Consider the following 57189-nt stretch of genomic DNA (forward strand, 5'->3'; position numbering starts at 1 on the left):
AGCCCCCTCACCCAGCCTCCGCTTCGCTCGGCTGACCTCTCCCCGAGGGGAGAGGAGATTGTCAGCGCCGACGCCAGTCTCTTCTCCCCAGCGGGGAGAAGGTGGCCGCGAAGCGGCCGGATGAGGGGGCAGCGCTGACCCCGAAATGTACTGCCTAAACGTCCGCCTTGAACGTCTGCTTCTGCTGCCCCAGGCCTTCAATGCCCAGTTCAACCACATCGCCGGCCTTCAAGAACACCGGCGGCTTCATGCCCAGCCCGACGCCGGGCGGCGTGCCGGTGGAGATGATGTCGCCGGGGTGCAGCGACATGAACTGGCTGAGATAGGACACCAGATATTTGACGCCATAGACCATGGTCTTGGTCGAGCCGTTCTGCATCGTCTTGCCGTTGACGGTCAGCCACATTTTGAGGTTCTGCGGGTCGGCCACTTCGTCTTTGGTCACCAGCCATGGGCCGGTCGGGCCGAATGTGTCGCAGCTCTTGCCCTTGGTCCACTGGCCCTGCCGCTCGGCCTGGAAGGCGCGTTCGGAGACGTCGTGGGCAACGCTATAACCGGCGACATAGTCGAGCGCATCGGCCTCGCTGACATATTTGGCGGTTTTGCCGATGATCACGGCCAGCTCGACTTCCCAGTCGGTCTTCTCCGAGCCGCGAGGGATCAGCACGTCGTCATCCGGCCCGACAATGGCCGAGCTCGCCTTCATGAAGATGATCGGCTCCGGCGGCACGGTGGCGCCGGTCTCGGCGGCGTGGTCGGAATAGTTCAGGCCGATACAGATGAACTTGCCCGTGCCGGCAACGCAGGCGCCGAGGCGCGGGCTGCCGGAAACCGCCGGCAGCGACTTCGGATCTAGCTTGGCGAGTGCTGCCAGCGATGCCGGATCGAGTGCCTTGCCGCCGATATCGGTGACGTGAGCGGAGAGATCACGGATCGTTCCATCCGCATCGAGCAGGCCGGGACGTTCGCTTCCCACCTCGCCATAGCGCAGCAGTTTCATCTAAATCCTTCTCCTGATTGCGGCCTCGTGGCCTTTTGCAAACTTTCCGCCAAGGCGATTGCTCCTTCAAGGAACCGGCGGACCGTACCCATCGACCTGACTACGGACAAGCGCGATCGCCATACAAGATAGCCGGCGCGCGGGATTTTCAGACTGTTCGATCCCCTGTTGAACGCCGGCAACGGGCCAGATCGTCCGGCCCACGCAAGATTTCCGCAGTCAGATCGACCAGCCGCCGTCGATATTGTAGGCCTGCCCGGACGTGTACGTGGCGCCGGCCAGGTAGACGGCCAGATCGGCGATTTCCTCCGGCGTGCCGAGCCGGCCCATCGGCTGGCGGGCGATGAAGGCGGCGCGGGCGGCATCATAGTCGCCTTGCGCGTGCATGCGGTCCTGCAGCGACGGGCTCTCGACCGTGCCGGGGCAGATGGCGTTGCAGCGTATGCCATTGCCGACATAGTCGGCGGCTATCGCCTTGGTCAGGCCGATGACCGCGGCCTTGGTCAGGCCATAGACGAAGCGGTTTGGCACGCCCTTGGTGGAACTGGCCAGCGAGGCCATGTTGATGATCGATCCGTCGCCACGTTCCAGCATGCCGGGCAGCACGGCCCGGCTGGTGCGGATCATGGCGCGCACATTGAGGTTCAGCGCGAAATCGAGGTCGCCGTCCTTCATCTCCAGGATCGAGCCCGAATGGACGAAACCGGCGCAATTGAACAGCACGTCGACGACACCGATCTCGGCAAAGGCGGCGTTGACGGCTTCGTCGTTGAGCACGTCCAGCTTGCGGGTCTTGATCCCTGGCGTCTTGGCGAGTTCCGCCAGCAGCGTCTCGTTGATGTCGGTGGCGTAGACGATGGCGCCGGCTTTTGCGAAGGCCAGTGCGCTCGCCTTGCCGATCCCTTGCGCCGCTGCCGTGACGACAACGACCTTGCCTGCCAGATCCGCCATGCTGTTCTCCTCGTCCGCTGGGATAGTCCGGGTCTACCTGCGGCTGGCCAAGGCGTCATGTGCCAGTCACGCGTGATCGTGCAGCCTGCGCCGTTGACCGTTCACTGATAAAGATGTTTTTTCTCGTTAAAGAACATCTGTCCGGGCGTCAAGCCCGAACACGATCTGAACAGTACCGGCAGGCCATCAATCGCCGTAAGGCACCCAGACATTCTTGACCTCGACGGCGCGGCGTAGGAAGGCGTCGCCGGCGGCTTGGTCGGATGCCCAGTCGATGCCGCGGCCATTGCCGCTCCAGACGCGCTTGAGGTTGCCGATGGACTCGGCTTCCGCGTTGGCGCAGGTCTCGGCATCGGCGAATACCCAAAGCCCGTCGACATCGTCATGCTTGGCCAGCACGCCGGCGAGTTCGGCGCTGCGACCGGTGACGATGTTGATGGCGCCTGAGGGAATGTCGGAATATTCGATGACCTGGTAGAGATCGGTCGCCAGCAGCGGGTAGCGCTCCGACGGCACTGCGACCACGGTGTTGCCCATCGCGAGTGCGGGTGCAATCAGCGAGATCAGGCCGAGCAGCGGCGAGGCATCCGGCGCGACGATGCCGACGACGCCGACCGGCTCGTGCAGCGCCAATGTCACGGCACGCGCGGGCGGTTGGTGCACGCGGCCCTCGAATTTGTCAGCCAGACCGGCATAGAGGAACAGCCGCTCGATGGATTGTTCTACCTCTTCCCGCGCGGCCTTGGGCGTAGCGCCGGTCAATTCGGTGAGACGGGCGGCGAACTCGCCGGCGCGGCTGGAAAGGTTCTCGGCCAGATAATAGAGCACCTGGGACCTGTTATAGGCGGTCGCCTCCGGCCAGGCCTTGGCACCGCGGGCGGCGGAGACGGCATCGCGGATATCCTTGCGGCTACCGAGCCCAACTTCGCCGGCAAGCTTGCCCTTGGCGGTGGCGACAGCCAGCGAATAATTGCCGTCCGGCCGTACCTGCTTGCCGCCGATGAACAGCTTTGCCGTGCGGTCGATTGCCGCGCCGTCGGCCTGCTCGACCGGTTGCGCCGACATCGTCGCCGGCTTGATGACCGGGCCGAGCGGCAATTTTGCCGTGAGATATTCGAACATGCCCTCGCGCCCGCCCTCACGACCGAAACCACTCTCGCGGTAGCCGCCGAAGCCACAGGCGGCGTCGAACATGTTGGTGCCGTTGACCCAGACCACCCCGGCCTTCAATTGCGGCGCGACGTGCAGGGCAAGGTTGACATTCTCGCTCCACACCGAGGCGGCGAGGCCATAGCGCGTGTTGTTGGCGAGCTCGATCGCTTCCTCGGTGTTGCGGAAGGTCATGGTCGCCAGAACAGGGCCGAACACCTCTTCTTGCGCCAATATGTTAGCCGGCGAAACACCTGTGGCGAGCGTCGGCAGATGGTAGTAGCCGGAGGACGGCAGTGCGGCATCCGGCTGCCAGCAGACAGCGCCCTGTCTGGCGCCTTCGGCAACCAGGCCCTTGACGCGCTCGAGCTGGGTCAGATCGACGAGCGGACCGATATCGATGTTCTTGTCGAGCGGGCTGCCGACGCGCAGCCGGCTCATCCGCGTCTTGACCTTGGCGATCAGGGCGTCGGCTATGCCTTCCTGCACCAGGAGCCGCGAACCGGCGCAGCAGACCTGGCCCTGGTTGAACCAGATGCCGTCGACCAGGCCTTCGACGGCGCTGTCGAGATCGGCATCCTCGAAGACGATGAAAGCCGATTTGCCGCCGAGCTCCAGCGACAGTTTCTTGCCCGAGCCGGCGGTGGCCTTGCGGATGATCTTGCCGACCTCGGAAGAACCGGTAAAGGCGATCTTCTGGACGCCGGGATGGTTGACGATGGCGACGCCGGCCTCAGGGCCGCCCTGGACGATGTTGACGACGCCCTTCGGCACGCCGGCACGCTCGCAAATCTCGGCGAACAGGATAGCGGTCAGCGGCGTGAACTCGGCCGGCTTCAGCACCACGGTGCAGCCGGCGGCGAGCGCCGGCGCGATCTTCCAGGCCAGCATCAGCAGCGGAAAGTTCCACGGGATAATCTGGCCGACGACGCCGACACCCCTATGGCCGGGGAAATCCCTGTCCAGCGCCTGCGCCCAGCCGGCATGGTGGATGAAATGGCGGATCGCCAGCGGCACGTCGATATCGCGGCTTTCGCGGATCGGCTTGCCGTTGTCGATGGTCTCAAGCACCGCGAACAGGCGCTGATGCCGCTGCATGGCGCGGCCGATGGCATAGAGTACTTTGGCACGCTGATAGCCTGAGGCTGCCGACCACTTCGGCAGCGCCTTGGCGGCGGCCGCAACCGCCGCGTCGATATCGGCGGCATTGGCGTCCGAGACCTCGGCCAGCAGCTTGCCGGAAGACGGCTCGCTGGTCTCGAAGGTCTTGCCGCCGGCAGCGGCTTTCCAGTCGCCGCCGATGAACAGCGCCTTGCCGAAATCGCGCGCGGCAAGCCAGGCGTCGGCCTCGTTGCGGGCCTCCGGTGCCGGGCCGTATTCCATGGCGTGATAGCGATCGAGAATGTTCATCAGGTGCCTCCTTCACCCTCCCGCCTGGGAGGGTCGATCGGCAAAAGCCGATCGGGGTGGGGGTAAAGGCTTACGCCATCGCGTGGCGATGATTGGCCGAATAATGTCCGGTCAGATGATGCTCGAGCTGGCGCTCGATGTCGGTCAAGAGGCTCGACGCGCCGAAGCGGAACAGGTCCGGCTCCAGCCATGGCCGGCCGAGCTCTTCCTTCATCAGCACCAGCCAGTCGAGCGAGGCCTTGGCCGTGGAAATGCCGCCGGCCGGCTTGAAGCCGATGAGATAGCCGGTTTCCTCGAAATAGGCCCTGATGGCACGCACCATGGCGAGGCCGACGGGCAGCGTCGCGTTGACGCTTTCCTTGCCGGTCGAGGTCTTGATGAAATCGGCGCCCGCCATCATCGCCACCATCGAGGCCAGCATGACATTGCGCAGCGTGGCGAGGTCGCCGGTGCCGAGGATGACCTTCAGATGCGCATCACCGCAGGCGGCGCGCATCGAGACGATCTCATTGTAAAGCTCCCGCCACTTGGCGCCGAACACCAGGCCGCGCGGGATGACGACGTCGATCTCGTCGGCGCCGTCACGGACCGAGGCCTCGATCTCCTGCAAACGGGTCGACAGCGGCGCCAGGCCATGCGGAAAGGCGGTGGAGACGGCGGCGACATGGATGCCAGTGCCGCGCACCGCATCGACGGCGGTGGCAACGAAGGGGTGGTAGACGCAGACGGCGGCCGGGCGGATGGTTTCACCTGATATGCCGAGGCCCTCGACAATGTCGCGGCGGAACGGATTGATCGCCTTGGCGCAAAGCCGGCGCACGCGCTCCTCGGTGTCGTTGGAATTCAGCGTCGTCAAATCCATGCAGGCGACGGCGCGCAGCAGCCAGGCGGCCTGATTGTCGGCCTTGATAGAGCGCCGCTTGGTCAGGCTGGCGACGCGCCGTTCCAGCGCCGAGCGATTGACGCTGCGCACCGATTCCATGAAGCCAAGGTCGAGCTTCATGCCGGGGTTGCGCGCAATGCGATGGTCCGGTGGAACGGCTGTATTGGCGGCGGCACGCGCCGGCAGCGGCGTCACCTTGGACGGGCCGACATCGGCTTCGCGGATTGTGCTGCTCATCTCCTGCCCTTTCATTCAGCGACGTATGCCGAAGATAGCCCGTGAAGCCGTACTTCACGAGTCCTGCGGGCGGTCATAACCGAAAAAGGCGGCGAAAGCAGCAATTTTTGACCGTGCGGTCAAAAACGTAGACTTCGAGATGTTGGTGCGGCTCAGCCGACGAAGGCGCGCTCGACGACAAAAGTCGCCGGATGGCTCAGCGAGCCTTCCTCGAAGCCGAGGCTTTCGGCCAGTTCCTTGACGTCCTTCAGCATATGCATCGAGCCGCAGATCATGATCCGATCGGTTTCCGGGTTGAGCTTGTCGATGCCGAGATCGCTGTAGAACTTGCCGGAGCCGATCAGCGCGGTGATGCGGCCCATGCGTGCCGATTCCTCGCGGGTCGTCGAATTGTAGAGCGTGACGCGCCCAGTGGTCAGTTCACCGATCAGCGGGTCGCTTTCAAGTGCTGCGACCAGCTCCTGGCCATAGGTCAGCTCGGCATTGTCGCGGCAGGTATGGGTCAGGATCAGTTGATCGAATTTTTCGTAGGTGTCGGGGTCGCGCAGCAGGCTGGCGAAGGGCGCGATGCCGGTGCCGGTCGAGATCATGAACAGCCGCTTGGCCGGCGTCAATGCGTCGACCACCAGCGTGCCCGTCGACTTCTGGCGCATGATGACGGTGTCGCCGACCTGGATCTTCTGCAGCTCCGAAGTCAGCGGGCCGTCCGGCACCTTGATCGAGAAGAATTCCAGCTCTTCGTCCCAGGCCGGGCTCGCCACCGAATAGGCGCGGTACACCGGCTTCTCTGCATTGGGCAGGCCGATCATGACGAACTCGCCGGAGCGGAAGCGCAGCGACTGCGGACGGGTGATGCGGAACGAGAACAGCCGGTCGGTGTAGTGCTTCACCGAGACCACGGTTTCGGCATAGACATTGGCCGGAATCGGGAACTGCAGCGGTCGGGCGCCGACGGTGTTGAGAGCGGATGTGGTGTTCATCAAATCCAACCTTCTGGCCCAGCTCACGGACGCGGGCGCCAAACCTTCACCTGCACGCCCGGACCATTCAGGTCCCGGCATGCTGTTCGCACACTCCAAAGCGGCAAGCTCTTGTGTCCGGAATTTATTAGTATACAAACGATATTTGCGTCAAGATGCTCCCTTAAAACAGCTTTCCAAACTGACGCGTATCCGTAGTCCGCGCATTTCGGGTTTCGACGATGGAAGAGAATATTTCGGCGCAAGCGCGCGATCCCCAGGGAAATGTCGTTGCCGGTATCGATGTCGGCGGCACCTTCACCGACCTGCTCCTGATCGACGGAAGCGATGGCGGCAGGGTGTATCTGGCCAAGACGCCGACCACGGTCGACAACCAGGCCTTCGGTGTCGTTTCGGCACTCGGCGCCACCGGATTTCCGATCGACGGCATCGACCTCATCGTGCATGGCACGACCACCACCACCAATGCGGTGCTCGAACGCCGGCTGGCGAAAACCGGCATGATCACCACGCGCGGTTTTCGCGACGTGATCGAGCTTGGCCGGCGCACGCGGCCGCAGGCCTATGGCATGACCGGCAGCTTCGTGCCGATCATCCCGCGCAATCTCAGGCTCGAAGTGTCGGAGCGCGTCGAGGCGTCGGGTGCGATACGCACACCGCTCGACGAGGCCGAAATGCGCGAGGCGGTGCAGACGCTGATCGCGGCCGGTTGCGAATCCCTCGTCATCCATTTCCTGCATTCCTACGCCAATCCGGCGCACGAGCGGCGCGCCACCGAAATTGCCGCCGAGCTCTGGCCGAACGGCTACATCACGGCAGGCCATGCGCTGCTGTCGGAGGCGCGCGAGTTCGAGCGCGGCGTCACCGCTTCGGTCAACGCCTCGGTGCAGCCGATCCTCGAGCGTTATGTCGAGCGGCTGCGCAAGGAACTGGCTGCAAAAGGCTATGCCCGCGACTTCCTGATCATGAACGGCAATGGCGGCATGATCTCGGCCCGCTTCGTCACACGAGAATCGGCCAAGACTGTCATGTCCGGCCCGGCCTCCGGCGTTATCGCCGCCGCCTATACCGGAAAACGTGCCGGCTTCGAAAACCTCGTCACCTACGACATGGGCGGCACTTCGACCGACGTGGCGCTGATCCGCAATGCCGAGCCGGCTGTCTCGAACGAGATCGAGATCGAATATGCCATGCCGATCCATGTGCCGATGGTGGCGGTGCACACGGTCGGCGCCGGCGGCGGCTCGATCGCCCGCGTCGATGCGGCCGGCCTGATCCAGATCGGCCCGGAAAGCGCCGGCGCCAATCCCGGCCCGATCTGCTACGGGCGCGGCGGCCTCGAGCCGACCATCACCGACGCCAATCTGGTGCTCGGCCGGCTGGCGCCGAAGAAGCTGCTGGCAGTCGAAAACCCGGTCACATCAGAGCGCGTCACCGGCATCTTCGAGGAGAAAATCGGCAAGCCGACCGGCCTGTCCGGCGTCGAGGCGGCGGGCGCGGTGCTGCGGCTCGGCAACATGAAGATGGCCGGCGCCATCCGCATGGTCTCGGTGTCACGCGGTCATGACCCCCGCGATTTCGCGCTGTTCGCCTTCGGCGGCGCCGGGCCGCTGCATGCGACTGCCCTGGCGCGCGAACTCGGCCTGCCCAAGGTGCTGGTGCCGGCGCGTCCAGGCATCACCAACGCGCTCGGCTGCGTCGTTGCCGACCTGCGCCACGACTTCGTCAACACCATCAACCAGCCGGTATCGGTGCTCGACGAAACGCATCTTCACGCGGTATTGGAACGGCACCGAAACGAAGGCGAGGAACTGATCGGCAAGGAAGCGGTAAAGCCGGAGACGATCCGCGTCACCCACTCCGCCGACATGCAGTTCGTCGGCCAGACCCACATCCTCAACGTGGCGCTGCCGTCCTCCTCGGTGACCCGGGCAACGCTGCAGCAGCTTTTCGAAAAGGCCTATTTCGCCCGCTTCAAGGTCGAGCTGCCGGAAATCCGAGCCAATCTCGTCAATCTCAATACATCGGTCACCGGCGTGCGTCTGGCGATCGATCTGTCGCGCCTGATCGATCCGGCGGGGCGCGCAGCAACGCTGGACGAGGCGCGGCGCGAAATCCGGCCGGTCTGGTATGCCGGCCGTTGGTACGACACGCCCGTATATGCGCGTGAAAAGCTGCCGCTCGATGCTATCATCGAAGGCCCGGCGATCCTCGAACAGATGGATGCCACCACCGTGCTCGAACCCGGCGACCGCGCACGCAGCGACGCTGACGGCAACATCATCATCGACATTGGTGAGGCCTGATATGGCAAAGCTCGACGCCATCACCCTTTCGGTCCTCCAGGCGGCCCTGCAGCAGGTCTGCGACGAGATGGACCTGACCTTCTCACGCGCCGCCTTCTCGCCTGTCATCGCCGAGGCCAATGACCGCTCCGACGGAATCTATTCGGCTGTCGACGGTTCGCTGATCGCGCAAGGCAGCCAGGGCCTGCCGGTGTTCGTCGGTGTCATGCAGTATTCGACCAGGACGGTGATCGAGATGATCGCCGACGGCCGTTGCCTGGCGCCGGAACCAGGCGACATCTACGTCGTCAACGACCCCTATCTCGGCGGCACCCATCTGATGGATGTGCGCTTCGTCATGCCGGTCTACCGGGACGGCAAGATTTTCTGCTGGCTATCCAACACCGGCCATTGGCCCGACATTGGCGGCTCGGTGCCGGGCGGATTTTCAGCCTCGGCGACTGCCGTGGAGCAGGAAGGCCTGCGACTGCCGCCCGTAAAACTGTTCAAGAAGGGCGTGCTCGATCCGGAAATCTACGCCATCATTTGCTCCAACATCCGTGTCGCCGACCAGCGCATCGGCGACATCCGCGCCCAAGCTGCCGCACTGCTGATCGGTCGGGACAGGCTCAATGGAATCCTGGATCGTTACGGGGATGAAACGGTTGTAGAGGCGATCGCCGAACTGCGCCGCCGCGCGGCCGAGCAGATGCGCGCCAACATCTCAGCCATTCCCGACGGCACCTACCATTCGAAGGCCTTTGTCGATTCCGATGGGGTGGTCAACGAGCCGCTGATCATCGCGCTCGGCGTCGAAAAACAGGGCGACACGCTGACCTTCGATTTCACCGGCTCGTCAAAGCCCTGCGCCGGGCCGATGAACAGCGTGCTGGCGACGACCCTATCCTCGGTCTATCTCGCCATGCGCCACATTTTCCCGGATGTACCGATCAGCGCCGGCGCGTTTGAACCCCTGATCGTCAAACGGCCGGAAGGCACGTTCCTCGACGCCAAATATCCGCGGCCCGTCTCGGGCTGCGCCGCCGAGGTGTCGCAGCGCATCGCCGAGGCGGTATTCGCGGCGATGGTGCAGGCATTGCCGGACAAGGTGACCGCCGCACCCGCCGGTTCCAGCGGCAATTTCGCACTCGGCGGCAACGACCCGGCACGCGGCCGCGACTACGTCATGTATCAGATCTCCGGCGGCGGTTATGGCGGCAATTCAGGCCATGACGGCCTGACCAATGGCTGCTCGACCATCGGCATCTCCAAGTCGCCGCCGGTCGAGATCATGGAACAGGCATTCCCGGTGCTCTACCGCCACTACGCCTTGCGTGAAGGCTCCGGCGGCGCCGGCAAGCATCGCGGCGGTTTCGGCCTCGCCTATGAGGTGGAAATCCTGCGCGGCGACGCCCGCGCTTCCTTCGTCATGGACCATGGCCGGTTCGGCCCGCAGGGCGCGCTTGGCGGCAAGGACGGCGCCGTCAACACGGTGACCGTCTTCCGCAACGGCGAGGAACACGTGCCGCCGCATTTGTCCAAGGAACAGGACATTGCGCTCAAGGCCGGCGACCGCGTGCGCGTCGGCACGCCGGGCGGCGGCGGCTATGGAGATCCGCTGCAGCGCGATGCCGATCTTGTGCTGCGCGACGTGGCGCTGGGGTACTACACATCAGAGGAAGCCACCGAGAAGTTTGGCGTTGTCCTCTCGGCCGGGGAGTTGGCCATCGACCGGACGGCCACCGACAAGCAGCGCGTCGGCTAACACATCATCGATCGATCGCCTGGTCTGCTCGCCGCGCCGTGATCGCCGCAGCGCATGTCGTTTCCGTCTCCGCCGCGCGCCTGGAAGACCGTAGACTTCCCGCTTTCAACGGGGATCTCGAACATGCGTCTTTTCGGTCGTTTCGTGCTTGCCGCTTCCGTCGCCCTCACCCTTGCCACGGGTGCCGCCTCCGCCCAGGACAAAAAACTCAGGATCGGCACCGAAGGCGCTTATCCGCCCTTCAACTACGCCAGTGCCGACGGCACGCTGGGCGGCTTCGACATCGACTTGGGGAAGGCGCTGTGTGCCGAGATGAAGGCTGAGTGTGAGTTCAGCGTGCAGGATTTCGATGGTTCCATACCGGCGCTGCAGGCCGGCAAGTTCGACGCGATCATCAACATCACCATCACACCCGAGCGGGCCGAGAAGGTCGAGTTCACCCACAAATACTACCAGACGCCGCCGGCTATCGCCGTGCCGAAGGATTCGACCATCGCAGGCACGTCGCCCGATGATCTGAAAGGCAAGGCGCTCGGCGTGCAGACCGCGACCATCCACCAGAAATTCGCCGACCAGAAATATGCAGGCTCGACGGTCAAGGCCTATCCGACGGGCGACGATGCCCGCACCGACATGGCCAATGGCCGCCTCGACGCGATGATGGACGGGTCGATCATCTTGACCGAGTGGTTGAAGAAGCCAGACGGCGCCTGCTGCAAGCTGCTCGGCACGCTGACCGCCGATCCGGCCATACACGGCCCCGGCGTCGGCATCGCCCTGCAAAAGGGCAACAAGGAACTGGCCGACAAGCTCAATGCGGCCATCGACGCGCTGCGCGCCAATGGCAAGTACAAGGAAATCAACGACAAGTACTTCTCGTTCGACGTCTACGGCAGCTGAGACCGTTTGGAAACTCTACTCTGGCGGCCATCTGAAGGCGTTTTCTGCGCTTCCGGTGCTCACGGACCTGAATGTCCGCTGCGCTCCGGTTCTCGAAACCACCATCATATGACTCGCCAGAGCGAATTTCGAAACGGTCTCTGGATCGCAATTCATGATGGAGACTTCCTTGGCTGAGCGGCGTTCCCCTTTCTACAGCAGCATCGTCGGGCTGGGCGCGACCATGGGTCGTGTCGGGGGCGATTTCATCTCGGCCAAAACCTATTCCGGCATTGCCGACGAGCACCTGAACACCCGCAAAAATGTCGGCGTGCAGGATCTCAGCACCATGGGCAAGATGGACATCAAGGGGCCGGACGCCGAGGCGCTGGTCAACCATGTCATCGTCAATAATGCCGCTGCCATGAAACCGGGCCAGGTCCGCTATTCCACGGTCTGCCGCGAGGATGGCGGCATCATGGACGACCTCACCGTGTTTCGGTTGGGTCCGGAGCACTTCATGCTGGTAACCGGCTCGGTCAACCGCCTGAAGATGCTGCCCTGGCTGTTGCATCACGCGCAGGGTCGCAAGGCCTATGTCACCGACATCACGGCTTCCATCGCCTTCCCGACCATCCAGGGCCCGCGCTCGCGCGAACTGCTGAAAGCATTGATTGCGGATGCCGATCTGGATGGACTGAAGCGCTGGTCGTTCACGTCAGGCCACATCAACGGCACGCGGGTGCTGATCTCGCGCACCGGGGTCACCGGCGAGCTCGGCTTCGAATTGTTCGTGCCGGCCGACGAGGCCGCTTCGGTCTGGGATGCGCTGATGCGGACCGGCCGGGACTTTGGCCTGAAACCCTATGGCGTGCTGGCAATGTTCACGCTGGGCCTGGAAAAGGCCTATCCGGCGCACGGCATCGACATGGACGAGAGCCGCACCCCGTTCCATGTCGGGCTCGACCGCTGGATCAAGTTCGACAAGGGCGATTTCGTCGGCCGGCAAGCGTTGCTCAAGGTTCGCGACAAGGGCCTCGAAGAGCAATGGGTCGGCCTGATCCTCGACGGCGACACGCCGGCCGCCACCGATGCCAGGGTCCTGGCCGATGTCGAGGACGCTGGCATCGTCACCTACAGCGATCACGGCTATTCCCTGGGCAAGGTGCTGGCCACGGCGCACCTGCGGCTGCCTTTCACCGCGATTGGCACCGAACTCAGCATCGACATCGACGGCAGGCCGACCCGCGCGGTCGTGGCGCCGATACCGTTCTTCGATCCGGAAGGGATCAGGCTGCGAGGTTAGTTGGCTTCAAGCCATGGGGCTTAGCGCTACTTGGATCATCCTTCGACGATGATCTTGATGGCCGACGGATCCACCCCGAAAGTCATCGCCAGCCGTCTCTTCGCCTCGGCGATTGTCAACGGGCCTTCGTCCTCGGCAGGGGCATCTTCCCCTAGATCGACATCGGCTCGGCCATCCAAGGGCACTGAAGCAATGGGGGGGTATTTCAGGCCTGCACCGGCGCCGACAAGCGTAACGGGGTCGGAGGTTTCTTCCTCGTATAGCGACAGCCAGACACCGCGGCCAACTGGAATATTGTACCCAGCCTTCTTCCGGGCGGCATATGCCCGGTCGTAGCGCTCCCGCATCTGTGTCGCGTCGATCATATGTATGTACGCGAGCCGGGGCATGTACTTATTATCGACCGAAACCGCGACGACATAGTCCACGTCGTCAAGTGTCAGCCAGCCGCCATCGTCTGAAGTGCGCGGGAAAGCAATCCATGTGTCTTGGCTTGTCCTGATAGACACAAGTTTGGTGTCTTTGCCTTTTGTGATCTTTCGGACAGACGATTTGCCAAGCCCGGCCTTTTCGACGGACCACCCATTCTGCTGAAGTACGTCTATCCCCGCTTGGAAAAGCAGCCCCTTTGTCGCTCCTTTCTCTGGCGTTTGAAAAATATTCGTCATCTCACCAAGCCTTTTCTGATCTCTGGCCTGTAACATTAATCCTTTTAAAAAGGGCTGTCAATAGCCATCGAAAAGACAGAAAGGAATGAAAAAGAAATGAAAAGGATGCGGAAGAATTTGCGTGGCTCACCCCCTCCGATCCAGCCTCGCCACCAGACGATCCCCCACCCATTGGATGCCGCAGACCAGGATGATCAGGACTATGACCACGGCGATCATCACCGACGTCTCGAAACGCTGGTAGCCGTAGCGGATGGCTAGGTCGCCGAGGCCGCCGGCGCCGATCGCGCCGGCCATGGCTGACGCACCGATCAGCGTCACCAGCGTCACCGTGAAGCCGGCGACGATGCCGGGCAGGGCTTCTGGCACCAGCACCTCGCGGATGATCGTCCAGCGGTTGCCGCCCATGGCGCGCGCCGCCTCGATCAGCCCGCGATCGACTTCGCGCAGCGACACTTCGGCGATGCGCGCATAGTAGGGCGTGGCGGCGATCGACAGCGGCACGATGGCTGCCCATGTGCCGATCGAGGTGCCGACGATCAGCCGCGTCACCGGGATCAGCGCCACCAGAAGGATGATGAAGGGCACCGAGCGGAAGCCGTTGATGATGGCGCCGAGCGCCCGGTTCACCCAAAGGCTTTCGGCAATGCCGCCGCGTTCGGTAGCAATCAGCGCCAGGCCGAGCGGCAGGCCGAAGACCAGCGAGATGAGGCCGGAGGCGGCCGTCATCAGCACCGTCTCCCAGATCGAACGCAGCAGAAGTTCAAACAGGATTGGCGACATGGCCAAGCACCTCCACCCGCGCCTGGCGGGCCTTCAGGAATGTGATGATGTCAGCAAGATGATTTGCATCGCTGCCGGGAACCGAAAGGAACAGCGTGCCGACCGGCTGCTGCTGGATATGGTCGATGCCGCCATGGACGAGGCGGAAGGCGCCTGGAACAGCCGTGGCAAGGTCGGACAGCAATGGCCTGCTTGCCGCTTCGCCGGCCACATCCACGCGCAGGATCGTCTCCGGGCCGGCCGCCGGCAGCAGCCGGGCCGCCAGTTCGGCTGGCAGCTGCGGCCGGATGGCGCCGAGCAGGCTTTTGGTGATGTCTGATTGTGGGTCGGCAAACACCGACCAGACCGGCCCTTGCTCGACGATGCGTCCGGCGTCGATCACCGCCACGCGGTCGGCGATGGAACGGATCACCTCCATCTCATGGGTGATCAAAAGGATGGTCAGGCCAAGCTGCCGGTTGATGTCCTTGAGCAGTGCGAGGATGGAGCGCGTCGTCTCCGGATCGAGCGCCGAGGTGGCTTCGTCCGACAGGAGCAGCGCCGGGCGCGCGGCAAGCGCCCTGGCGATGCCGACCCGTTGCTTCTGGCCGCCCGACAGCGACGCCGGATAGGCCTTGGCTTTCTCCGACAGGCCGACAAGATCGAGCAGTTCGGCGGCGCGCTTCAGCCTCTCGGCTTTCGGCCGGCCCTCGATCTTCAGCGGCAGCGCCACATTGTCCTCGACGGTCTTGGCCGACAGCAGGTTGAAATGCTGGAAGATCATGCCGATGCGCCGCCGCAGCGGCTGCAGGTCGCGCTCGCCGAGCCGGCTGATCTCGCGGCCCTCGATCAACACCTCGCCGGAGTCAGGCCGTTCCAGCCCGTTCAGGCAGCGGATCAGCGTCGATTTGCCGGCGCCGCTGCGGCCGATGATACCGAGGATCTCGCCCTTCCGCACGGTCAGCGAAATGCCGTCGAGCGCCGCCGTCACACCGAAATGGCGCTTCAGGTCGACAAGGCGCACGACATCCTGAGATGCGTCGGGCCGGGTCTGGGTCGGATCGGCGGTCTTCCCGGATGCCGTGATATGCTGGTTCATGAATATTCCTGTTCCCGAAAACGCAATCGCGGCCCGCGCCTGAGCGCGGACCGCTGTTGCTCTCGAACCGGGCTTCCGGCCGAGGACCGGATCAATAGGCGCTGAGGCCGGTGCCCTTGTAGACCTTGTCGAACTCGGCCTTCACCGCCTCGTTCTGATAGGAAGCCACCAGCGTCTTCACCCAGGCCTCGTTCTCGTTACCGGTCTTCACCGCGATGAAGTTGCGGTAGGGATTGTCGGCGATAGGCTCCTGCGCGATGCGGTTTTCCGGCGACAGGCCGCTTTTCAGCGCCCAGTCGGTATTGACTACGGCCGCATCGAGATCCTCGACCGAGCGGCCGACGATACCGGCGTCAAGTTCCTTGATCACCACCTTCTTCGCGTTCTCGGCGATGTCGGCGGTGGTGGCCAGAATGCCGGTGCCATCCCTGAGCTTGATCACGCCCTCGTTCTGCAGCACGCGCAGCGCCCGGCCTTCATTGGATGGGTCGTTGGGCACGCCAATGACCGCGCCCTCGGGCAGGTCGGCAACCTTGCTGAACTTCTTAGAGTAGAGGCCGATCGGCCAGACGCCGGTATAGCCGACACGGACGATGTGATACCCTTGCGTCTTGATCTGGTTGTCGAGATAGGGCTGGTGCTGGAAGGCGTTGGCGTCGATCTCGCCGCGCTCCAGCGCCTCGTTGGGCTGGGTGTAGTCGTTGAATACCACCGTCTCGATGGCAAGGCCCTTTTCGGCGGCTTGCGCGACGACGACGCGCCAGACGTCCTCGTCCTCGCCGCTGATGATGCCGACCTTGATCGCCTTCTTGTCCTCGGCAAACGACGCATGCGGTGCAATCAGGCTGCCGATCGCGACGACCGAGGCGAACAGCAGAGCAAGGCCACTGCGCCGGTTGACGGTTGACCCGGGGGAAGATGGCAAAGTGTTCTTGAAGTCAGTCATGATTGATCTCTGCGGTTGTGAAGTCATGGCAGCGAGGCGGATTGCCTAGCCTTGGTCGCATCCTCAGAAATTCTATCAAGTTTATCAAAGAACGCGTTTCGCCATTCTCGCCAAAGCCGGGAATATTCTCTCAAAATTTTCAAGAGCGTGAGCAAAAGCCGCTGCTTGACCGGCCGCAGCGGATCGCGGCGCGATCTTGCGCGCGTCTGGAGGTCGTCAGATTCTCAGAGAGCTCAGCGTGCCGTCAAAGCGCGATCCAGGCCGCCTTCAGTTCCAAATATTTCTCCAGCGCGTGCAGCGACTTGTCGCGGCCGAAGCCGGACTGCTTGACGCCGCCGAGCGGCACGGTGATGTCGGCGCCGCCATAGGTGTTGACGTGGACGACGCCGGCATTGATGGCGCGCACCATGCGATGCGCGGTGGAGAGATTGGCGGTCCACACCGCGGAGGCAAGCCCGTAGACGGTCGAATTGGCAAGCCGAACCGCCTCCTCCTCGGTCTCGAAGCGCATGACGCCGAGCACCGGCCCGAACACCTCCTCACGCGCCAACTGCATATCCTGTGTCACATTCTCGAAGATCGTTGGCGCCATGTAGCTGCCACCGGTCTCGGTCAGCATCCGCTGGCCGCCGGTGACGAGACGGGCACCTTCTTCCGTGGCCCTGGCGACGAAACCGAGGTTCTTGTCCAGCTGTTCGGCGCTCGACACCGCACCGACATCGTTGGCGAGATCGAGCGGATCGCCGACTTTCAGCCGCATCGTTGCCTGGAGAAGCTCATCCATGAAGCGGTCATAGACCGCTGACTGGACGAGAAGCCGCGAGCCGGCGACGCAGACCTGGCCGGAATTGCGAAAAATGCCGTTGGCCGAGACGACCGCCGCCTGTTTCAGGTCGGGGGCATCGGCAAAGACGATGTTCGGCGACTTGCCGCCGAGTTCGAGGAAGACGCGCTTCAGATTGGAGCGAGCGGAATATTCGAGCAGCCGCCTGCCGACCGGGCCGGAACCGGTGAAGGCGATGGCGTCGACATCCATATGCAGGCCGAGCGCCTCGCCGGTGACCGCGCCACGCCCGGTGACGACATTGAGCACACCGGCGGGCAAGCCGGCCTCGCTTGCCAGTTCGGCCAGCCGCAGCAGCGCCAGCGAGGCGATCTCAGGCGGCTTGACCACCACGCAATTGCCGGCGGCAAGTGCAGGCGCGATCTTCCAGGCACCGATCATCAGCGGGAAATTCCACGGCACGATGACGCCGACGACGCCGAGCGGCTCCTTGTGGATCAGTCCGAGCACATTCTCGGCCGTCGGCGCTATCTCGCCATAGACCTTGTCGATGGCCTCGGCATAGTAGCGGATGGTGCCTGCCGCCGACAGCGGTTCTGCCTTGTAGGCCATGCCGATCTCGGTGCCGTTGTCGCGCACACCGAGCACGGCGAGCTCATCGGCGTGTTTCTCGACCAGCTCGGCGAATTTCGTCAGCACCTTCTTGCGAAAGGCGGGTGTGGCGCGCGACCACGAGCCCTTCTCGAACGCCTTGCGCGCCGACTTCACGGCGCGGTCGATATCGGCGGCGTTGCCGTCGGCGATGCTGGCGAAAGGTCGGCCGTCGATCGGCGACGTCACCGGCAGGCTTGCGCCGCTTGTTGCCTCGACCTGCACGCCATCGATGAACAGGCCCTGCGCGCCGATCTCCGTCTTGCGCAGCGTTTCGATGGCATTCTGACTGATCATTGGTGACGGACTCCAAGGGAAACATGCAATGTGGTTGGCGCGCGGAATTCCCAGCCGCGAAACACCGGTTCCCTGCTCGGCACAAGGCTGAGATCGGGGAAGCGTTGGAGCAACAGCCGCACCGCAAGGCACATCTGCTCGCGTGCGAAGAACCGGCCCGAACAGAAATGATGGCCGAAGCCGAAGGCGGCATGGTTGCCTTCGTTGCGGTTGATGTCGAAGCGGTCGGGATCGGCAAAGCGGCTCTCGTCGCGGCTTGCCGAAGAGACGAGGGCGGCGACGGCAGCGCCGGCCGGGATCGTCACGCCGCCAAGCTCGACTGCCCGCGTCGTCTGCCGCGTCTGCGTGCCGATCGGCGCCACCCAGCGCAGGCCCTCGTCGACCGCCTTCGGCACGAAAGTCTCGGGATCGGCGAGCACCTGCCGCAATTGCTCGGGATGGGCCAGCAGGCCGGCGAGGATCGAGCCGGCGCCATGTCCGGGCTCCTGCATGCCGCCAAGCAGGATGACCTTGATGCTGGGCATCAGAAAGTCGATCGGCCGCGTCGTGCCCTCCGGCATGCCGTCATGCAGCATATGCGACAGCGCCGAGTCATCTGGCTGGCGCGCAAGTCTTTCCAGCGTCGGCAGGATGGCGTCGCCGACCTCGGCACTGATTGCGTCGGCGATCTCCTGCCGTTTCGGATCGTTCTCGAAATTGACGGCGCCCTGGGCAAGGCCGTAGAACCAGCGGCGCAGCGTCGGCATATCGATGCCGGCAAGGCCGAGCGAGCGCGCCAGGCTGAGCGTCGACACCGGCTCGAAATAATCGGCCATCAGCTCGGCGGAGCCCTGGTTGGCGATCCGGTCCAGAAAAGGTTCGGCAATCGACCGCACGAGGTCGCCGGCATAGGCGGCGACGGTGCGCGGCCGGTATTTCGGGTCGACGCCTTGGCGCAGTTGCTTGTGCGTCTCGCCATCGGTGGTCAGGATGGTCGGCTTGCCGAAGGAGCGCTCAACTGGTGACGAGCCGACGACGGCGGAGAAGATCTCGGGCGACTTGGCGACGCTCTCGACATCCTTCCAGCGGGTGACGAACCAAAGATTGACCGCCGGCACGAAAGCGACCGGCGCACTGCGCCTGAGCTCTGCATAGATCGGGTAGGGATCGGCTTCCAATGCCTCGACGGTGATATTTTCGGCAAAGCTCAAATCCGCCACTCCCCTTGTGGTGTAAGGGGCGGCGTGGCATGCCGCCCCTTTGCTTTTCTCAATCTTTCAGCGGCTGGCCGAGGTTTTTGAACGCGACCGGATCGCGGCTCTTCAGCGCGCTGGCCAGCAGCAGGCCGACGATCGCGGCGATCAGCACCAGCCCCGGCAGGAACACGCCAAGGAAACCGCCGGCTCCCGACAGGCTGCCGAAATTGATGACGATCAAATAGATGATGATGACGAAGGCGATGAAGGTCAGCCCGGGCAGGATGGTGGTCTTCAGCGCATTCTCGTGGGCTGCCGGGTTGGCGCGGAAGAACATCACCACGGCAAGCGATGCCACCGCCATCATCACGATGACACCGAGCGTCGCGACATTGGTCAGCCACGAAAACAGCGCCAGCACCGGATCGAGGCCGAGCACGGCGAACAGGCCGACAACGACCGCGGCGAGCACGCTCTGGATGACGGAAGCGACATGTGGGCTCTGGTGCACCGGATGCGTCACGCCAATCGTCTGCGGCAACAGCTTCTCGCGGCCCGAGACGTAGATGTAGCGCGCAACCGCATTGTGGAACGCCAGCACGCCGGCAAACAGGCTCGACACGAACAGGATGCTCATCGCCTGCGAAAGCATCGTGCCGGCGTAGCGGTCGGACAGGCCGAACAGGAAGGTCGTCGGATCCTGCAATCCCTGCAGCGTCGGCAGCAATTTGTCGACACCGGCGCCGACCGCCATCAGCCATGCCGTGAGCATGTAGAAGACGCCGATCAGCACGACCGAGAAATAGGTGGCGCGCGGAATGGTGACCTTTGGGTCGCGGGCTTCCTCGGCATAGATCGTCGTCGCCTCGAAACCGATGAAGGCGGCGAAGCAGAACAGGATGGCGATGGCCGGCGAGCCGCTGACGATCTGGCTCCAGCTGAATGGCGCCGCCGACAGGCCGCTATCGCCGCCGGTCTTGAGGATGGCGATATCGAGGATCAGCACCACAAGATATTCGCACAGCACCAGCACCGTCAGGATCTTGGCGGAGAGGTCGACCTGCCGATAGCCGAGCACGGCGACCAGCGCGATGGCGATGAAGCTCCACACCCACCAGGGCAGGTTGATGCCCCAGCCGGCGAATAGGCCGGCGGTTGCGGCGCCCAGCAGGCCCATGACGCCGATCTGCATGGCGTTGTAGGACAGGATGGCGATCAGCGCCGTGGCGCCGCCGGCCATGCTGCCGAGGCCGCGTGCGGCATAGGCATAGAAGGCGCCGGCATTGCCGACATGGCGTGACATGGCGACATAGCCGACCGCGAACAAAAGCAGCAGCACGGTCACGATGAGATAGGTGCCGGCAAAGCCGGCGCCATTGCCCATCAGCATGCCAAGCGGCGTGCCGCCGGCGACTGCCGTGAGTGGGGCGGCCGCAGAAATCACCATGAAGGTGATGGCGCCGACGCCAAGACTGTTCTTGCGCAGCCTGTTGGCCGGCGCCTGTTCCGAGACTGCTGTCATTGATCCCTCCTGTTTGCAAACCCTTGAGTTCGCCGGCCGAATGGCCTGTCCCATGCACTCTGGTGGTTGGTTCATTATTTGAACCGTTATTTTGAATATAGACTTGCAAACAATGCTGATGCCTGTCAAGTTAATTCACACGTTAAATGATTGTCCCAAACCGGGAGGCAAATTTGAGTACGGTCGGAAAAGCGATCTCGCTTCTGGAGCTGTTCAACGTCGACGAGCCCGAGCTCGGCCTGTCCGATCTGGCGCGCCGCTCGGGCTTCGACAAGGCGACGACAAGGCGGCTGCTGGTAGCGCTGGCCGGCCGTGGTTTCGTCGAGCAGGATGCGGGTACGCGGCACTATCGCCTCGGCGCCGGGCTGTCGCGGCTGGCGCGCATCCGCGAGGCGCGCTTTCCCTTCCTGCAGACGGCCGTTCCGCTGGTGCGGGACCTGGCCGCATCGACGGCCGAGACCGTGCATTTGTCGGAATTCGGCGTCGACAGGCTGGTCACCGTCCACGTCGAGCATCCAGCATGGGCAAACCGGGTCAACATCGACATCGGTCAGTTGCTGCCTTTGCATTCGACCGCGTCGGGCATCGCCTATCTGGCCTTCGCCCGCGACGAGATCGTCAGGGCGTGCCTGACGGGTTCGCTCGATGCCTTCACGGCTCATACGCTGATCGAGCCGGCCGCCATCTCAAGATCCATGGGCGAGGCGCGCGAGCGCGGCTATTCGATCTGCGACCAGGGTTATGAGGAAGGTGTGATCAGCGTCGCGGCGGCAATCCGCGGGGCGGATGGCTTTGCGCTCGGCACCATCGCGGTGGCCGCGCCGAAGGCCAGAACCACGGCAGCCGCGATCGCGGAACGGGGACTTGCGGTGATGGAAGCGGCACGGGAAATTTCGATGCGCCTCAACGGCGAGAACCTGCAAACCCTGAGGAGGCAGGCCTGATGCCCTCGGAGACTGCGCCCCGCATCCTGGTCATCGGCACGGGCGACACAAAGGCCGAAGAGCTGTTGTTCATGAAACAGTGCATCGAGCAGTCGGGCGGCAGCGCCGTGATGATGGATGTCAGCGTGCTGGGCGACCCGCCCTACAGCCCGGACCACGATAAGCACGCCGTGGCGCGGGCGGTGGATGTGACGATCGCCGAGATCGTTTCGAGTGGTGACGAGAACACCGCCATGACGCTGATGGCCGGCGGCGCCGTGCAACTGGTGCGCAAGCTCCATCAAAACGGCGAGATCGACGCCTTCATCGCCATCGGCGGTTCGATGGGAACCGATCTGGCGCTCGACGTGGCGCTTTGCCTGCCGCTCGGCGTGCCGAAATTCGTCGTCTCGACCATCGCCTATTCGCACCTCATCCCACCCGAGCGCGTCGCGCCCGACCTGATGATGATCCTCTGGGCGGGCGGGCTGTACGGCCTCAACTCGATCTGCAGGCTGGTCCTGTCACAGGCCTGTGGTGCGGTCGTCGGCGCGGCCAGGATCGTGCTGGAGACTCGCATGTCGGCTCCGGCAATCGGACCGACCATCGGCATGACCTCGCTCGGCAGCAGCTGCCTGCGCTACATGAAGACGCTGAAGCCGGCGCTGGAACAGCGCGGCTATGACGTTGCCGTCTTCCACACCACCGGAATGGGCGGCCGCGCCTTCGAATCGATTGCCGGCCAAGACCATTTTTGCGCGGTGTTCGACTTCAGCCTGCAGGAAATCACCAACCATCTCGCGGGCTCCGTCGTCAGTTCCGGCACCGACCGGCTGGAGAATGCCGGTGCCCGCGGCGTTCCGCAGATCGCAGCACCCGGCGCGGTCGACATGGTCGACCTGCCGACCTGGCAGGATTTGCCGGCTAAATTCTCGACGCGACCGTTTCATGCCCACAACAGGCTGATCGCTTCGATCACCGTCGATGCCGACGATCGCCGCCAGGTCGCCAGGACCATCGCCGCCAAGCTCGGTGCCGCCAGAGGCCGCTCCGCCTTCATCCTGCCGTCCCAGGGCATCCAGGAATGGGACGTGGAGGGCGAGCCGCTCTATGAGCCGGAAGCCCTGGCCGCCTTCACTGACGAAATTCGCAAGGTCATTCCCGCCGGCGTCGAGTTCCACGAGATCGACGCTCACATCAACAGCGACGACTTCGTCGGCAAGGCGCTCGAGATCTTCGACCGCTGGGTCGAGGAAGGCATCGTCCCGCGCGGCAAGCCGGCCGAGGGAGTGGCGGCGTGAGTGCTGTTCCCGCCCAGGCGCTTGTCCTCGATTTCGGCGGCGTCGTCACCCGCACGCTGTTCGAGACCCACGCCTTGACCGAACAGGCGCTCGGCCTCGCGCCGGGGACGCTGCAATGGCGCGGGCCGTTCGATCCGGGCAGCGATCCGCTGTGGCGCGCCATGCAGGCCGACGAGATCAGCGAGCGTGACTATTGGCGCACACGCACAAGCGAGGTCGGCCGTCTGGTGGGCGAGGACTGGCAGGCGATGGAGACCTTCGTCCGGCGCGCGCGAGGGGCCGAGCCGGAAAAGGTGGTGCGGCCGGAGGCTGACAGCACCATTCGCACGGTGCATGCCGCCGGTTTTCGACTGGCCATCCTGTCCAATGAACTCGACCTGTTCTACGGCGCCGACTTCCGCCAGCGGCTGCCGTTGCTTGGCCTCTTCGATGTGATCATCGACGCCACTTACACCGGCATCCTCAAGCCCGACCCGCGTGCCTATGCCTTCGTCACCGAGGCGCTCGGCGTGCCGGCCGGCGCTTGCGTCTTCGTCGACGACCAGCGGCGCAATGTCGATGGCGGCTGTGCTGCCGGCATGCGCACGGTGCATTTCGACGTCGCTCGCCCGGCTCATTCCTATGCCGAGGCCCTCGGCCATTTCGACCTCGTCCCAGTTGCCTGAGATTTTTGCGGAGTCCATTATGCGCGACATCAATTTTCTCACCGAAACCAACGCCAAGCCGATCTGGCATCCGATGGCGCATCCGGCCGAGATGCGGGCCAACCCGCCAAAGGTGATCATGAAAGGCGAGGGTGTGATGGTCACCGACATCGCCGGCAACACCGTGCTCGACGCCGTCGGCGGCCTGTGGAACGTCAATCTCGGCTACAGCTGCGACCCGATCAAGAAAGCGATCGCCGACCAGCTTGGCGCGCTGCCCTATTATTCCGGCTTTCGCGGCACCTCGACCGGCCCGTCGATCGAGCTCGCCTACGAACTCTGCGAATGGTTCGAGCCAGAAGGCATGGTGCGGACGTTTTTCACTTCGGGCGGCTCGGATTCGGTCGAAACGGCACTTCGGCTGGCGCGGCAGTACTGGAAGATCCGTGGCCAGGCCGACCGCACCAAATTCATCGCCTTGAAGAAAGGCTATCACGGCACGCATTTCGGCGGCGCGTCGGTCAACGGCAATGCCAATTTCCGCCGCAACTACGAGCCGCTGCTGCCGGGCGTCTTCCACATTCCCGCGCCCTGGACCTTCCGCAACCCGTTCGATGAGACCGACCCAGTGCGGCTGGCAAAACTCTGCGCCAAGGCGCTGGAGGACGAAATCGCCTTCCAGGGCGGCGATACCATCGCCGCTTTCATCATGGAGCCGGTTCTCGGCGCCGGCGGCGTCATCGTTCCGCATGAGAGCTTCATGCCGCTGGTGCGCGAGATCTGCGACCGCCACGAGATCCTTTTGATCGCCGATGAAGTTGTCACCGGCTTCGGCCGCACCGGCGCCTGGTCGGGCTCGCGGCTGTCCGGCGTGAAGCCCGATTTCATGACCATCGCCAAGGCGATCACTTCGGGTTATTTCCCGCTCGGCGCCACTTTGATCGGCGCCAAGGTCGCCGATGTCTTCGAGGCCGACAAGACCAGCTTCGGCGCCATCGGCCATGGCTATACCTATTCCGGCCATCCTGTCGGCTGCGCCGCGGGTCTGGCGGCGCTTGCCGAGACCAAACGGCTGCGCCTGAACGAGAACGCGGCCGCGCGTGGTGTCGAACTCGCAGCCGTGCTGGAGGGGCTGAAGGCGAAGCATGCGATCGTCGGCGATGTCCGGTACAAGGGCCTGATGGCGGCACTGGAGCTGGTCTCGGACCGCGCGACGAAAAAGCCCGCCGACAAGAAGACCATGGCATTGGTTTCGGAGGCGGCCTACGAGGCCGGCGTCATGCTGCGCGTCTCCGGTAACGCCATCATCCTGTCGCCGCCGCTTATCGTCAGCGCCGCGGATGTCGCGAGGATCGGCGAAGCATTGGATGCAGGCCTGTCGAAGGTCTGACGGTTATTGGAGAGAACGGAGTTTCGAGACGCAATGACTCAACCGCAAGAAGCGCTGGTTAGCCGGCGCTCGCGCCTGCTCGGTGCGAAATCGCAATTGTTCTATGACGAGCCCGTGCACCTGGTGCGCGGCGAAGGCGTCTGGCTCTACGATGCCGACGGCCGCAAATATCTCGACGCGTACAACAATGTCGCCCATGTCGGCCACTGCCACCCCTATGTGGTCGAGGCCCTGTGCCGGCAGGCAAGCCTGCTCAACACCCACACGCGCTATCTTCACACCGCCATCCTCGACTATGTCGAGCGGCTGACCGCGACCTTCGATGCCAGCCTGTCGACCGCCATCCTGACCTGCACCGGCAGCGAGGCCAACGACATCGCGCTGCGCATGGCGCAGGCCGCCACCGGCCGCATGGGTATCATCGCCACCGACGCCACCTATCATGGCAACACCGCGGCGGTTTCGCAGCTCAGCACCCGCATGCCGCCGGTCGGCGGCCGCGCCCGCCACGTCAGGCTGGTGCCGGCGCCTGACAGCTATCGCCATCCGGATGCGATGGCCAACGGCAAAGCCTTTGGCGACGCGGTGCGCGAAGCCATCGCCGCGCTGGCAAAGGACGGTATCGGCCTGTCCGGCATCATCCTTTGTCCGCTGCTCGCCAATGAAGGCTTCCCGACGCTCCCATCCGACTTTTTCGACGACGCGATGCGCGCGGTGCGTGACGCCGGCGGACTGGTCATCGCCGATGAGGTGCAGCCCGGTTTCGGCCGCACCGGCAGCCATTTCTGGGGCCACCAGCGCGCCGGTTTCGTTCCCGACATCGTCACCATGGGCAAGCCGATGGGCAACGGCCATCCAATCGCCGCCGTGGTCACATCAAGGGAGATATTGGCGACCTTCCGCAACGCCTTCCGTTATTTCAACACCTTCGGCGGCAATCCGGTTTCCTGCGCGGTGGCCAATGCCGTTCTCGACGTCATCGAGCAGGAAGATCTCGTTGCCAACGCGCGTGACGTCGGCGCCTATGCACTCAACCTGCTGCGCCCGCTCGCCGATCGCCATGAATGTATCGGCGAGGTCAGGGGCGCTGGCCTGTTCTTCGGCGCCGAACTGGTTCACGACCGCAAGACGCGCGAACCGGCGCCCGACATTGCCGAGCAGGTCGCCAACCGGATGCGCCAGCGCGGCGTGCTGATGGGCAAGACCGGCATCCACGGCAATGTGTTGAAGATCCGCCCGCCAATGCCGTTCTCCCGCGACAATGCCGACTTCCTGATCGGCGTCCTCGACGAAGTGCTTGGCGAAGTCGGCGGAGTGAAGGCGTGAGCGCAGTCTCCGCGCAATCCGAACCAGAGACGGCAGCCGATGTCACGGCGCTGGCCAGGCGCGCGCTCGCCCATTGGGGCATTGATGAGGGTGAGCCGGAGCTGCTGAAATTCCGCGAGAACGCGGTCTTCCGGATCCGTCTACCCGATGGCCAGCCGGCCGCCATGCGCATTCACCGGCTTGGCTATCACACGGACGCCGCCCTGCGCTCGGAACTGCAATGGATGGGTTTTCTGCAATCGGCCGGCATCGCCACGCCATCTGCGGTCGCCACGCCGGCTGGCGATCTGTTCGTGCTTGTCAGCGCGAACGCCTCAATGCAACCCCGGCAAGTCGATTGCCTGAGCTGGCTGGAAGGCCGCGCCGTCGGCGCGCGAGGCGTGCCGCTGGATTTTACGCCCGAGCAGGCAAGACAGATCTTTACCGAGATCGGGCGAACCATCGCCCACATGCACAATGTCACAGCAGCCTGGACGCCTCCGTCCGGCTTTGCCCGCCATGCCTGGGATTTCGACGGCTTCTTCGGCGCGAACCCGAATTGGGGGCGTTTCGAGACCTCGCCCTTCCTCGACGGTCCTCGCCGCGAACTGGTTTTGCGGGCGCGCGAAAAGGCCGTGCGCGCGCTATTGACGTATGAACGCAGTGCCCGCAATTTCGGCATCATCCACGCCGACCTGGTGCGCGAGAATGTGCTCGTCCATAATGGTGCGATCCGCATCATCGACTTCGACGATTGCGGCCATGGCTGGCACATGTACGACCTTGCCGTCGCGCTTTACCAGAACCGGGATGAGGCGATCTATCCGCTGATCGAGGCCGCTTTGCTCAAGGGCTATCGGCAGGAGCGCGAACTGACGGCGCGCGACATCGCCGCGCTGCCGCTGTTTTCTGCCTTGCGGGCCTTCGCCTTCCTCGGCTGGGTGCAGAGCCGCGTCGAAGGCGACATCACCAGGGAGGTCGGCTTGCGCATGTCGGCCATCGCAGCCGATGTGGTGATTGCCTATCTGCATGGCGAATAAGGCCGATTGATAAGAACTGGCGGAACCGTCAGCCCTTCGCGAAATGGATGCTGACCGTGCCCGAACTGCCGAAATCGGCGACGATCGTGTCGCCGGGTCGCGCCTCGACCGGACGCACGAACGACCCGGAGAGAACGACCTCGCCGGCAGCGATCGACATGCCGTAGCGGGCGAGCCTGTCGGCCAGCCAGGCAATGCCCATCGCCGGATGGTTGAGCACGCCGGCGCCAAGCCCGGTCTCCTCGACCTCGGCATTGCGCGAAACGATGGCGCCGATCCAGCGCATGTCGGTCTCATCAGGCCGCTGCGGCCGGCCGCCGATGACGATGCCGGCATTGGCGGCATTGTCCGAAATGGTGTCGAAGAAGGTACGCGCCTTCTTCGTCTCCGCATTGACGCGCTCGATGCGCGTATCGAGGATTTCGAGCGCCGGCGTGATGTAGTCGGTGGCGTTGAGCACGTCGGAGATCGTCACGCCGGGGCCTTTCAGAGGCGCCTTCATGATGAAGGCGATCTCGGCCTCGACACGCGGCTGGATGAAGCTGCCGGCGGGAATGGTCGCGCCATCATTGAAGAACATGTCGTCGAACAGCACGCCCGAATCCGGCGTGTCGATGGCGAGCGCATATTGCATCGCCTTGGAGGTCAGGCCGATCTTCCAGCCCTTCGGCTTCAGCCCGGCATCGATCTTGCGCGTCACCAGCGCTGCCTGCACGCGATAGGCATCCTCCATCGTCGCCTCGGGAAAATCGAGGCTGAGCAGCCGGATCTGGCGGCGTGAGCGCTCGGCCTCGAACAGCCGTGCCGCGGCGTCTTCCACTTGCTCCGGGGTCATGCTGCTTCCTCGTCGACGACGCTGTTGCGCAGCACGCCGATGCCGTCTGCCTCGACCTCGATGACGTCGCCGGGCTTCAGCCAGATCGGCGGCTCGAAGCGGGCGCCGGCGCCCGTCGGCGTGCCGGTGACGATGATGTCGCCCGGCACCAGCGTGGTGAAGGTCGAGACATAGGCGATAATCTTGCGAAACGAGAAGATCATCCGGCTGGTGCGGTCCTGCTGGCGGATTTCGCCATTGACGCGGGTGGTCAGCGCGATGTCGGCGATCTGCGCCTCGTGGGTGAACGGCACCAGCCAAGGGCCGATCGAGCCGGTGCGGTCGAAATTCTTGCCTTGCGTGACGTTGAACTTGGCATGCCGCACCCAGTCGCGGATGGTGCCTTCATTGCACAGCGACAGTGCCGCAATATGGCTGAGCGCGTTGGCCTCGGCAATGCGCCGTCCCGCCTTGCCGATGACGATGACGATTTCACCCTCATAGTCGAGCTGCGGGGATTCCGGCGGCCGCACCAGCGGCGCGCCATGGCCGACGAAGGAGCGGGGAAAACGGACGAACAGCGACGGATTCGAGGGTGCTGCCTGGCCGTCCTTGTACTCCTCGTTGCGGTCGGGGTAGTTGACGCCGACGCAGATGATCTTTTCCGGCGAAGGGATCGGAATTTCGTAGGCAATGGCGTCGAGCGGGAAATCGACTGGGAAGGCCTCTGCCTCTTCCGCCAGCCGCCGCAAGGCGCCGGCCTCGATCACCTCCCGCAGCGTCGGCCACTGGCCGTGGCGCGCCGACAGGTCGACGACACCCTTGCTGGTGACCGCGCCATAGCGCGCCTTGCCGCCGACGGTGAAGGTGGCGAGCCGTGCGTGGTTCATGCTGCGGCTCCGGCGATGGTGGTGGGCGAGGTTGGAGCTCTACGGCGCCCCCCTCTGTCCTGCCGGACATCTCCCCCTCCTGGGGGGAGATCGGATGTCATCTCTGCCTTCGCCAATTTCCAACGCTGCAAGAGAGGCGCTGACCATGGGCCTAGCCAATCTCCCCCCTTGAGGGGTAGATGTCCGGCAAGACAGAGGGGGGCGCGAAGGAACGCTGACATCGATTAGAATCCACTCACGGCGCAATGATCGGCGAAGCCGCCAAATCCGGCTGGCGCGCCTCCGCCCCGGCAAACGCACTGCCCTCCTCGAACCAGCTTTTCGGCGCCGGTGCGCCCCACAGCGTCTGGCGCTGCGGGTCCTTGAGGTCCCACTTGATCGGCTCCAGGTCCGGATCGACCGTCTGGTAGTCCGAGCAGTAGATCTCGATGCGGTGGTTGTCCGGGTCGCGGACATAAAGGAAGAAGGCGTTGGAAATGCCGTGCCGGCCGGGGCCGCGTTCGATGTTCGGCAAATAGCCCGTGGTCGCCATCAGGTCGAGCAGGTCGATGATGTTGAGCGGCGTCGGCACCCAGAAGGCGACATGATGCAGGCGCGGGCCGATGCCGTTGGTGAAGGCGATGTCGTGGACGCCGCCCTTGCGGTGCGTCCAAGCTGCCCAAAGCTTCCCGGTTGCGGCATCCTCGGTGTATTCGGTGACGCGAAAACCGAGCTCGTTGTAGAAGGCGATGGACTCGTCGACATTGGGCGAGAAGCAGTTGAAGTGGTCGATGCGCAGCGGCTTGACGCCCTTGTAGAGCGCATATTTCTGATGGATCGGCGGCAGCCTTTCCATCTGGGCATAGAACTCCAGCGGAATCCCGTGCGGGTCGCGCGTCCGAAAAGTGCGCGACTGGTAGGGCCGCTCGACCCATTCCACCGGCAGGCCCTTGCCCTTGAAGAAATACTCGGCCTTATTGAGGTCCTCGTCCGAAAAGACCTTGAAGCCGAGGTCGCGCGCTTCCGGCGTCGTCGCCTTGCGCAGCACGATGCAGTGATGGCCACGTTCCTCCATGGCGCGCAGGTAGATGGCGCCTGATGTCTCGTCGGTAACCTGCAGGCCGAGCGTGTCGACATAGAAGGCGCGGGATTTGGCGAGGTCGGTGACGGCCAACTCGACATGGCTGAGGCGCACGATGTTGAAGGCGGGGTAGAGATTGGGTTTGGGCAAGGGCATCCGATTTCCTCCGGTCAGCCGCCGAATTTCTGGATCGCGTGCGCCGTCGTCGCGAAGGCGACGTTCTTCGTCTCCATGTAGAAGTCGAAGGAATGGTCGCCGCCGTCGCGGCCGATGCCGGAATTCTTGACGCCGCCGAAGGGGGTCGGCAAATGCCGCACGTTCTCGGAGTTAACCCAGATCATGCCGGCCTCCAGCGCATCGGTGAAACGGAAGGCGCGGGTGACGTCAGAGGTCCAGAGATAGCCGGTCAGGCCGTATTGCGTGTCGTTGGCCAGCGCCAGCGCTTCCGCCTCGTCGTTGAACGCAATGGCGCTCAGCACCGGCCCGAAAATCTCCTCCTGCGCGATGCGCATGCCGTTGGTCACGTTGGTGAACAGGGTCGGGCCGACATAACAGCCGCCTCCCGGTCCATCGACCTTGCCGCCGCCGACGGCCAGCGTCGCCCCCTCCGACCTGCCGATGTCGATATAGGACAGCACCTTCTTTTCATGCACCGGATGGATCAGCGGCCCGACCACCGTTTTCGGATCGAGCGGGTGGCCGACGACGATGCGCTTCGCCCTCTCCGCGACTTTGGCGGTGAAGCTTTCATAGATCGAGGCTTCGACCAAAAGCCGCGACGACGAGGTGCAGCGCTCGCCATTCAGCGAATAGATCATGAATACGGCGGCGTCGGCGGCGCGCTCGAGATCGGCGTCGGCAAAGACGATCACAGGGTTCTTGCCGCCAAGCTCGAAATGCACGCGCTTCAGCGTGCCGGCGCCTTGCTTCATGATCATCGAACCGGTGCGGCTTTCGCCGACAAAACCGATCGCCCTGATGTCGGGATGCTCGGTCAGCGCCTTGCCGGCGTCTTCACCAAGGCCGTTGACCAGGTTCCATACGCCTTTCGGCAGGCCGGCCTCCTCGGCGATCTCGACCAGCAGGCGGGCGGTCAGCGGCGAGAATTCAGCCGGCTTATGAACCACGGTGCATCCGGCCGCCAGCGCTGGCGCAATCTTCCACGTCGACAGCATGAACGGTGTGTTCCACGGCGTGATGATGCCGACCGGGCCGATCGGCACCCGCGTCGTCATATTGACCTGGCCTGTCGTACGCAGTGTCTCGCCGTCGCGCGCTTCGGGCGCGCGGTCGGCGAAGAAACGGAAATTCTCGGCACCGCGCAGCGCTGCCTTGGCCATGAACTTCAGCGCCTGGCCGGTATCCATGCATTCGACAAAAGCGATCTCCTCGGCGCGCGCTTCGATTGCGTCGGCGATTTTGTGCAGCAGCTTCTTGCGTGCCTCGCCAGGCATGGCCGCCCAGGCTGGGAACGCCGCCTTCGCCGCCTTGGCGGCGCGGTCGATGTCGGCGGCGCCGCCGCGCGCGACGCTTGCCAGCGGCTTGAGGTCGACCGGCGACAGCGTTTCGAACGTCGCGCCATCGAGGGCCGGCACCGCCTCGCCGCCGATCTGGTTCAAAACGCCATCGCGCTTGAAGCGGGCCAGATAGGCCTCGGCCTTTTTCAGATTGCCTTGCAGGTCGGACATGTCGGGTTCCGTCACTTGCCGCGCAGCCGCGGGTGGATTGCGTTTTTCTTCCAACTGAGCACCGGGTCGATTTCCCGGATTTCGAGCGACAGAGCGAAATGCGGGGTCTCGAACAGGGTGGCAAGGTATTCGCTCACCGCCGCGAAGACAGCCTCGCCGGTCCGCTTCTTCTCGTCCGGGCTGCGGCCGGTGCCGATGCGAAACGACATGTCGAGAAAAGCGTTTTCCGGCAGGCTGTCGGCCATCGCGTAGGCCTCGGCGCGAAAGGCCCGCACCCGCACGGCGCCGGTCTCGAACAGCCCGGTGTCCAGCACTGTGCGCAACACCAGCGCGCACAATTCGTCCATATCGACCTTGGCATCGAGATTGGCCGAATACTCGATGGAGAAGTGAGGCACGGCGCTTCGTTTCCCTGGGTTATTGCTTTGTTGTAGTTAACGCGTTAATTACATGCGGCATCCGCGAAGTCAAGTCTTGCATCGGCCTTGGCGCAACGATACGGGATGGCAGGAACGGGCCCCGGCAGGCGGATTCGACCGAGGGAAGGCCTGTTTCGATCGCAAGCGTGGGAGGCTCTTTTTTGCTGCCTGAAAACACCCGTCGTTCCCTGCCGATGGCGCTGCTTCATGCCCGCGAAGCGGTGATGGCGCGGTTTCGGCCGATGCTTGCGGCGCATGACGTGACCGAACAGCAATGGCGCGTGCTGCGTGTGCTCAGCGAAGCCGGCCCGGTCGAGGCGACGGAACTTGCCGATCGCGCCTCGGTTTTGCCGCCCAGCCTGACGCGCATCATCAAGGCGCTCGAGGGACGCAAATTCATCACCCGCAACAAGGCCGAAGGCGACGGCCGCCGCGTCGTGCTGACCATTGCGCCTGCCGGCTCCGCCCTGATCGACGCCCTGTCGCCCGAGCGTCGCGTCATCTATGACGACATCGAACAGCGTTTTGGGCATGAGAAGCTGGAGCAGCTCCTCGACCTCTTGGAGAGCTTGATCGACGGCGAGAGCTGAGCGGTCGGTCCTGGCCGTTTCGTCCAGGCTCACCCGCCAAAGCTGCCCAACCGTGTCGGCTGCGTATAATTCCGGTCGACATAGAGCAGGGCCGAGCCGCCGCTGCCGTGCCGGACATCGATGACGCGGCCGATCATGACATTGTGCGTGCCGACGACATGCACAGTCTCGATCTCGCAATCGAAGTTGACGATCGCATCCGACAGCGCCGGCGTGCCGGAGGTCAGCGTCTGCCAACGCGCCGAGGCGTAGCGCGCCTCCATGTCCCTGGTCGCGCCGGCGAACTTTCCCGCCAGATGCATGTGGGCATGCGTCAGCACGTTGACGCAGAAGCGCCGGTTGGACAGGAACATGGCGGCCTGCGTCGAGCGCCCGTTCATGCACACGAGCAGCGTCGGCGGCTCGTCCGAGACGCTGCACATGGCGGTGGCGGTGAAGCCGCCGCGTCCTGCCGGCCCGTCTGTGGTGACGATGTTGACCGGCGCGCAGACCCTCGCCATGGCGTCGCGGAAATCGGCTTTCGAAATCTGCGTGGCCATGTGATTTCACTCGGCCGTTGAGACAAGCGGATTGAACCAGGTATCGCCGGTCCAGCCATTCTCGTCATAATCGGCCATGCAGGTGTCGACCAGCTCTTCCATCGCCTTCAGCCGCCCGCCGCGCTCGGCGCCTTTCAGCACCTGCAGCCGTACCTCTTCCGGCGCACCGGCATAGTTGAGCTCATAGAGCGCGTGGCGGCCGCCGAACTCGGTGCCGGTCGCATCCCACAACAGCTTCATGATCTTGATGCGTTCGATGTGGCCCATATCGTTGGAGCCGCGCACATATTGCGCCAGATATTTGTCGATCTCGGGGTTGTTGAAGTCGCGCACCGACGACGGCAGGTAGATCAGCCCCGAGGCGATCACCCGGCGCACGGTGTCGATGACGCGCGGATAGGCTTCCGACATGAAGGTGCGGTAGGCAAGCGCGGCTTCCAGGTTGGGCAGCACCGCGCCATTCGCCCACGGGATCGGGTTGTAGGCCATGGCGTTGGAAAAGCTCCAGAACATGTGCCTGAGCGCAATGACCTCGCCCAGTGCCGCCTGGTTGCCGCGGAAAGCATCGCCGCCGGTGGCGCGCAGCGCCTTGGCCAGCAGGCCGGCGAGGAAGTCGAGCTTGACGGCGAAGCGCGTGCAGCCCTGGAAGCAGTAGCCGTGCATGAAGCCGGAGGCCGGATGGAAGGACAGGATTTTTTGCGCATCGCGCAGCACCAGAACGTCCTCCCAGGGGATGAAGACATTGTCGAGCACCAGGATCGCGTCGTTCTCGTCGAAGCGCGACGACAGCGGATAGTCGAAGGGTGCCGCCACCGTGTTGGCCGTCTGCTCGTAGGAGACGCGGCAGAACATCTTTATCCCCGGCGCATTCATCGGCACGATGAACATCACCGACAGCGACGGATCCTCGGTCACCGTCGCCGACCCTTGCGCCAGGAAATTGTAGTGCGTCAGCGCCGAAGACGTCGCCACCACCTTGGCGCCGGACACGTAGATGCCGGCATCCGTCTCCCTGGTGATGTGGACGAAGACATCCTTCACCTGTTCAGCCGGCTTGTGGCGGTCGATCGGCGGGTTGACGATGGCGTGGTTCATGAACAACGCGGCTTCCTGCGCGCGTTTGTGCCAGGACAGGGCATTGTCCTTGAACGGCCCGTACCAGTCGGCATTGGCGCCGAGCGTGTTCATCAGCGCCGCCTTGTAGTCGGGCGTGCGGCCCATCCAGCCATAGGACATGCGCGACCACTCCGCGATCGCCGCCTGCTGGGCAACAAGCTCGGCGGAAGACTTGGCAACGCGGAAATATTTGTGGGTGTAGCCGCCCGAGCCGGTGTCGGTTGGTGACGTCAGCGCGTCCCGCCGCTTTGGATCATGCAGGGCGTCGTAGAGGCGCGCCAGCGACCGCGCCGAATTGCGCATCGCCGGATGCGTGGTGACGTCGGCAATGCGTTCGCCGTTGATATAGACCTCGCGGCCATCGCGCAGGCTCTCCAGATACTCGGCCCCGGTGAACGGGCGTGCCTTATCGGTGCGGAAGTCTTCTGATCGCATGATGGTCCTCCTCTTAAGCCGTAACCCTAGCGCCCTGGGCATCGATCGGTTATGGACGGAACGGCAAAACCGATTGGACTTTTTCCGGCGTCATGAGCCAGAGATCCATCCCCGACTTCTTCGTCTATGGCGAGCCGGTGCGGCCGCTCGATGTCGGTTTTCTGCATGTCGAGACGGTGCTTGCGCGCAGCAATATCCATCTTGGTGAGGTCGCCGCGCACAAGCACCCGCAGATGGGTCAGATCACCTTCTGGACCAGCGGCTCCGGTACCTACCGTATCGAAGACCGATCCTGGGACTTTTCGGCGCCTGCCGTGAGTTTCGTGCCGAGCACTATCGTGCACGGCTTCTCGATCGGCCCCGGCACCGACGCCATCGTCGTCTCGGTCGCCGACGGCGCGCTTGCGGCCATCGCGGCTCACAGCCTGCTGCCGCTGGACCGGCCGGTCTTTGCCGACGGCCTGCCGCAGCACGCAGCGTGGGCCAGATTGGCGGCGGTGCTGGAGATGATCGCCGCCGAATACGCCGAGGCGCAAGCCGGCAATGACAGGGTCCTGCAGGCGCTGATCGCCGTCGCGCTCTCCCACATCGCGCGCCTCAGTCCCGAGACAAAGGGTGCCACGGCGTCTTCGGATGCCTCACTGGCGTTGGGGCTGCGCCGGCTCGCCGATGCGCATTTCCGCGACAACTGGCCTGTTGATCGCTACGTCGAGGCGCTGGCCACGACGCCGCATCTTCTCGACAAGGCCAGCCGCGCGGTGCTGGGCAGCGGCGTCAAACGCGTCGTCAGTGAGCGACGGCTGCTGGAGGCCAAGCGGCTGCTGTTGTTCACCGTACGCTCGGTCGAGGACATCGCCTACGAGATCGGCTTCGACGACCCGGCGTATTTTTCACGATTCTTTCGCGCGCGGGTCGGCGAAGCGCCCGCGTCCTGGCGGCGGAAACAGTTGCAGGGTCATTGATGGGTGACCATGGATGCGGCCCTTGGCGCGCCGTTCCGGCGCGAGCCCGCTTCCGCCAGGGCGTTGGCTTCCCGACCGGCCATGATGCAGCCACAGCCACTTTTTCGTGAAGCTGAACGGGTTGATCCGCTCGCCTGTCTGCCTAGGTAGAAAGGAGCGGCGGGCGCCACGCAAAATCTGACAATCGGGCAAATCTGACAGTCGGCATGACATTTTCCTGCATTCGAAAGCTTGGCCTCGCTGCTCTCTGTGTATGCATCCAGTCTTCCTGCGTCGTTCCCGACGATACGTCGCGTATCGCCAAGGTTGATCCAACGGCGGCGGCTGCCCGCAAGGAGATGGTCGGCCTCAGCGAAGCCGATGTTCGAATGTGCGCCGGGTTTCCGACCGCCACCGCCGACGCCGGCCAATCGGGCCAGATCTGGACCTACAAGCGCATCGTCCAGCGCGGCAATCTCAGCATTGTGGTTCCGACGTTGGCGGTCGGCGCGATCCCGGCGGTCGGCGGCTCCGTCAATGTCGCTCCCGGCGGCTATTGCGATACGCAAATTCGCATGGTCGATGGCCGTGTCGCCGAAGTTGCCTATGCCGGCGACAACAATTTGCCGAACAGGCGCGACGCGCTTTGTGTCAGCACGGTGGACGCCTGTGTGACCTATGCCCGCCAACACGGCCAGAGGCCGGCGGCCAAATAGCCGGCGGCAGCGAAACGGCGATGGCAGGTCATGCAAATGTCGTTGAGGGCTTGACTGACCCGCCGGACCGAATACGCTAGCGCAAAATACCGGCTCTGATCGCCGGGCGGCAAAAATGCCTCGTATGCCTCGCCCTTCCGGCGCAGGCTGCGAGGCATTGTCATTTCTGGGGTCCTGTTTGAAACGGCGCATCGAGATCGGCATCCTGTATTCCCGCTCGGGGAGCTATCAGCTCGTCTCCGATGCGTGCCGCATCGGCGCCATGCGTGCCATAGCCGACATCAACGCCGATCGCAGCTCAGGCATCGAACTGGTGCCGGTGGAGCGCGATCCGCAAAGCAATGCGGACCGCTACGCAACGCTTTGCGAAGATATCTTCAAGACCAGCAGCGCACGCCATGTCATCGGCTGCGTCACCTCCTGGAGCCGCAAGGAAACCATTCCGGTCTTGGAGAAAGCCGGCGGCATGCTCTGGTACGCCTGCCCCTATGAGGGCTTCGAAGCCAATGAGCATGTCGTCTACATGCACGCCTGCCCCAACCAGCATCTGGTGCCGCTGATGGCGCATGTCGTGCCGCGTTTCGGCGCCAACGGCTTCCTGCTCGGCTCGAACTACATCTGGGGCTGGGAGATGAATCGCGTCGCGCGCGACCTGATCGCGGATGCCGGCGGCAAGGTGCTGGGCGAACGCTACCTGCGCATCGGCGAGACCGACGTGTCGCGGCTGATCGCGGAGATCCGCGCCACGCGGCCGAACTTCATCCTCAACAACTTGATCGGCACCTCGTCCTACGCCTTCCTCGCGGCCTATCGCGACCTGGGTCACGAGGATGCCGCCTTCAGTCCCGGGACTTGCCCCGTCATCTCCTGCAACCTGACCGAAGGTGAGCTGCCGGCGATCGGTGAATCCGGCAAGGGACATCTGTCGGTCGGGCCGTATTTCGCGCCGCGCCCGGCTGCCTTTGCCTCATCCTTCGAGGCCTCCGCCTATGCCTCGGTGCAGGTGATGGCCGACGTGCTCTCCAGCAATCCCGACGCCGGTCCGGCGGAATTCTCCAAAGCCTTCGCCGAACGCCGCTTCTCCACCCGGCTCGGTCCGATCGCCATCGACGCCCACTCGCAGCACGCGACACTGCCGGTGATCATCGGGCGCATCGCGGACGGCTTCTTCGAGGTCGTCAGCCGCGAAGACGAAGTCGCGCCGGATCCGTATCTGTCGCGCTACGACCCGGCAAAAACATTCGGCCGCCCGCGCCTGAGGGTGGTGTCGTGACCAGAGCCCCACGCATCCCCAATCTCGGCGGCGCCAGGGCGTTTATCCTGCATCGCCCGCATCCGACGGTGCAGGCGATCACCAGGCAATTGTCGGCCATCGGGCTGATCACGCTGGATTGCTGGCCGGAACTGCCGCCCGAGGCGCTGGCCGCCGATTTCGTCTTCTTCGACGCCGATCTCGGCTTTGACGAGCAGTTTCCGTGGAAGCCGGGCGAGGCACCGATGCCGCTGGTGGCGCTGATCGGTTCCGAGGCGCCGGGCCGCATCGAATGGGCGCTGTCGCATAAGGCCGATGCGCAGCTGCTGAAGCCGGTCGGCAATGCCGGCGTCTACAGCGCGCTGCTGATCGCGCGCCAGAGTTTCGAGGCGCGAAAACACCTGGCCAGCGAGATCGCCTCGCTTCGCCAGCGCGTTGCCGAGCGCCAGACCATCGTGCGCGCGGTGACGGCACTCGCGAAAGGCAGCGATGACGGCCGCGCCTATGCGCAACTGCGCTCGCTGGCGATGAGCTGGCAGATCAGCGTCGAGGATGCCGCGCGGCGGATCGTGGCCATGACAAGTGAAGAAGCAACAGGGGAAGAAGGCGGCGATGACCAGTCCCATCGCGCCTGATCTCACCGCGCCAGGGCGCATGCCGGTCAAGCCGCGCGCCGGCGTCTGGCGCCGGCTGGTCAGGCGCCGTCTGGCTCTGCTCGGGCTGGTCATCGTCGCCATCGTCGTTGCCGGCGCCGTGCTGGCGCCATGGCTGACTGGCTATGATCCCAACGAGCAGATGTTCGACGGCCTGACCATCGAGGGCTCGCCCTTGCCGCCGGATGCAAAATTCTGGCTGGGCACCGACTTGCTCGGCCGCGACCTCCTGACCCGCATCCTCTACGGCGCCCGCACCTCGCTGATCATCGGCATCGTCGCCAATGGCGTGGCGCTGTTCATCGGCACGCTGGTCGGTGTTGTCGCCGGCTATTTCCGTGGCTGGATCGGCAGCGCGCTGATGCGTTTCACCGATTTGATGATGGCGTTTCCGGCACTGCTGCTCGCCATTTGCCTGGCCGCGGTGTTCGAGCCCAGCCTGTGGATCGTCGCCATGGTCATCGCTTTGGTCAACTGGGTGCAGACCACCCGCGTCATCTACACCGAGACCTCATCGCTGGCGGAGCGTGAGTTCATCGATGCCGAACGCACCATCGGCGCGAGCGCGCCGCGCATCCTGTTTCGCCACATCCTGCCGCATCTCTTACCGACCATCATCGTCTGGGGCACGCTCGGCATCTCGACCACCGTGCTGCTCGAGGCGACGCTCTCTTTCCTCGGCATCGGCGTCCAGCCGCCCACGGCGTCCTGGGGCAACATCATCTTCGAGAACCAGACCTATTTCCAGGCCGCACCCTGGCTGGTGTTCTTCCCCGGTGCCGCGATCCTGGCGCTGGCGCTGGCTTTCAACCTGATCGGCGATGCGCTGCGCGACATTCTCGATCCGACGCAGAGGGGCCGGGCATGATCGCCTATCTCGGCCGCCGCCTCATCCAGTCGCTGCTGATCCTGCTCGGCGTCTCGCTGATCACCTTCGCGCTGCTCTATCTCCTGCCGGCCGATCCGGTGCGCCAGATCGCCGGCCGCAGCGCCACGCCGCAGACGGTCGAGAACATCCGCCAGCAGCTCGGCCTCGACCAGCCCTTCATCGTCCAGTACTGGCGCTATCTCACGAAGCTCGTCAGCGGCGATTTAGGCCGCTCCTACATCCAGCGCTCCGAAGTCACCGAGCTGATCGTCTCGCGGCTGCCGGCCAGCCTGTTGCTGATGGTCGGCGCCATCCTGTGCGAGCTGTTGCTCGGCCTGAGCATGGGCCTGATCGCCGCCGTCAAGCGCGGCACCGCCACTGACCAGACGCTGATGGTCGCCTCCTTCGTCGGCGTCTCGGCACCGCAATTCGTCGTCGGTCTGCTGCTGCTCTACGTCTTTGCCGTGCGGCTCAGCTGGTTCCCGATCGGCGGCTACGGCACCTGGCGTCATCTGGTGCTGCCGTCACTGACCATGGGAATCCTCGGCGCCGGCTGGTACGCGCGCATGATGCGCTCGTCGATGATCGACGTGCTGCGCCAGGATTACGTGCGCACCGCCCGCGCCAAAGGCCTGGCGCGGCGAGCTATCCTGTTCCGCCATGCGCTGCCCAACGCCATCCTGCCGGTGATCGCCATGATCGGCATCGACATAGGCATCTTCATGGGCGGCATCGTCGTCGTCGAAAGCGTATTCGGCTGGCCCGGCATCGGCCAGCTCGCCTGGCAGGCCATCCAGCGCGTCGACATCCCGATCATCATGGGTGTGACGCTGGTGTCGGCCTTCGCCATCGTGCTGGGCAATCTGCTGGCCGACATCATCGCGCCCTTCATCGACCCCCGCATCAAGCTCAGATGAAATGAAAACCAGACAGAGAAAGGGAACATAAAAATGAAAAGGTTTCTCGCATCCACGGTAGCGGCATCGGCGCTGGCTCTGATGCTCGGCATGACGAGCGTTCGCGCCGAGGACGCCGTCGATCCGAACGCCAAGCAGGGCGGCGCCATCACCATCACCTACAAGGACGACGTCGCCACGCTCGATCCGGCGATCGGCTATGACTGGCAGAACTGGTCGATGATCAAGAGTCTGTTCGACGGGTTGATGGACTACGAGCCGGGCACCACCAATTTGAAACCCGACCTCGCCGAAAGCTACGAGATTTCGCCCGACGGCAAGACCTTCACCTTCAAGCTGCGCCATGGCGTGAAATTCCACAATGGCCGCGAGATGACGGCCGACGACGTGAAATATTCGCTCGACCGCGTCACCAATCCGAAGACGCAGAGCCCCGGCGCCGGCTTCTTCGGCTCGATCAAGGGCTATGACGATGTCGCCGCCGGCAAGGCCGAGAGCCTCTCCGGCGTCACCGTCGTCGACCCTTACACGATCAAGTTCGAATTGACCCGCCCCGACGCCACCTTCCTGCATGTGATGGCCATCAACTTCGCCCATGTCGTGCCGAAGGAAGAGGTCGAGAAATACGGCGCCGATTTCGGCAAGCATCCGGTCGGCACCGGTGCCTTCAAGCTCGCCGAGTGGACGCTCGGCCAGCGCATCGTCTTCGAGCGCAATGCGGACTACTGGCACAAGGGCCTGCCGCATCTGGACAAGATCACCTTCGAGATCGGCCAGGAGCCGATCGTGGCGCTGCTGCGCCTGCAGAAGGGCGAGATCGACGTCCCCGGCGACGGCATTCCGCCAGCAAAATTCCAGGAGGTGATGGCCGATCCCGAGCAGAAGGCACGCGTCGTCGAAGGCGGCCAGCTGCACACCGGCTATGTCACCATGAACACCACCATGGCGCCGTTCGACAATGTTAAGGTGCGCCAGGCGGTCAACATGGCGATCAACAAGGCGCGCGTCATCCAGATCATCAACGGCCGCGCCGTGCCGGCCAACCAGCCGCTGCCGCCGTCGATGCCGGGCTACGACAAGGAATACAAGGGCTATCCCTATGACGTCGCCAAGGCCAAGGCGCTGCTCGCAGAGGCTGGCCACCCCGACGGCTTCGAGACACAGCTGTTTGCCATGAACACCGATCCCAACCCGCGCATCGCCCAGGCGATCCAGCAGGATCTGGCGGCGATCGGCATCAAGGCCAGCATCCAGTCGCTGGCGCAGGCAAACGTGATTGCCGCCGGCGGCGACAAGGCCGGCGCACCGATGATCTGGTCCGGCGGCATGGCCTGGATCGCCGACTTCCCGGATCCGTCGAACTTCTACGGCCCGATCCTCGGCTGCGCCGGTGCGGTGCCGGGCGGCTGGAACTGGTCGTGGTATTGCAACAAGGATCTCGACGCCAAGGCGGCCGAGGCCGACTCGGTGGTCGACCCGGCTAAATCAGGCGAACGCGACAAGATGTGGAGCGCCATCTACGACAAGGTGATGGAAGACGCGCCCTGGGCGCCGGTCTTCAACGAGCAGCGCTTCACCATGAAATCGGCGCGCATGGGCGGCGCCGACAACCTCTATGTCGACCCGGTTCATATCCCGATCAACTACGACAATGTGTACGTAAAAGATGTGCAATAACTGCGACTACACCATCCACGGGCGCCAACATCATTTCGGCTGGGACAATTCGTTTGCCCCGGCCGAGCGGGTGGCGCCCGGCTCGACGATCGAGTTCCAGTGCCTCGATTCCTCCGGCGGCCAGTTGCAGGCCGGCAGCACGGTCGCCGACGTCGCCAAGCTCGACTTCGCCACCGTCAATCCGGTGACCGGGCCGATCTTCGTCGAGGGCGCCGAGCCGGGTGACGCGCTGAAGGTGACGATCGAGATGTTCAAGCCGTCCGGCTTCGGCTGGACGGCCAACATTCCGGGCTTTGGGCTGCTCGCCGACGACTTCAAGGAGCCGGCGCTGAACATCTGGAAATACGACGCTGCCTCGCTCGAGCCGGCGCTGTTCGGCAAGAATGCGCGTGTGCCGTTGAAACCCTTCGCCGGCACCATAGGCAACGCGCTGGCGGAAAAGGGCCACCACTCGGTGGTGCCGCCAAGGCGCGTCGGCGGCAATCTCGACATCCGCGATCTCGCCGCCGGCACCACGCTCTATCTGCCGGTGGAAGTGGCGGGCGCGCTGTTTTCGGTTGGCGACACCCATGCCGCGCAAGGTGACGGCGAGGTCTGCGGCACGGCGATCGAAAGTCCGATGGACGTCGTGCTCAAGCTTGACCTGGTCAAGGATGCCAGGCTGAAGACGCCGCGCTTCACCACGCCAGGCCCGGTGACGCGCCATCTCGACGCCAAGGGCTATGAGGTGACGACCGGCATCGGTCCGGACCTGATGACCGGCGCCAGGGAAGCGGTTGCGCAGATGGTCGACCTGCTCGCCGGTCGTTATCACATCGACCCAGTCGAGGCCTATATGCTGGCCTCGGTCTGCGGCGATCTCCGCATCAGCGAGATCGTCGACATGCCGAACTGGGTGGTGTCGTTCTACTTTCCGCGCTGCGTGTTTGAATGAGGAGGGGGGTGTGCCGGAGTAAATCCCTCTCCGGGTCATGCGCGCAATGATCGCCGCCAGCGAACCCATACTCGACATCGCCAACCTCTCCGTCAGCGTGCGCGGCGAGGAGGGCGAGCGCGAGGTCGTCTCCGACCTGTCGCTGACGTTGTCTCGTGGCGAGACGCTGTGCATTGCCGGTGAATCCGGCTCCGGCAAATCGATGACCGCTTTGGCCATCATGCAGCTTCTGCCGCAGCCTGCCGCCAGGATTTCATCCGGCAAGGTCCATCTCGGCGATACAGATCTGACGATTCTGGACGAGCGCCGGATGCGGCGCATTCGCGGCAACCGCATCGCCATGATCTTCCAGGAGCCGATGACCTCACTCAACCCGGTGCTGTCGATCGGCCGGCAGCTCACCGAATCCATCGAGGCGCATACCTCCCTGTCGCAGAGCGAGGCTCGCCAGCGTGCCATCGAGGCGCTGAAGGCGGTGCGCATTTCGGAAGCCGAAAGCCGGCTAAAGCAGTTTCCGCACGAACTGTCCGGCGGCATGCGCCAGCGGGTGATGATCGCCATGGCGCTGGCGCTCGAGCCGGACGTGCTGATCGCCGACGAGCCGACGACGGCGCTCGACGTCACCGTGCAAGGCGAGGTGCTGGAACTTTTGCGCGATCTGCAGCGCCAGCATGGCACCAGCGTCATCCTCATCACTCATGACATGGGCGTCGTCGCCGAAATGGCCGACCGCGTCATCATCATGCGGCATGGCCGCATGGTCGAAGAGGGAAAAACCGCTGACATTTTCGCCAGGCCGCAAGCCGGCTACACGCGCGAGCTGCTGGCCGCCGTGCCGCGCATCGGCAGCGGTATCGGTCGCCAGGAATCCAGGAGTGCCGAGACGGCAACGCCGGCCAATGTCGCTGACGTCAAGGACCTGCATGTCCGTTTCGACCTGCATGGCGGCTTCTTCGGCCGGGTCACTCGTCGCGTCCACGCCGTCGAAGGCGTCAGCTTCTCGATTGCGCCCAACGAGACGCTGGCGCTGGTCGGCGAATCCGGTTGTGGCAAGTCGACCACCGCCAAGGCGCTGGCCGGACTGGTGCCCTACAGCGGCGACATCGCCATTGGCGGCCGCAATCTGTCCGGCCTCGGCCGCGACGAGCGCAAGGCGGTGCGCCGCGACGTGCAGATGATTTTCCAGGACCCCTATGCCTCGTTGGACCCACGCATGCGTGTCGGCGACCTCGTCGCCGAGCCGCTGCTGATCCACGGCATCGCCTCGAAGGAAGAGCGCAGCCAGCGTGTCGCCGCACTGTTCGAGCGCGTCGGCCTGTCGCCCGACCAGATGGAACTCTATCCGCATGAATTCTCCGGCGGCCAGCGCCAGCGCGTCTGCATTGCCCGCGCGCTTGCACTGCGGCCGAAGCTGATCATCGCCGACGAAAGCGTCTCGGCGCTCGACGTCTCGGTGCAGGCGCGCGTGCTCGATCTGTTGAAGGAGTTGCAGCGCGAATTCGGCGTCGCCTATCTCTTCATCTCGCATGACATGGCGGTGGTCGAGAACATCTCCGACCGCGTCGCCGTCATGTATCTCGGCCAGATCGTCGAGATGGGCACCCGCGACCAGGTCTTTTCCAACCCGCGCCATCCCTACACCAGGCGCCTGATCGAAGCCGTGCCCGTGCCCGATCCCGCGCAGCGCAGAAGCCGCTTCGCGCGCCTCGAACAGGAAATCCCGAGCGCCACCCGCAGGATCGGCGAGGCGCCGCTGAAACTGGCGCTGAGGGATGTCGGCAACGGCCACCTCGTCGCCGTCGAGGGCTGAGCCGGCACTGCCGCCGGGCGGTTCACATGTTTGTGTCTCTATCTCTCGCCCAAGGCTCGCGTTCCGCCGCCAAACCGTATCGCTTCGAACACTAAATCCCTAACGGCCTCTTGCCCTCTGTCCCTATCTTCCTCATGTTCAATACCATTGCGATGATCGATCGTAGGAGGGTCGGTCGGATTCATCGCTATGGGAGGAAGTCAACCATGAAGGTAAGCCTTTTCGTTTCCGCGGCACTTCTCGCCGCATCCGCGATCCCCGCTTCGGCCGCCGAAATTTCCGACGGCAAGGTCAAGATCGGCATCCTCAACGACCAATCGGGCGTCTACGCCGACTTCGGCGGCAAGTGGTCGGTCGAGGCGGCCAAGATGGCCGTCGAGGATTTCGGCGGCAAGGTGCAGGGAGCGCCGATAGAAATCATCAGCGCCGACCACCAGAACAAGCCGGATATCGCCTCCAACATCGCCCGGCAGTGGTACGACACCGAGCAAGTCGATGCCATCATGGAACTGACGACCTCTTCGGTAGCGCTCGCCGTCCAGGGGATTTCCAAGGAAAAGAAGAAGATCGACATCGTCACCGGCGCGGCGACCACGGAGCTGACCGGCAAACAGTGCTCGCCCTACGGCTTCCACTGGGCCTATGACACTCACTCGCAGGCGGTGGGTACCGGCGGCTCTCTCGTGCAGCAGGGCGGCGACAGCTGGTTCTTCGTCACCGTCGACTATGCATTCGGCTATTCGCTGAAGGATCAGACCACCAAGTTCGTCGAAAGCCATGGCGGCAAGGTGCTGGGCGAGGTGCGTTATCCCCTGGGATCGACCGATTATTCGTCCTTCCTGCTGCAGGCGCAATCGTCGGGCGCCAAGGTCATCGGCCTGGCCAATGCCGGCCTCGATACCTCCAACTCCATCAAGCAGGCGGCCGAATTCGGTATCGTGCAGGGCGGCCAGCGTCTTGCCGCACTCCTGTTCACGCTGGCCGAGGTGCATGGGCTTGGCCTTCAGGCGGCGCAGGGCGTCGTGTTGACCGAAGGCTATTACTGGGATCGCGACGACAAGAGCCGCGAATTCGGGCAGCGCTTCTTCAAGCGCACCAACCGCATGCCGAACATGATCCAGGCCGCGACCTATTCGGCGGTGACGCAGTATTTGAAGGCGATCGACAAGGCCGGCACGGACGAGACCGAAGCCGTCGCCAAGCAGCTGCATTCGATGCCTGTGGACGACGCGGTGATAACCAACGGCAAGGTGCAGGCGGACGGCAACATGGTCCACGACATGTACCTCTACCAGGTCAAGTCGCCAGCCGAGAGCACCAAGGATTGGGACTACTACAAATATCTCGCCACCATTCCAGGCAACGAGGCCTTCCTCAGCGAGAAGGAAAGCGGCTGTCCGACGGCCGGCCAGTGATCGGCGCGGCCGATGGCGCCGACTGACCTGGACGCGAACGAGCCGCGGGTTGTGCTTTCCGCCCGCGGGTTGCGACGCGACTTTGCCGGCTTCATCGCCGTCAAAAACGTCGATCTCGATGTCCGCCATGGCAACATCCATGCCCTGATCGGACCCAACGGCGCCGGCAAGACGACCGTCTTCAACCTGCTCACCAAGTTCCTGGCGCCGACCAGCGGCAGGATCGAGCTGCTTGGCCACGACATCACCCGCACCTCGCCGGCCAGGGTTGCGCGGATGGGGCTGGTGCGCTCGTTCCAGATATCGGCGATTTTTCCGTACCTCAGCGTGCTCGACAATGTCCGCGTCGCGCTGCAGCGGCCGGGAGGGCTCGGCGTTCAGTTCTGGCGCTCGCTCGCGGCGCTCGACCGGCTGACCCCGCGCGCCGAGGAATTGCTGCGCTCGGTTGGTCTCGACGACGCCAGGAACAGGCTCGCCGGCGATCTTTCCTATGGCAGGAAACGCGTGCTGGAGATCGCCACGACGCTCGCGCTCGATCCGAAAGTGCTGCTGCTGGACGAGCCGATGGCCGGCATGGGGCATGAGGACGTGGCCACGGTTTCCAGCCTCATCCGTTCGGTTGCCAGGGATCGCGCCGTGCTGATGGTCGAGCACAATCTGACCGTGGTGGCCGACCTTTGCGACTGGATAACGGTCATGCAGCGCGGCGAGGTGCTGGCCGCTGGCGACTACGCCACCGTTAGCCGCGACGAGCGCGTCAAGATCGCCTATATGGGCACCGCCGATGACTAGTGCCGCACCTCTGCTTGCCGTCACCGGCCTCAACGCCTGGTATGGCGAGGGCCATGCGCTGCACGGTGTCGATCTGGAAGTGTTTGCCGGCGAGACGGTCACGCTGCTCGGCCGCAATGGCGTCGGCAAGACGACGACGCTGCGCGCCATCATGGGGTTGATCCGCAAGCGGACCGGCCGGATCGCCTTCGACGGCAAGGACCTGATGCGGCTGCCGCTGCACCGCACCGCCCATCAAGGCATCGGCTTCGTGCCGGAGGAGCGCGGCATCTTCGCAACGCTGACCGTGGACGAGAATCTGGTTCTGCCGCCGGTCGTCGCGCAGGGCGGCATGAGCGTCGAAGAGATATTCGATCTGTTCCCCAATCTGAAGGAGCGGCGCAACAGTTCCGGCACCAGGCTGTCGGGCGGCGAACAGCAGATGCTGGCGATCGCGCGTATGCTGCGAACCGGCGTGAAGATGCTGCTTCTCGACGAACCGACGGAGGGGCTCGCTCCCGTCATCGTGCAGCGCATCGGCGCGTTGCTGGCGACGTTGAAAAAGCGCGGCATGACGATCCTGCTGGTCGAGCAGAACTTCCGCTTCGCCAGTCGCGTCGCCGACCGTTTCTATCTGATGGAGCACGGCAAGGTGGTGGCGGGGTTTCCGGTCGGCGAGCTGCCGGACCGCATGGCGCAGCTCCACGAAGTCCTGGGTGTATGATGGCGCCATGACGATGATCTTCGGAATCCCGGTTCAGGCCTTCCTCGGCCAATTGCTGGTCGGCCTGATCAACGGCTCGTTCTACGCCATGCTGAGCCTGGGCCTGGCTGTCATATTCGGCTTGCTGCGCGTCATCAATTTCGCCCATGGCGCCCAGTATATGTTCGGCGCCTTCGTCGGCTATCTGCTTCTCACCCATCTCGGCATCGGCTATTGGCCCGCTTTGATCCTTGTGCCGCTGATCGTTGGCGTCTTCGGCGTCGTGGTCGAGCGCCTGGCGCTGTCGAGGCTGTACGATCTCGATCCGCTCTACGGGCTGCTCTTCACCTTCGGCCTCGCTCTCGTGCTCGAAGGCATCTTCCGCTATTATTACGGCGTCTCGGGAAACCCCTACGCCGTGCCGCCGCTGCTTGCCGGCGGCACCAATCTCGGCTTCATGTTCCTGCCCAACTATCGCGGCTGGGTCGTGGTCGCCTCGCTGATCGTCTGCTTCGGCACCTGGGCGCTGATCGAGAAGACCAGGCTTGGGTCCTATCTGCGCGCGGCAACCGAGAATCCCCGTCTCGTCCAGGTTTTCGGCGTCAACGTGCCGTTGCTGCTGACCCTCACCTACGGCCTTGGCTCCGCGCTGGCCGGGCTTGCCGGCATTCTGGCAGCACCGATCTACCAGGTGAGCCCGCTTATGGGATCGGACCTCATCATCGTCGTCTTCGCGGTGGTGGTGGTCGGCGGCATGGGATCGATCCTCGGTGCGATCGTCACCGGCTACATGCTTGGCCTCGCCGAGGGCCTGACCAAGGTCTTCTACCCCGAGGCCTCCAATCTCGTGGTCTTCGTCATCATGGCCATCGTGCTTCTGGTCCGGCCGGCTGGCCTGTTCGGAAGGGACGCTTGACATGTCGGAAGGGACATCTGACATGACCGAACTGACGCTTCGCGAGGCATCGGCCAAAACCTCGGCACGGCTGGAATGGATGCTGGTCGGGCTCGGCATCCTGGCGCTGCTGGTAGCGCCTTTCCTGATCTATCCGATCTTCCTGATGAAGATGCTGTGTTTCGCGCTGTTTGCCTGCGCGTTCAATCTTCTGCTCGGCTATACCGGGCTCTTATCGTTCGGCCACGCCACCTTCTTCGGCGGCGCCGCCTACTTCACTGCGCATGCCGTCAAGGTCTGGGGCTGGCCGCCGGAAGCCGGCATTCTGCTCGGCATGGCGGGTGCGGCCTTGCTCGGCCTTGTCATGGGCTTTTTCGCCATTCGCCGGCAAGGCATCTATTTCGCCATGATCACGCTGGCGCTGTCGCAGATGTTCTTCTTCTTCTGCGTGCAGTCGCCCTTCACGCAAGGCGAGGACGGCATTCAGGGCGTGCCGCGCGGCATGCTGCTTGGCGTCCTCGACCTGAACGTCTCGCTGAACATGTATTACTTCGTGCTGGCGGTGTTCCTGATCGGCGTCTTCGCCATCTGGCGCATCGTCAACTCGCCGTTCGGCATGATCCTGCGCTCGATCCGCGAGAACGAGAACCGCGCCATTTCGCTGGGCTATTCCGTCGCCAACTACAAGCTGGGCGCCTTCGTCATGTCGGCGGCCCTGGCCGGGCTGGCCGGCTCGCTCAAGGCGATCGTTTTCCAGTTCGCCACGCTCACCGACGTCACCTGGCAGATGTCGGGCGAGGTGATCCTGATGACGCTTCTCGGCGGCATCGGCACCATGGTCGGGCCGATCATCGGCGCCAGCCTTGTCATTGGCCTGGAAAACACGCTTGCCACTTCCGGCTTTCCGGTGACCATCGCCACCGGCCTCATCTTCATGGTGTGCGTGCTGATCTTCCGGCGCGGCATCGTCGGCGAATTTTATGCGCGGATTTTCAAGCGGGCGGGCAAGGACTGAGCAGTTCAAGCTGGCGGCTGAATACCTGACCGCTCGATTGTCCGGTTGCGTCCTAGTTCTGCCGGTAAGGAACTCGGAACCTGGGGGCCGCACGCCAATGTTGGACAACTACGCGGTGGACGGGTTTGGCGTGATCCACCAGGTCGACTCCAAACCGATCAAGTATGACAAGCAATACATTTCCTATTACGAGGACCTGAGTGACCGGACCATCAAGCTCGGATATCAGCGACTCGGCTGGGTGCTGGGGATCACTGGCGAGATCCCCCGGTCCGTGTTGGAGATTGGATATGGCACCGGCACATTCATCGAAGCCGCGAAAATAACCGGGGTCGCCGACTGCGCCGGCTGCGACATAACCAGGTTTCCGCTGCCCAAGGGCGTCCGCTTCGTCGATTGGGATGAGGCGCTCTCCAGCTCGTGGGATCTCGTCGCCATGTTCGATGTGCTTGAGCATATCCCGGATCTGGGTTTCCTCGCCCGGCTTAAGGCCCGCTACCTGGCCGTCGCCGTCCCCTATTGCCGCTGGCGCGAGCTCGGCGCCGACGGCGACGCCTGGTTCCGGACGTGGCGTATGCGTCTTCCCGACGAGCACCTCCACCACTTCGATCGTGACTCGCTGGTGGCATTCCTCGCACACAGCGGCTTCGAATGCATGACGCTGAACGGCTTCGAGGACGGGATCAGACTGCGCCCTGGCGAAGTGGGTCCGAATATTCTGTCCGGATTCTTTAGAAAGCTATAGACCTCGATCAAATCCATGCGGCTGCTTGGGACCTGGGGCAATCGCGACAATCGCCCGATCGGTACGGGAGCACTGCTGTGGGCAAATCGTGATGCGCGCATTCTTTCGATTGGTTGCCGTTATGATCGTGGTGTCCGGCGTGACCGGCTGCACCAGTGTTTCCTACTACGCGCAATCCGTGCAGGGTCATCTGCGGATCATGACGGCGCGCCAGGATGTCGGAAAACTGATCGAGGACCCTTCGACGCCGAAGGCATTGCGCGCTCGAATGGCATCGGCGAGCGCCATACGACAATTCGCAACGGATGAACTGGCGCTGCCCGACAACAACAGCTACCGCAGCTATGTCGATATCGGTCGGGACTCGGTGACATGGGCCGTCTTCGCCGCGCCGGCATTCTCGCTGACGCCGCGAACATGGTGTTTTCCCGTTTTCGGCTGCGTGCCCTACCGGGGATATTTCTCCAGGAAGTCCGCAATTGAAACCGCTGCCGAACTTCAAGGACAGGGCATGGATGTCTATGTGACGGGCATCACCGCATATTCCACGCTTGGCTGGTCGAGTGACCCGCTGCTGAGCACGATGTTCAGCGTGGATAAAACCTATCTTGCAGGGCTGGTGTTCCATGAACTGGCCCACCAGCGCGTCTACGTGCACGACGATTCCGCATTCAACGAGTCGTTCGCTGTCGCCGTCGAAACGACCGGCGTGAAAAAATGGCTGCGCGCGGCTGGCGATACCGCAGCATTGCGCCGTTACGAAGCCGCCCGGAGACGCAAAGCTGAATTTCTTGCGCTGGTGTCGCGGACCCGGGACGAGTTGGCGCAAGTCTATTCCAACGCCGGCACCTCGGAGCAAAAACTGGCCGCGAAGACGGCGGCGATCGAACGGCTGCGGATGCGCTACCGACACATGCGCGACAGGCGCTGGGGCCGATACCGGGGATACGATGCCTGGTTCGCTTCCCCGATCAACAATGCAAAGCTCGCCGCGACTTCCGTCTATAGCGATCGGGTGACCGCGTTTCTCCGCCTGTTCGATCTGTGCTCGGGCGACTATGTCAGGTTCTATGCGTCGGTCCGACGGATTGGCGCACTGGACCAAGCTCACCGTGCCGAAGCCCTTGCGGCGGCGGATAGCTGTTATTGAGCCGGCCAAATGGGAGGGCTCGGAGCGTCGGAGAACATGCGTCCGAAACCAACCAATCACACGGTTGAGATCGCGCGCGGTTCTACTGGTCCGAAAACGTCACGCTCACGCCGCGTTGCCGAAAATAAGCCTGCATCAACTTGCGGCCCGAGCGGTTGTTCTGCGCCAGCTTGGTCGGATCGAACACCGCCTGTTTGATCCCCTCTCGCGTCAGCGCCGCCTTAAGCGCCGCGATATGTGTGTCGATGTCGGCATTGTCCGCCCGGAGCGAGGCATAGATGCTCTCGGTCGCCTCGGCCACGGTCAGTTCGCTCATTGGTGTCGTCCTTTGGTTGGTTGGGCGGCGCTTAGCACAGATTCGCGGTCCGCCGATACCGAGACCGTCAGTACAAAGCGCCCGTCGTGAAAGCGAACCGTTCCTTATGGGGCTTCGTAGAGTTCCAGCGGCAATCCATCCGGGTCCCTGAAAAAGGTAAACCGTTGGTCTGTGTATGGATCGATCCGGATTGGCTCGACGGCAACGCCTGCGGCTTCCAGGCGGATAATCACGGGATCAAGATGAGCCACCGCGAATGCCAGATGTCTCAGGCCTGTAGCCTCTGGGTGGGACGGTCGCATCGCCGGTGCAGGGAAGGAGAACAATTCCAGTTGGGCCGACCCGATCCGCAGATCCGCCTTCCATGACTGCCGCTCCTCCCGATAAACCTCCCGGACCAGATCGAGGCCGAGGAGTTCGACGTAGAACCGTCGCGACCGGTCGTAGTCGGTGCAGATGAGCGCGACGTGGTGAATGGCGTTCAGCACGCTGCTAACCCTGGTCAAGCTGGGAGATGAGGCCAAGGCGCTTCAAGGCCTGGATCGTCGCGCCCTCGCCACGGTGCTGATCAACCCCGAGCCCATTATCCATAACACCCGCGTTCCACCGCCAGCCGCCGCACCAGCGCCAGCACGGCATCGATGGTCGGGGTCGGCTTGTCCGTTAGCCTGCCAAGTTCCTGCACCGCGCTCACCAGCGCGTCGATCTCCATCGGCCGGCCACGCTCCAGGTCCTGCAGCATCGAGGTCTTGTGCTCGCCGACATCGCCGGCGCCCTTGATGCGCCGGTCGACCGCGATGGGAAAACGCACGCCGAGGCTTTCGCCGATCGCCTGCGCCTCCAGCATCATGGTGCGGGCGAGCGTGCGGGTGCCCTCGTCGGCAACGATCGCGGCAAGCGTGCTGCCGGTCAGCGCCGAGATCGGGTTGAAGGAGAGATTGCCCCACAGTTTTACCCAGATCTCGCTGCGGATGTCTTCGCGCACCGGCGCTTGCAAGCCGCCCTTGACCATCTCCTCGGCCAGAAGCGTGACCCGTTCGCTGCGCTCGCCCGAGGGTTCGCCGAGCGAGAAGCGTTTGCCCTCGACATGGCGGATGAGCCCCGGCGCATCGACCTCGACCGCGGGATAGACGACCGAGCCGATGACGCGGTCCGGTCCAATCCGCTGCCAGATCGCGCCGCCGGGATCGACCGCGTTCAGCCTGGTGCCTTCGAGCGGCCCGCCGACGCCGTGGAAATACCACCACGGCACGCCGTTCTGCATGGTGACGACTGATGTGTGGCCCCCAAGCAGCGGTGCGATCTGGTCGAGCGCCGGGGTGAGGGAATGGGCCTTCAGCGCCAGCACGACATAATCCTGCACGCCAAGTTCCTCGGCCTTGGCGGTGGCCCGGACGGGGACGGACGTCTCCTGGCCATCCTCGATCAGGCGCAGGCCATCTGCCTTGATCGCTTCCAGATGGGCGCCGCGCGCGACGATCGAGAGATCGGTGCGGCCGGCGGCGGCAAGCTTGGCAGCGAGATAGCCGCCGATCGCACCGGCGCCGAAGATGGTGATCTTCATCGTCAAAGCCCGAGTTTGGCGGCAAGGCCGATGCGCTGCAATTTGCCGGTCGCGCCCTTGGGGATCTCGTCCAGGATCAGGATCTTGCGCGGCACTTTGAAGTCGGCAAGCCGCGTCGCGGCATAGGTGCGGATGTCGCCCTCGGTGGCGCTGATGCCTTCGCGCAGCACAACCGCCGCCGCCACCTCCTCGCCAAGCTTGCCATGCGGCATGGCGAAGGTGACGACCTGCGCCACCGCCGGATGGTCCATCAGCACATCGTCGACCTCGAGTGGCGAGATCTTTTCGCCGCCGCGATTGATGATCTCCTTGAGCCGACCGGTGACCCTGAGATAGTCATCCCCGTCCAGCACGCCCTGGTCGCCGGTGTGGAACCAGCCATGCGCGAAAGCCGTGGCGTTGGCATCCGGGTTCTTTTCGTAGCCCGTCGTGACATTGGGCCCGCGGATGACGATCTCGCCGGTCTCGCCTGCATCGAGCAGCCGCCCGTCGGGGGCCATCACAGCCACCTCCGGCCCGGCGGAGGCACCAACGCTGCCGGGCTTGCGCTGGCCCGGCGGCAGCCGGTTCGAGGCCATCTGGTGAGCCGCCTCGGTCATCCCGTAGGATTCGATCACTGGGCAGCCGAAGGTCGCTTCCAGCTCGGTCATGACCTGCGCCGGCAGCGACGCCGAGGACGAGCGGATGAAGCGCAGGCGCGCCGCCGCCAGCGCCTCGGTGTTGCGTGCTGCGCGGGCCAGGATCGCCTGATGCATGGTCGGCACCGCCGTGTACCAGCTCGGCTGCGCCTCGCTCAGCCACTGGAAGAAGCGCAGCGCGTTGAAACCCGGCGTGCAGTAGATGCTGCCACCGGCAGCCAGCGACGACAGCACGGCCGCGATCAGGCCGTGAATGTGGAACAGCGGCATGATGTTGAGGCAACGGTCATCGGCCGTCAGGCCAAGGGTGCCGCCGATATGAGCTGCCGAGGCCGCGATATTGGCATGGCTGAGCGGCACCAGTTTTGGACGCGATGTCGTGCCGGAAGTATGCAGCAGCAGCGCAATGTCGCTGTCTTGCGCCATGTCGGGCGCGGCCTTCGGTCCGATCGCCGCGCCCTCGATCGTGAAACTGCCGGCGGGTGTGCCGGGCTGCACGACGAGCCGCAGCACGCCGATGCCGAGGCGCTCGGCCACCGTCACCGCGGGGCCGGTCTCACCCTCCGCGACAAGGATCGCCTTGGCGCCGATGTCGGTCAGGTAGAAATCGAGCTCGTCGGCCCGGTAGGTGGGGTTGAGCGGCGCCGTCGAGGCGGCGGCCGCCACGGCGACGAAGGCGGTGGCCATCTCGGGCCCGTTCGGCAGCACGATCGCCACCCTGTCGCCGCGGCCGATGCCGCGCGCATGCAGCTGTTTTGCCGTGTCGGCGATCATGCTGCGCAATCCGCCATGGCTGAGCGTTGCCCTGTCGGGCGCCAGAATGGCGGGGGCGTCGTCGGCGCCGGCGGCGAGACGGCGGGAGAGATCTGCGTGGGTTTCAGTTTGGGTCATGATCACCGGCTGGATTTCGAACGATTACTGGCGAGAGCCCTTCTGACGGGCTTGCCTCGATATGGGCGCCATTGGACAACGGATCGCCTCAATAGCCAAGCGCCAAACCATCCTTGCGCGGATCGGAAGCGCCGGTCAGCGTCCCCTTCTCCCAGTCGATCAGCACCACTTGCCCGCCGCCAAGCGGATGATGCGGTTCGGCGATGCGGTGGCCGCGCCGGCGCAGGCCCTCGGTTGCATCAGTGGGAACGCCACGCTCGGCTTCCACTGTGTCATCGTTGTAAAACACCCTCGGCGCATCCAGTGCCTGCTGCGGGTCCATGCCGAAATCGATCATGTTGGTGAGCAGGTGGACATGGCCAAACGGCTGGTAACCGCCGCCCATGACGCCGAACGGCATCACCACGCGGCCGTTCTTCGTCGCCATGCCCGGCATGATCGTGTGCATCGGCCGCTTGCCCGGCGCGATCGCGTTCGGATGCGCCGGGTCGAGGCGGAAGCTCGAACCACGGTTCTGCAGCACGATACCGGTCTTCGGGCCGACGACGCCACTGCCGAACGAATAATAGGTCGAGTTGATGAAGGAGACCGCGTTGCGGTCGCGGTCGACGATGGAGATATAGACCGTGTCGCTGCCGGGCAGCTCGACGCGCGGCAGATGCGTCATGGCGCGGTCGCGGTCGATCTCGGCGCGTAGCCGGTCGGCATAGGCGCCGGACAGGAGCTGCTTCAGGGGCACCGGGACATGGTCCTGGTCGCCGACATAGCGGTCGCGGTCGCGGTAAGCCAGGCGCCCGGCCTCGATCTCCAGATGCAGGCGTTCGGCGCCATTGGGGTCGAGCCCGCCAAGCTCGAAGCCCGACAGCAAATTGAGCATCAAAAGCGCCGTCAGCCCCTGATTGTTCGGCGGCATCTGGTGGATCTCATGGCCGCCATAGGAGGTGCTGACCGGCGCCACATAGTCGCCTCTGGTCGCGGCAAAATCCTCGGCCGTATGAAGTCCGCCCAATTCGTTGAGCCGGCTCACCATATCGTCGGCGACCGCGCCTTCGTAGAAACCGGACCGGCCGTGTTTGGCGATGATGCGCAAGGTCGCCGCCAGTTCCGGCTGCCGATGGACGTCACCCGCCTTCGGCGCCCTGCCGCCGGGCAGGAAGATGCGCGCGGCATGCTCGTCGGCCGACAGGTCGGTCTCCGGCTCGGCCCAGTCGAAGGCGACGCGGTCGTGCACGACATAGCCGTTCTCGGCATAGTGAATGGCCGGCGCCAGCGCCTCGGCAAGGCCCTTGCGGCCATGGTCTTCGAGCAGGCGGCTCCAGGCGTCGACGGCGCCCGGTACGGTGACCGCATGCGGACCCTGCAGCGGGATGCGGTCGAAGCCTTTTTCGAGATACCAGCCGACCGTCGCCCTGGCCGGCGCTCGCCCCGAGCCGTTGAAGGCCAGCACATTGCCTTGTCCTCCGGGAGAATAAAGCACGAAGCAGTCGCCACCGATGCCCGTCGATTGCGGCTCGACCACACCCTGCACGGCGGCGGCGCAGACCGCGGCGTCCATGGCATTGCCGCCGGAGCGCAGCATGTCGATGGCCGCAAGCGTTGCAAGCGGATGCGAGGTCGCGGCAACCGCCTCGGTGGCACGAACCGGCGAGCGGCCGGGAAACTGGAAATCACGCATTCTGTCTGAATATCCCCTAGTCACTTCTGCAAATTGGTCACTGCGAATTGATCTGGTGAAATCAATGCCGCCGGCCGAAGATCTGCGCAACCGACAACAGCACGACCGACAGAACGATCAGGCAGGTCGAGATGGCGGCGATCGTCGGGTCGATCTGGTCGCGCAGCGCATTGAACATACGGCGCGTCAATGTCGTCGTCTCGCCGCCCGATATGAACAGCGAAACCACCACTTCGTCGAAGGAGGTGATGAAGGCAAACAGCGCGCCCGAGACAATCGAGAAGCGGATCTGCGGCATCGTCACCTGCCAGAAGGCGGCGACGCGGCCGGCGCCGAGGCTGCGCGCCACGCGCTCCTGGTTCATGTCGTAGGAGCGCAATCCCGACAGCACGGTCAGCACCACCAACGGCAGCGCCTGCACCGTATGCGCGATGACCAGGCCGGTCAGCGTGTTGTTGAGGCCGATGCGCGCATAGAGAAAGAAGGTGCCGATGCCGATCAGGATCACAGGGACGATCAGCGACGCCGTCAGCAGCGCGTTGATGGTGCCGTTGAAGCGCAGCGTGCCCCGGTTGATGGCATAGGCGGCCGCGGTGCCGAGCGGCGTCGCCACCAGCACTGTCATGACAGCCACCTTGACCGAGACGATCGTGGCATCGCGCCACTCCAGCGACCCGAAATAGGCCTGGTACCAGCGCAGCGACCATTGCTGCGGCGGGAATTGCAGCAGCGTCGAATCG

General features: G+C 64.1%; 52 protein-coding genes (1 of these 52 only partly in view). 27 read left to right on the top strand and 25 right to left on the bottom strand.

Annotated features, from left to right (window positions below; translation table 11 throughout):
* Nucleotides 1-154: 154 nt before the first annotated feature.
* The 5 genes from A4R29_RS00005 to A4R29_RS00025 all read right to left on the bottom strand — a co-directional run bounded on the left by A4R29_RS00005 (nucleotide 155) and on the right by A4R29_RS00025 (nucleotide 6610).
* Nucleotides 155-1000, bottom strand: coding sequence for a fumarylacetoacetate hydrolase family protein (locus A4R29_RS00005; protein ID WP_013528568.1), 846 nt, complete (start codon nucleotides 998-1000; stop codon nucleotides 155-157).
* A 219-nt stretch (nucleotides 1001-1219) separates the two neighbouring features.
* Nucleotides 1220-1951: an SDR family oxidoreductase gene (locus A4R29_RS00010; protein ID WP_063170903.1), complete on the bottom strand. Its 732-nt coding sequence runs from the start codon at nucleotides 1949-1951 to the stop codon at nucleotides 1220-1222.
* A gap of 186 nt (nucleotides 1952-2137) precedes the next feature.
* Nucleotides 2138-4510 (bottom strand): aldehyde dehydrogenase family protein, encoded by a 2373-nt coding sequence (locus tag A4R29_RS00015; RefSeq protein WP_063170904.1) that lies wholly within the window; start codon nucleotides 4508-4510, stop codon nucleotides 2138-2140.
* A 70-nt stretch (nucleotides 4511-4580) separates the two neighbouring features.
* Entirely contained in the window at nucleotides 4581-5630 is a 1050-nt protein-coding gene (gene deoC, locus A4R29_RS00020) for a deoxyribose-phosphate aldolase (RefSeq protein ID WP_013528565.1), read from the bottom strand.
* Nucleotides 5631-5782: 152 nt separating this feature from the next.
* Nucleotides 5783-6610 carry a ferredoxin--NADP reductase gene (locus A4R29_RS00025; protein WP_027040179.1) on the bottom strand — a complete coding sequence of 276 codons (828 nt, stop codon included), beginning with the start codon at nucleotides 6608-6610 and terminating at the stop codon, nucleotides 5783-5785.
* A 221-nt stretch (nucleotides 6611-6831) separates the two neighbouring features.
* Between A4R29_RS00025 and A4R29_RS00030 the strand changes: the two genes are divergently transcribed.
* The 4 genes from A4R29_RS00030 (at nucleotide 6832) to A4R29_RS00045 (ending at nucleotide 12845) form a co-directional block, all read left to right on the top strand.
* A complete protein-coding gene (locus A4R29_RS00030; protein WP_063170905.1) occupies nucleotides 6832-8916 on the top strand; it encodes a hydantoinase/oxoprolinase family protein in 2085 nt (694 codons plus the stop codon).
* 1 nt (nucleotide 8917) lies between these two features.
* Entirely contained in the window at nucleotides 8918-10660 is a 1743-nt protein-coding gene (locus tag A4R29_RS00035) for a hydantoinase B/oxoprolinase family protein (protein WP_063170906.1), read from the top strand.
* 123 nt (nucleotides 10661-10783) lie between these two features.
* Nucleotides 10784-11560, top strand: coding sequence for an ABC transporter substrate-binding protein (locus tag A4R29_RS00040; RefSeq protein WP_063170907.1), 777 nt, complete (start codon nucleotides 10784-10786; stop codon nucleotides 11558-11560).
* A gap of 154 nt (nucleotides 11561-11714) precedes the next feature.
* The gene (locus A4R29_RS00045) at nucleotides 11715-12845 is read left to right on the top strand and encodes an aminomethyl transferase family protein (protein ID WP_063170908.1); all 1131 of its coding nucleotides are present in this window, start codon (nucleotides 11715-11717) and stop codon (nucleotides 12843-12845) included.
* Between the two features lie 35 nt (nucleotides 12846-12880).
* On the opposite strand, the gene A4R29_RS00050 is transcribed toward A4R29_RS00045, so the two are convergent.
* The 7 genes from A4R29_RS00050 to A4R29_RS00080 all read right to left on the bottom strand — a co-directional run bounded on the left by A4R29_RS00050 (nucleotide 12881) and on the right by A4R29_RS00080 (nucleotide 20749).
* Nucleotides 12881-13513: a hypothetical protein gene (locus A4R29_RS00050; protein WP_063173500.1), complete on the bottom strand. Its 633-nt coding sequence runs from the start codon at nucleotides 13511-13513 to the stop codon at nucleotides 12881-12883.
* A 126-nt stretch (nucleotides 13514-13639) separates the two neighbouring features.
* On the bottom strand, nucleotides 13640-14296 hold the full coding sequence (locus tag A4R29_RS00055) for a methionine ABC transporter permease (RefSeq protein WP_027161152.1): 657 nt from the start codon (nucleotides 14294-14296) through the stop codon (nucleotides 13640-13642).
* Nucleotides 14277-15374, bottom strand: a complete 1098-nt coding sequence (locus A4R29_RS00060; protein ID WP_063170909.1) for a methionine ABC transporter ATP-binding protein — start codon at nucleotides 15372-15374, stop codon at nucleotides 14277-14279. The genes A4R29_RS00055 and A4R29_RS00060 overlap by 20 nt, the downstream gene beginning before the upstream one ends.
* Before the next feature lie 91 nt (nucleotides 15375-15465).
* A complete protein-coding gene (locus A4R29_RS00065) occupies nucleotides 15466-16320 on the bottom strand; it encodes a MetQ/NlpA family lipoprotein (RefSeq protein ID WP_013528557.1) in 855 nt (284 codons plus the stop codon).
* A gap of 244 nt (nucleotides 16321-16564) precedes the next feature.
* Nucleotides 16565-18052, bottom strand: a complete 1488-nt coding sequence (locus A4R29_RS00070; protein ID WP_063170910.1) for an aldehyde dehydrogenase — start codon at nucleotides 18050-18052, stop codon at nucleotides 16565-16567.
* Nucleotides 18049-19242: a cytochrome P450 gene (locus tag A4R29_RS00075; RefSeq protein ID WP_063173501.1), complete on the bottom strand. Its 1194-nt coding sequence runs from the start codon at nucleotides 19240-19242 to the stop codon at nucleotides 18049-18051. The genes A4R29_RS00070 and A4R29_RS00075 overlap by 4 nt, the downstream gene beginning before the upstream one ends.
* 58 nt (nucleotides 19243-19300) lie before the next feature.
* Nucleotides 19301-20749 (bottom strand): APC family permease, encoded by a 1449-nt coding sequence (locus A4R29_RS00080; RefSeq protein WP_063170911.1) that lies wholly within the window; start codon nucleotides 20747-20749, stop codon nucleotides 19301-19303.
* Nucleotides 20750-20922: 173 nt separating this feature from the next.
* Between A4R29_RS00080 and A4R29_RS00085 the strand changes: the two genes are divergently transcribed.
* The 6 genes from A4R29_RS00085 to A4R29_RS00110 are packed head-to-tail and all read left to right on the top strand — an operon-like array spanning nucleotide 20923 to nucleotide 27352.
* On the top strand, nucleotides 20923-21693 hold the full coding sequence (locus tag A4R29_RS00085; protein WP_063173502.1) for an IclR family transcriptional regulator: 771 nt from the start codon (nucleotides 20923-20925) through the stop codon (nucleotides 21691-21693).
* Nucleotides 21693-22973: a Tm-1-like ATP-binding domain-containing protein gene (locus tag A4R29_RS00090; protein WP_063170912.1), complete on the top strand. Its 1281-nt coding sequence runs from the start codon at nucleotides 21693-21695 to the stop codon at nucleotides 22971-22973. The genes A4R29_RS00085 and A4R29_RS00090 overlap by 1 nt, the downstream gene beginning before the upstream one ends.
* A complete protein-coding gene (locus A4R29_RS00095) occupies nucleotides 22970-23638 on the top strand; it encodes an HAD family hydrolase (RefSeq protein WP_024502132.1) in 669 nt (222 codons plus the stop codon). Before A4R29_RS00090 ends, A4R29_RS00095 begins: the two co-directional genes overlap by 4 nt.
* A 19-nt stretch (nucleotides 23639-23657) precedes the next feature.
* Nucleotides 23658-25007, top strand: coding sequence for an aminotransferase class III-fold pyridoxal phosphate-dependent enzyme (locus A4R29_RS00100; RefSeq protein ID WP_063170913.1), 1350 nt, complete (start codon nucleotides 23658-23660; stop codon nucleotides 25005-25007).
* A gap of 33 nt (nucleotides 25008-25040) precedes the next feature.
* Complete coding sequence (locus tag A4R29_RS00105; RefSeq protein ID WP_063170914.1) at nucleotides 25041-26333, top strand: aminotransferase class III-fold pyridoxal phosphate-dependent enzyme; 1293 nt, start codon at nucleotides 25041-25043, stop codon at nucleotides 26331-26333.
* Complete coding sequence (locus tag A4R29_RS00110; protein ID WP_063170915.1) at nucleotides 26330-27352, top strand: phosphotransferase enzyme family protein; 1023 nt, start codon at nucleotides 26330-26332, stop codon at nucleotides 27350-27352. Before A4R29_RS00105 ends, A4R29_RS00110 begins: the two co-directional genes overlap by 4 nt.
* 28 nt (nucleotides 27353-27380) lie before the next feature.
* On the opposite strand, the gene hpaH is transcribed toward A4R29_RS00110, so the two are convergent.
* The 5 genes from hpaH to A4R29_RS00135 form a co-directional block, all read right to left on the bottom strand.
* On the bottom strand, nucleotides 27381-28187 hold the full coding sequence (hpaH, locus tag A4R29_RS00115; protein WP_063170916.1) for a 2-oxo-hept-4-ene-1,7-dioate hydratase: 807 nt from the start codon (nucleotides 28185-28187) through the stop codon (nucleotides 27381-27383).
* Nucleotides 28184-29056, bottom strand: a complete 873-nt coding sequence (locus A4R29_RS00120; protein ID WP_063170917.1) for a fumarylacetoacetate hydrolase family protein — start codon at nucleotides 29054-29056, stop codon at nucleotides 28184-28186. The genes hpaH and A4R29_RS00120 overlap by 4 nt, the downstream gene beginning before the upstream one ends.
* A 235-nt stretch (nucleotides 29057-29291) precedes the next feature.
* Nucleotides 29292-30272 carry a 3,4-dihydroxyphenylacetate 2,3-dioxygenase gene (gene hpaD, locus A4R29_RS00125; RefSeq protein WP_063170918.1) on the bottom strand — a complete coding sequence of 327 codons (981 nt, stop codon included), beginning with the start codon at nucleotides 30270-30272 and terminating at the stop codon, nucleotides 29292-29294.
* A gap of 14 nt (nucleotides 30273-30286) precedes the next feature.
* Nucleotides 30287-31804 carry a 5-carboxymethyl-2-hydroxymuconate semialdehyde dehydrogenase gene (gene hpaE, locus A4R29_RS00130; protein ID WP_063173503.1) on the bottom strand — a complete coding sequence of 506 codons (1518 nt, stop codon included), beginning with the start codon at nucleotides 31802-31804 and terminating at the stop codon, nucleotides 30287-30289.
* Nucleotides 31805-31815: 11 nt separating this feature from the next.
* On the bottom strand, nucleotides 31816-32202 hold the full coding sequence (locus tag A4R29_RS00135; RefSeq protein ID WP_013528543.1) for a 5-carboxymethyl-2-hydroxymuconate Delta-isomerase: 387 nt from the start codon (nucleotides 32200-32202) through the stop codon (nucleotides 31816-31818).
* 215 nt (nucleotides 32203-32417) lie between these two features.
* Here A4R29_RS00135 and hpaR point away from each other — a divergent pair, with 215 nt between their 5' ends.
* A complete protein-coding gene (hpaR, locus tag A4R29_RS00140) occupies nucleotides 32418-32813 on the top strand; it encodes a homoprotocatechuate degradation operon regulator HpaR (RefSeq protein ID WP_224620863.1) in 396 nt (131 codons plus the stop codon).
* A 29-nt stretch (nucleotides 32814-32842) separates the two neighbouring features.
* Here hpaR and A4R29_RS00145 read toward each other — a convergent pair whose 3' ends face one another.
* Nucleotides 32843-33352: a flavin reductase gene (locus tag A4R29_RS00145; RefSeq protein WP_063170919.1), complete on the bottom strand. Its 510-nt coding sequence runs from the start codon at nucleotides 33350-33352 to the stop codon at nucleotides 32843-32845.
* A gap of 6 nt (nucleotides 33353-33358) precedes the next feature.
* On the bottom strand, nucleotides 33359-34903 hold the full coding sequence (locus A4R29_RS00150; protein ID WP_027161136.1) for a 4-hydroxyphenylacetate 3-hydroxylase N-terminal domain-containing protein: 1545 nt from the start codon (nucleotides 34901-34903) through the stop codon (nucleotides 33359-33361).
* A 92-nt stretch (nucleotides 34904-34995) separates the two neighbouring features.
* On the opposite strand from A4R29_RS00150, the gene A4R29_RS00155 reads away from it, so the two are divergent.
* From A4R29_RS00155 to A4R29_RS00230, 16 genes are all read left to right on the top strand, one after another.
* A complete protein-coding gene (locus tag A4R29_RS00155; RefSeq protein ID WP_063170920.1) occupies nucleotides 34996-35865 on the top strand; it encodes a helix-turn-helix domain-containing protein in 870 nt (289 codons plus the stop codon).
* Between the two features lie 206 nt (nucleotides 35866-36071).
* Complete coding sequence (locus tag A4R29_RS00160; protein WP_063170921.1) at nucleotides 36072-36560, top strand: hypothetical protein; 489 nt, start codon at nucleotides 36072-36074, stop codon at nucleotides 36558-36560.
* A 178-nt stretch (nucleotides 36561-36738) separates the two neighbouring features.
* On the top strand, nucleotides 36739-37833 hold the full coding sequence (locus A4R29_RS00165; RefSeq protein WP_013528537.1) for a transporter substrate-binding protein: 1095 nt from the start codon (nucleotides 36739-36741) through the stop codon (nucleotides 37831-37833).
* Nucleotides 37830-38447, top strand: a complete 618-nt coding sequence (locus tag A4R29_RS00170) for an ANTAR domain-containing response regulator (protein WP_024502123.1) — start codon at nucleotides 37830-37832, stop codon at nucleotides 38445-38447. Before A4R29_RS00165 ends, A4R29_RS00170 begins: the two co-directional genes overlap by 4 nt.
* Nucleotides 38448-38466: 19 nt before the next feature.
* Nucleotides 38467-39333 carry an ABC transporter permease gene (locus tag A4R29_RS00175; protein ID WP_201787932.1) on the top strand — a complete coding sequence of 289 codons (867 nt, stop codon included), beginning with the start codon at nucleotides 38467-38469 and terminating at the stop codon, nucleotides 39331-39333.
* On the top strand, nucleotides 39330-40250 hold the full coding sequence (locus tag A4R29_RS00180; protein WP_063170923.1) for an ABC transporter permease: 921 nt from the start codon (nucleotides 39330-39332) through the stop codon (nucleotides 40248-40250). Before A4R29_RS00175 ends, A4R29_RS00180 begins: the two co-directional genes overlap by 4 nt.
* Nucleotides 40251-40283: 33 nt before the next feature.
* On the top strand, nucleotides 40284-41927 hold the full coding sequence (locus A4R29_RS00185) for an ABC transporter substrate-binding protein (RefSeq protein WP_063170924.1): 1644 nt from the start codon (nucleotides 40284-40286) through the stop codon (nucleotides 41925-41927).
* Entirely contained in the window at nucleotides 41917-42861 is a 945-nt protein-coding gene (locus A4R29_RS00190) for an acetamidase/formamidase family protein (RefSeq protein ID WP_024502120.1), read from the top strand. Before A4R29_RS00185 ends, A4R29_RS00190 begins: the two co-directional genes overlap by 11 nt.
* 46 nt (nucleotides 42862-42907) lie before the next feature.
* Nucleotides 42908-44671: an ABC transporter ATP-binding protein gene (locus A4R29_RS00195; RefSeq protein WP_063170925.1), complete on the top strand. Its 1764-nt coding sequence runs from the start codon at nucleotides 42908-42910 to the stop codon at nucleotides 44669-44671.
* A gap of 206 nt (nucleotides 44672-44877) precedes the next feature.
* Nucleotides 44878-46086, top strand: a complete 1209-nt coding sequence (locus A4R29_RS00200) for an ABC transporter substrate-binding protein (protein ID WP_013528530.1) — start codon at nucleotides 44878-44880, stop codon at nucleotides 46084-46086.
* A 12-nt stretch (nucleotides 46087-46098) separates the two neighbouring features.
* A complete protein-coding gene (locus tag A4R29_RS00205; RefSeq protein WP_063170926.1) occupies nucleotides 46099-46878 on the top strand; it encodes an ABC transporter ATP-binding protein in 780 nt (259 codons plus the stop codon).
* On the top strand, nucleotides 46871-47581 hold the full coding sequence (locus tag A4R29_RS00210) for an ABC transporter ATP-binding protein (protein WP_063170927.1): 711 nt from the start codon (nucleotides 46871-46873) through the stop codon (nucleotides 47579-47581). The genes A4R29_RS00205 and A4R29_RS00210 overlap by 8 nt, the downstream gene beginning before the upstream one ends.
* A gap of 7 nt (nucleotides 47582-47588) precedes the next feature.
* Nucleotides 47589-48476 (top strand): branched-chain amino acid ABC transporter permease, encoded by an 888-nt coding sequence (locus A4R29_RS00215; RefSeq protein ID WP_063173504.1) that lies wholly within the window; start codon nucleotides 47589-47591, stop codon nucleotides 48474-48476.
* Between the two features lie 22 nt (nucleotides 48477-48498).
* Nucleotides 48499-49470, top strand: coding sequence for a branched-chain amino acid ABC transporter permease (locus A4R29_RS00220; protein ID WP_024502115.1), 972 nt, complete (start codon nucleotides 48499-48501; stop codon nucleotides 49468-49470).
* A gap of 97 nt (nucleotides 49471-49567) precedes the next feature.
* Nucleotides 49568-50215 carry a class I SAM-dependent methyltransferase gene (locus A4R29_RS00225; protein ID WP_063173505.1) on the top strand — a complete coding sequence of 216 codons (648 nt, stop codon included), beginning with the start codon at nucleotides 49568-49570 and terminating at the stop codon, nucleotides 50213-50215.
* Nucleotides 50216-50306: 91 nt separating this feature from the next.
* Nucleotides 50307-51365, top strand: coding sequence for an aminopeptidase (locus tag A4R29_RS00230; protein WP_063170928.1), 1059 nt, complete (start codon nucleotides 50307-50309; stop codon nucleotides 51363-51365).
* An 82-nt stretch (nucleotides 51366-51447) separates the two neighbouring features.
* Here the strand turns inward: A4R29_RS00230 and A4R29_RS00235 are convergent, their stop codons facing one another.
* From A4R29_RS00235 to A4R29_RS00260, 6 genes are all read right to left on the bottom strand, one after another.
* Nucleotides 51448-51681, bottom strand: a complete 234-nt coding sequence (locus tag A4R29_RS00235; RefSeq protein WP_024502111.1) for a hypothetical protein — start codon at nucleotides 51679-51681, stop codon at nucleotides 51448-51450.
* 104 nt (nucleotides 51682-51785) lie between these two features.
* Nucleotides 51786-52169, bottom strand: a complete 384-nt coding sequence (gene gloA2, locus A4R29_RS00240) for an SMU1112c/YaeR family gloxylase I-like metalloprotein (protein ID WP_024502110.1) — start codon at nucleotides 52167-52169, stop codon at nucleotides 51786-51788.
* Nucleotides 52170-52264: 95 nt separating this feature from the next.
* Complete coding sequence (locus A4R29_RS00245; RefSeq protein WP_063170929.1) at nucleotides 52265-53245, bottom strand: 2-dehydropantoate 2-reductase; 981 nt, start codon at nucleotides 53243-53245, stop codon at nucleotides 52265-52267.
* A 2-nt stretch (nucleotides 53246-53247) separates the two neighbouring features.
* On the bottom strand, nucleotides 53248-54774 hold the full coding sequence (locus A4R29_RS00250) for an acyl--CoA ligase (protein WP_063170930.1): 1527 nt from the start codon (nucleotides 54772-54774) through the stop codon (nucleotides 53248-53250).
* Between the two features lie 88 nt (nucleotides 54775-54862).
* Nucleotides 54863-56449, bottom strand: coding sequence for a gamma-glutamyltransferase (gene ggt, locus A4R29_RS00255; RefSeq protein WP_013528519.1), 1587 nt, complete (start codon nucleotides 56447-56449; stop codon nucleotides 54863-54865).
* Between the two features lie 61 nt (nucleotides 56450-56510).
* On the bottom strand, nucleotides 56511-57189 hold the 3' portion of the coding sequence (locus tag A4R29_RS00260; protein ID WP_027161127.1) for an ABC transporter permease. The gene runs 122 nt beyond the window's last position; only the last 679 of its 801 coding nucleotides appear in the window; the start codon falls outside the window, past its right edge; the stop codon is at nucleotides 56511-56513.

The organism is Mesorhizobium ciceri biovar biserrulae, from assembly GCF_001618845.1.
Classification (GTDB): Bacteria; Pseudomonadota; Alphaproteobacteria; order Rhizobiales; family Rhizobiaceae; genus Mesorhizobium; species Mesorhizobium ciceri.

Bases quoted from the DNA above. Each gene is read 5' to 3' on its own strand.
- hpaR (WP_224620863.1), top strand. From the start codon at position 32,418: ATGGCGCTGCTTCATGCCCGCGAAGCGGTGATGGCGCGGTTTCGGCCG.
- A4R29_RS00010 (WP_063170903.1), bottom strand. From the start codon at position 1,951: ATGGCGGATCTGGCAGGCAAGGTCGTTGTCGTCACGGCAGCGGCGCAA.
- A4R29_RS00160 (WP_063170921.1), top strand. From the start codon at position 36,072: ATGACATTTTCCTGCATTCGAAAGCTTGGCCTCGCTGCTCTCTGTGTA.
- A4R29_RS00040 (WP_063170907.1), top strand. From the start codon at position 10,784: ATGCGTCTTTTCGGTCGTTTCGTGCTTGCCGCTTCCGTCGCCCTCACC.
- A4R29_RS00250 (WP_063170930.1), bottom strand. From the start codon at position 54,774: ATGACCCAAACTGAAACCCACGCAGATCTCTCCCGCCGTCTCGCCGCC.
- A4R29_RS00185 (WP_063170924.1), top strand. From the start codon at position 40,284: ATGAAAAGGTTTCTCGCATCCACGGTAGCGGCATCGGCGCTGGCTCTG.
- A4R29_RS00100 (WP_063170913.1), top strand. From the start codon at position 23,658: ATGCGCGACATCAATTTTCTCACCGAAACCAACGCCAAGCCGATCTGG.
- A4R29_RS00245 (WP_063170929.1), bottom strand. From the start codon at position 53,245: ATGAAGATCACCATCTTCGGCGCCGGTGCGATCGGCGGCTATCTCGCT.
- A4R29_RS00175 (WP_201787932.1), top strand. From the start codon at position 38,467: ATGCCGGTCAAGCCGCGCGCCGGCGTCTGGCGCCGGCTGGTCAGGCGC.
- A4R29_RS00005 (WP_013528568.1), bottom strand. From the start codon at position 1,000: ATGAAACTGCTGCGCTATGGCGAGGTGGGAAGCGAACGTCCCGGCCTG.
- A4R29_RS00190 (WP_024502120.1), top strand. From the start codon at position 41,917: ATGTGCAATAACTGCGACTACACCATCCACGGGCGCCAACATCATTTC.
- A4R29_RS00180 (WP_063170923.1), top strand. From the start codon at position 39,330: ATGATCGCCTATCTCGGCCGCCGCCTCATCCAGTCGCTGCTGATCCTG.
- A4R29_RS00045 (WP_063170908.1), top strand. From the start codon at position 11,715: ATGATGGAGACTTCCTTGGCTGAGCGGCGTTCCCCTTTCTACAGCAGC.
- A4R29_RS00065 (WP_013528557.1), bottom strand. From the start codon at position 16,320: ATGACTGACTTCAAGAACACTTTGCCATCTTCCCCCGGGTCAACCGTC.
- A4R29_RS00205 (WP_063170926.1), top strand. From the start codon at position 46,099: ATGGCGCCGACTGACCTGGACGCGAACGAGCCGCGGGTTGTGCTTTCC.
- A4R29_RS00150 (WP_027161136.1), bottom strand. From the start codon at position 34,903: ATGCGATCAGAAGACTTCCGCACCGATAAGGCACGCCCGTTCACCGGG.
- A4R29_RS00195 (WP_063170925.1), top strand. From the start codon at position 42,908: ATGATCGCCGCCAGCGAACCCATACTCGACATCGCCAACCTCTCCGTC.
- A4R29_RS00055 (WP_027161152.1), bottom strand. From the start codon at position 14,296: ATGTCGCCAATCCTGTTTGAACTTCTGCTGCGTTCGATCTGGGAGACG.
- hpaE (WP_063173503.1), bottom strand. From the start codon at position 31,804: ATGTCCGACCTGCAAGGCAATCTGAAAAAGGCCGAGGCCTATCTGGCC.
- hpaD (WP_063170918.1), bottom strand. From the start codon at position 30,272: ATGCCCTTGCCCAAACCCAATCTCTACCCCGCCTTCAACATCGTGCGC.
- A4R29_RS00060 (WP_063170909.1), bottom strand. From the start codon at position 15,374: ATGAACCAGCATATCACGGCATCCGGGAAGACCGCCGATCCGACCCAG.
- A4R29_RS00235 (WP_024502111.1), bottom strand. From the start codon at position 51,681: ATGAGCGAACTGACCGTGGCCGAGGCGACCGAGAGCATCTATGCCTCG.
- A4R29_RS00145 (WP_063170919.1), bottom strand. From the start codon at position 33,352: ATGGCCACGCAGATTTCGAAAGCCGATTTCCGCGACGCCATGGCGAGG.
- A4R29_RS00225 (WP_063173505.1), top strand. From the start codon at position 49,568: ATGTTGGACAACTACGCGGTGGACGGGTTTGGCGTGATCCACCAGGTC.
- A4R29_RS00080 (WP_063170911.1), bottom strand. From the start codon at position 20,749: ATGACAGCAGTCTCGGAACAGGCGCCGGCCAACAGGCTGCGCAAGAAC.
- A4R29_RS00035 (WP_063170906.1), top strand. From the start codon at position 8,918: ATGGCAAAGCTCGACGCCATCACCCTTTCGGTCCTCCAGGCGGCCCTG.
- deoC (WP_013528565.1), bottom strand. From the start codon at position 5,630: ATGAGCAGCACAATCCGCGAAGCCGATGTCGGCCCGTCCAAGGTGACG.
- A4R29_RS00230 (WP_063170928.1), top strand. From the start codon at position 50,307: ATGCGCGCATTCTTTCGATTGGTTGCCGTTATGATCGTGGTGTCCGGC.
- A4R29_RS00015 (WP_063170904.1), bottom strand. From the start codon at position 4,510: ATGAACATTCTCGATCGCTATCACGCCATGGAATACGGCCCGGCACCG.
- A4R29_RS00220 (WP_024502115.1), top strand. From the start codon at position 48,499: ATGACCGAACTGACGCTTCGCGAGGCATCGGCCAAAACCTCGGCACGG.
- A4R29_RS00155 (WP_063170920.1), top strand. From the start codon at position 34,996: ATGAGCCAGAGATCCATCCCCGACTTCTTCGTCTATGGCGAGCCGGTG.
- A4R29_RS00090 (WP_063170912.1), top strand. From the start codon at position 21,693: ATGCCCTCGGAGACTGCGCCCCGCATCCTGGTCATCGGCACGGGCGAC.
- hpaH (WP_063170916.1), bottom strand. From the start codon at position 28,187: ATGACCCCGGAGCAAGTGGAAGACGCCGCGGCACGGCTGTTCGAGGCC.
- ggt (WP_013528519.1), bottom strand. From the start codon at position 56,449: ATGCGTGATTTCCAGTTTCCCGGCCGCTCGCCGGTTCGTGCCACCGAG.
- A4R29_RS00200 (WP_013528530.1), top strand. From the start codon at position 44,878: ATGAAGGTAAGCCTTTTCGTTTCCGCGGCACTTCTCGCCGCATCCGCG.
- A4R29_RS00070 (WP_063170910.1), bottom strand. From the start codon at position 18,052: ATGATCAGTCAGAATGCCATCGAAACGCTGCGCAAGACGGAGATCGGC.
- A4R29_RS00105 (WP_063170914.1), top strand. From the start codon at position 25,041: ATGACTCAACCGCAAGAAGCGCTGGTTAGCCGGCGCTCGCGCCTGCTC.
- A4R29_RS00120 (WP_063170917.1), bottom strand. From the start codon at position 29,056: ATGAACCACGCACGGCTCGCCACCTTCACCGTCGGCGGCAAGGCGCGC.
- A4R29_RS00030 (WP_063170905.1), top strand. From the start codon at position 6,832: ATGGAAGAGAATATTTCGGCGCAAGCGCGCGATCCCCAGGGAAATGTC.
- A4R29_RS00050 (WP_063173500.1), bottom strand. From the start codon at position 13,513: ATGACGAATATTTTTCAAACGCCAGAGAAAGGAGCGACAAAGGGGCTG.
- A4R29_RS00210 (WP_063170927.1), top strand. From the start codon at position 46,871: ATGACTAGTGCCGCACCTCTGCTTGCCGTCACCGGCCTCAACGCCTGG.
- A4R29_RS00025 (WP_027040179.1), bottom strand. From the start codon at position 6,610: ATGAACACCACATCCGCTCTCAACACCGTCGGCGCCCGACCGCTGCAG.
- A4R29_RS00215 (WP_063173504.1), top strand. From the start codon at position 47,589: ATGACGATGATCTTCGGAATCCCGGTTCAGGCCTTCCTCGGCCAATTG.